This is a genomic window from Moraxella sp. CTOTU49097, assembly GCF_032064105.1.
Classification (GTDB): Bacteria; Pseudomonadota; Gammaproteobacteria; order Pseudomonadales; family Moraxellaceae; genus Faucicola; species Faucicola osloensis_B.
This window is the reverse complement of record NZ_DAMBOA010000001.1, coordinates 1-56,291: the sequence shown is the minus strand read 5'-3', so window position 1 is coordinate 56,291 and position 56,291 is coordinate 1. Positions and strand designations below refer to the sequence as shown.

At 44.6% G+C, this 56,291-nt stretch carries 64 protein-coding genes and 2 pseudogenes (1 of these 66 running past the window's edge); 49 read left to right on the top strand and 17 right to left on the bottom strand.

Annotated features, from left to right (window positions below):
• Positions 1–996 carry the 3' portion of an acyl-CoA dehydrogenase C-terminal domain-containing protein gene (locus tag RT064_RS00330; RefSeq protein WP_313060073.1) on the top strand. Its footprint begins 789 nt before the window's first position, so only the last 996 of its 1,785 coding nucleotides appear in the window; its start codon lies off the left edge, out of view; its stop codon occupies positions 994–996.
• Between the two features lie 59 nt (positions 997–1,055).
• On the opposite strand, the gene RT064_RS00325 is transcribed toward RT064_RS00330, so the two are convergent.
• The gene (locus RT064_RS00325) at positions 1,056–1,298 is read right to left on the bottom strand and encodes a hypothetical protein (protein WP_313060071.1); all 243 of its coding nucleotides are present in this window, start codon (positions 1,296–1,298) and stop codon (positions 1,056–1,058) included.
• A 200-nt stretch (positions 1,299–1,498) separates the two neighbouring features.
• Positions 1,499–2,074 (bottom strand): dCTP deaminase, encoded by a 576-nt coding sequence (dcd, locus tag RT064_RS00320; RefSeq protein ID WP_007116249.1) that lies wholly within the window; start codon positions 2,072–2,074, stop codon positions 1,499–1,501.
• A 105-nt stretch (positions 2,075–2,179) separates the two neighbouring features.
• Between dcd and RT064_RS00315 the strand changes: the two genes are divergently transcribed.
• Positions 2,180–2,914, top strand: a complete 735-nt coding sequence (locus RT064_RS00315; protein WP_313060068.1) for an ATP-grasp domain-containing protein — start codon at positions 2,180–2,182, stop codon at positions 2,912–2,914.
• Between the two features lie 46 nt (positions 2,915–2,960).
• Here the strand turns inward: RT064_RS00315 and clpB are convergent, their stop codons facing one another.
• Positions 2,961–5,558 (bottom strand): ATP-dependent chaperone ClpB, encoded by a 2,598-nt coding sequence (gene clpB / locus RT064_RS00310; protein WP_313060066.1) that lies wholly within the window; start codon positions 5,556–5,558, stop codon positions 2,961–2,963.
• A 690-nt stretch (positions 5,559–6,248) separates the two neighbouring features.
• Between clpB and RT064_RS00305 the strand changes: the two genes are divergently transcribed.
• The 8 genes from RT064_RS00305 (at position 6,249) to RT064_RS00270 (ending at position 13,540) form a co-directional block, all read left to right on the top strand.
• Positions 6,249–7,412: a zinc-dependent alcohol dehydrogenase gene (locus tag RT064_RS00305; protein ID WP_313060065.1), complete on the top strand. Its 1,164-nt coding sequence runs from the start codon at positions 6,249–6,251 to the stop codon at positions 7,410–7,412.
• A 45-nt stretch (positions 7,413–7,457) separates the two neighbouring features.
• Positions 7,458–8,291 (top strand): trehalose-phosphatase, encoded by an 834-nt coding sequence (gene otsB / locus RT064_RS00300; RefSeq protein ID WP_313060063.1) that lies wholly within the window; start codon positions 7,458–7,460, stop codon positions 8,289–8,291.
• Entirely contained in the window at positions 8,279–9,718 is a 1,440-nt protein-coding gene (locus RT064_RS00295) for an alpha,alpha-trehalose-phosphate synthase (UDP-forming) (protein WP_313060059.1), read from the top strand. Before otsB ends, RT064_RS00295 begins: the two co-directional genes overlap by 13 nt.
• 29 nt (positions 9,719–9,747) lie before the next feature.
• Positions 9,748–10,845, top strand: coding sequence for an acyl-CoA dehydrogenase (locus RT064_RS00290; RefSeq protein ID WP_313060056.1), 1,098 nt, complete (start codon positions 9,748–9,750; stop codon positions 10,843–10,845).
• Positions 10,833–11,654, top strand: a complete 822-nt coding sequence (locus RT064_RS00285; RefSeq protein WP_313060053.1) for a PIG-L deacetylase family protein — start codon at positions 10,833–10,835, stop codon at positions 11,652–11,654. Before RT064_RS00290 ends, RT064_RS00285 begins: the two co-directional genes overlap by 13 nt.
• A complete protein-coding gene (locus RT064_RS00280; protein WP_313060050.1) occupies positions 11,647–12,249 on the top strand; it encodes a class I SAM-dependent DNA methyltransferase in 603 nt (200 codons plus the stop codon). Before RT064_RS00285 ends, RT064_RS00280 begins: the two co-directional genes overlap by 8 nt.
• Before the next feature lie 14 nt (positions 12,250–12,263).
• Positions 12,264–12,983, top strand: a complete 720-nt coding sequence (locus RT064_RS00275) for a glycosyltransferase family 2 protein (protein ID WP_313060047.1) — start codon at positions 12,264–12,266, stop codon at positions 12,981–12,983.
• A gap of 344 nt (positions 12,984–13,327) precedes the next feature.
• The gene (locus tag RT064_RS00270; RefSeq protein WP_050324216.1) at positions 13,328–13,540 is read left to right on the top strand and encodes a cold-shock protein; all 213 of its coding nucleotides are present in this window, start codon (positions 13,328–13,330) and stop codon (positions 13,538–13,540) included.
• A 211-nt stretch (positions 13,541–13,751) separates the two neighbouring features.
• On the opposite strand, the gene RT064_RS00265 is transcribed toward RT064_RS00270, so the two are convergent.
• The gene (locus RT064_RS00265) at positions 13,752–14,312 is read right to left on the bottom strand and encodes a response regulator transcription factor (protein ID WP_313060044.1); all 561 of its coding nucleotides are present in this window, start codon (positions 14,310–14,312) and stop codon (positions 13,752–13,754) included.
• Between the two features lie 9 nt (positions 14,313–14,321).
• Positions 14,322–15,629 carry a sensor histidine kinase gene (locus RT064_RS00260; RefSeq protein ID WP_313060042.1) on the bottom strand — a complete coding sequence of 436 codons (1,308 nt, stop codon included), beginning with the start codon at positions 15,627–15,629 and terminating at the stop codon, positions 14,322–14,324.
• 326 nt (positions 15,630–15,955) lie between these two features.
• Between RT064_RS00260 and msrAB the strand changes: the two genes are divergently transcribed.
• Positions 15,956–17,689, top strand: a complete 1,734-nt coding sequence (gene msrAB, locus RT064_RS00255) for a bifunctional peptide-methionine (S)-S-oxide reductase MsrA/peptide-methionine (R)-S-oxide reductase MsrB (RefSeq protein WP_313060039.1) — start codon at positions 15,956–15,958, stop codon at positions 17,687–17,689.
• Positions 17,690–17,803: 114 nt separating this feature from the next.
• Here msrAB and RT064_RS00250 read toward each other — a convergent pair whose 3' ends face one another.
• The 5 genes from RT064_RS00250 to RT064_RS00230 all read right to left on the bottom strand — a co-directional run bounded on the left by RT064_RS00250 (position 17,804) and on the right by RT064_RS00230 (position 23,177).
• Positions 17,804–18,616, bottom strand: a complete 813-nt coding sequence (locus tag RT064_RS00250; protein WP_313060596.1) for an SDR family oxidoreductase — start codon at positions 18,614–18,616, stop codon at positions 17,804–17,806.
• Positions 18,617–19,063: 447 nt separating this feature from the next.
• Positions 19,064–19,867, bottom strand: a complete 804-nt coding sequence (locus RT064_RS00245) for an SDR family oxidoreductase (protein WP_313060593.1) — start codon at positions 19,865–19,867, stop codon at positions 19,064–19,066.
• 100 nt (positions 19,868–19,967) lie between these two features.
• The gene (locus tag RT064_RS00240; protein ID WP_313060037.1) at positions 19,968–20,732 is read right to left on the bottom strand and encodes a histidine phosphatase family protein; all 765 of its coding nucleotides are present in this window, start codon (positions 20,730–20,732) and stop codon (positions 19,968–19,970) included.
• An 8-nt stretch (positions 20,733–20,740) separates the two neighbouring features.
• Complete coding sequence (locus tag RT064_RS00235; protein WP_313060034.1) at positions 20,741–21,808, bottom strand: phosphotransferase family protein; 1,068 nt, start codon at positions 21,806–21,808, stop codon at positions 20,741–20,743.
• A gap of 130 nt (positions 21,809–21,938) precedes the next feature.
• Complete coding sequence (locus RT064_RS00230; RefSeq protein WP_313060032.1) at positions 21,939–23,177, bottom strand: acyl-CoA dehydrogenase family protein; 1,239 nt, start codon at positions 23,175–23,177, stop codon at positions 21,939–21,941.
• Positions 23,178–23,350: 173 nt separating this feature from the next.
• On the opposite strand from RT064_RS00230, the gene RT064_RS00225 reads away from it, so the two are divergent.
• Positions 23,351–24,298, top strand: a complete 948-nt coding sequence (locus RT064_RS00225; RefSeq protein WP_313060029.1) for a LysR family transcriptional regulator — start codon at positions 23,351–23,353, stop codon at positions 24,296–24,298.
• 70 nt (positions 24,299–24,368) lie between these two features.
• Here RT064_RS00225 and gmk read toward each other — a convergent pair whose 3' ends face one another.
• Entirely contained in the window at positions 24,369–24,986 is a 618-nt protein-coding gene (gene gmk / locus RT064_RS00220) for a guanylate kinase (protein WP_062334573.1), read from the bottom strand.
• Between the two features lie 196 nt (positions 24,987–25,182).
• Here gmk and ispH point away from each other — a divergent pair, with 196 nt between their 5' ends.
• Positions 25,183–26,151, top strand: a complete 969-nt coding sequence (gene ispH / locus RT064_RS00215; protein ID WP_313060025.1) for a 4-hydroxy-3-methylbut-2-enyl diphosphate reductase — start codon at positions 25,183–25,185, stop codon at positions 26,149–26,151.
• Between the two features lie 236 nt (positions 26,152–26,387).
• Entirely contained in the window at positions 26,388–28,358 is a 1,971-nt protein-coding gene (gene htpG, locus RT064_RS00210; RefSeq protein WP_313060022.1) for a molecular chaperone HtpG, read from the top strand.
• 128 nt (positions 28,359–28,486) lie between these two features.
• Here htpG and RT064_RS00205 read toward each other — a convergent pair whose 3' ends face one another.
• Positions 28,487–29,434, bottom strand: a complete 948-nt coding sequence (locus RT064_RS00205; protein ID WP_050324205.1) for a pilin — start codon at positions 29,432–29,434, stop codon at positions 28,487–28,489.
• A gap of 108 nt (positions 29,435–29,542) precedes the next feature.
• Between RT064_RS00205 and trmB the strand changes: the two genes are divergently transcribed.
• On the top strand, positions 29,543–30,382 hold the full coding sequence (gene trmB, locus RT064_RS00200; protein WP_313060018.1) for a tRNA (guanosine(46)-N7)-methyltransferase TrmB: 840 nt from the start codon (positions 29,543–29,545) through the stop codon (positions 30,380–30,382).
• A 209-nt stretch (positions 30,383–30,591) separates the two neighbouring features.
• Positions 30,592–31,806 (top strand): annotated as a pseudogene (putP, locus tag RT064_RS00195) (sodium/proline symporter PutP); the annotation flags it as partial.
• A gap of 265 nt (positions 31,807–32,071) precedes the next feature.
• Here the strand turns inward: putP and RT064_RS00190 are convergent.
• Positions 32,072–32,296, bottom strand: a complete 225-nt coding sequence (locus tag RT064_RS00190; RefSeq protein ID WP_313060016.1) for a hypothetical protein — start codon at positions 32,294–32,296, stop codon at positions 32,072–32,074.
• Positions 32,297–32,555: 259 nt separating this feature from the next.
• A complete protein-coding gene (locus RT064_RS00185; RefSeq protein ID WP_313060013.1) occupies positions 32,556–32,987 on the bottom strand; it encodes a hypothetical protein in 432 nt (143 codons plus the stop codon).
• Between the two features lie 307 nt (positions 32,988–33,294).
• On the opposite strand from RT064_RS00185, the gene RT064_RS00180 reads away from it, so the two are divergent.
• From RT064_RS00180 to RT064_RS00095, 18 genes are all read left to right on the top strand, one after another.
• On the top strand, positions 33,295–33,612 hold the full coding sequence (locus tag RT064_RS00180; protein WP_313060009.1) for a helix-turn-helix domain-containing protein: 318 nt from the start codon (positions 33,295–33,297) through the stop codon (positions 33,610–33,612).
• Positions 33,609–35,801: a transposase family protein gene (locus RT064_RS00175; protein WP_313060007.1), complete on the top strand. Its 2,193-nt coding sequence runs from the start codon at positions 33,609–33,611 to the stop codon at positions 35,799–35,801. The genes RT064_RS00180 and RT064_RS00175 overlap by 4 nt, the downstream gene beginning before the upstream one ends.
• Positions 35,802–35,871: 70 nt before the next feature.
• Positions 35,872–36,654 carry an AAA family ATPase gene (locus RT064_RS00170; protein ID WP_313060006.1) on the top strand — a complete coding sequence of 261 codons (783 nt, stop codon included), beginning with the start codon at positions 35,872–35,874 and terminating at the stop codon, positions 36,652–36,654.
• Positions 36,655–36,720: 66 nt separating this feature from the next.
• The gene (locus RT064_RS00165; protein ID WP_313060002.1) at positions 36,721–37,383 is read left to right on the top strand and encodes a hypothetical protein; all 663 of its coding nucleotides are present in this window, start codon (positions 36,721–36,723) and stop codon (positions 37,381–37,383) included.
• Positions 37,376–37,744 (top strand): hypothetical protein, encoded by a 369-nt coding sequence (locus RT064_RS00160; protein WP_313060000.1) that lies wholly within the window; start codon positions 37,376–37,378, stop codon positions 37,742–37,744. Before RT064_RS00165 ends, RT064_RS00160 begins: the two co-directional genes overlap by 8 nt.
• Positions 37,732–38,097, top strand: coding sequence for a LysR family transcriptional regulator (locus tag RT064_RS00155; protein WP_313059998.1), 366 nt, complete (start codon positions 37,732–37,734; stop codon positions 38,095–38,097). Before RT064_RS00160 ends, RT064_RS00155 begins: the two co-directional genes overlap by 13 nt.
• The gene (locus RT064_RS00150) at positions 38,094–38,657 is read left to right on the top strand and encodes a hypothetical protein (protein WP_313059997.1); all 564 of its coding nucleotides are present in this window, start codon (positions 38,094–38,096) and stop codon (positions 38,655–38,657) included. The genes RT064_RS00155 and RT064_RS00150 overlap by 4 nt, the downstream gene beginning before the upstream one ends.
• A gap of 14 nt (positions 38,658–38,671) precedes the next feature.
• Positions 38,672–39,187: a host-nuclease inhibitor Gam family protein gene (locus RT064_RS00145; protein WP_313059995.1), complete on the top strand. Its 516-nt coding sequence runs from the start codon at positions 38,672–38,674 to the stop codon at positions 39,185–39,187.
• A gap of 15 nt (positions 39,188–39,202) precedes the next feature.
• Positions 39,203–39,520 carry an HU family DNA-binding protein gene (locus tag RT064_RS00140; RefSeq protein ID WP_313059992.1) on the top strand — a complete coding sequence of 106 codons (318 nt, stop codon included), beginning with the start codon at positions 39,203–39,205 and terminating at the stop codon, positions 39,518–39,520.
• Between the two features lie 74 nt (positions 39,521–39,594).
• Positions 39,595–40,026, top strand: coding sequence for a gp16 family protein (locus tag RT064_RS00135; protein ID WP_313059990.1), 432 nt, complete (start codon positions 39,595–39,597; stop codon positions 40,024–40,026).
• 32 nt (positions 40,027–40,058) lie between these two features.
• The gene (locus RT064_RS00130; protein ID WP_313059987.1) at positions 40,059–40,457 is read left to right on the top strand and encodes a Mor transcription activator family protein; all 399 of its coding nucleotides are present in this window, start codon (positions 40,059–40,061) and stop codon (positions 40,455–40,457) included.
• A gap of 150 nt (positions 40,458–40,607) precedes the next feature.
• The gene (locus RT064_RS00125; RefSeq protein ID WP_313059986.1) at positions 40,608–41,066 is read left to right on the top strand and encodes a M15 family metallopeptidase; all 459 of its coding nucleotides are present in this window, start codon (positions 40,608–40,610) and stop codon (positions 41,064–41,066) included.
• A gap of 19 nt (positions 41,067–41,085) precedes the next feature.
• Positions 41,086–41,313, top strand: coding sequence for a DUF7940 domain-containing protein (locus tag RT064_RS00120; RefSeq protein WP_313059983.1), 228 nt, complete (start codon positions 41,086–41,088; stop codon positions 41,311–41,313).
• Positions 41,306–41,503 (top strand): TraR/DksA C4-type zinc finger protein, encoded by a 198-nt coding sequence (locus tag RT064_RS00115; RefSeq protein WP_313059981.1) that lies wholly within the window; start codon positions 41,306–41,308, stop codon positions 41,501–41,503. The genes RT064_RS00120 and RT064_RS00115 overlap by 8 nt, the downstream gene beginning before the upstream one ends.
• Positions 41,500–41,832 carry a hypothetical protein gene (locus RT064_RS00110; protein WP_313059979.1) on the top strand — a complete coding sequence of 111 codons (333 nt, stop codon included), beginning with the start codon at positions 41,500–41,502 and terminating at the stop codon, positions 41,830–41,832. The genes RT064_RS00115 and RT064_RS00110 overlap by 4 nt, the downstream gene beginning before the upstream one ends.
• 1 nt (position 41,833) lies before the next feature.
• Positions 41,834–42,148 (top strand): hypothetical protein, encoded by a 315-nt coding sequence (locus RT064_RS00105; RefSeq protein ID WP_313059976.1) that lies wholly within the window; start codon positions 41,834–41,836, stop codon positions 42,146–42,148.
• 99 nt (positions 42,149–42,247) lie between these two features.
• Entirely contained in the window at positions 42,248–42,802 is a 555-nt protein-coding gene (locus RT064_RS00100) for a DUF3486 family protein (protein WP_313059973.1), read from the top strand.
• The gene (locus tag RT064_RS00095) at positions 42,802–44,358 is read left to right on the top strand and encodes a hypothetical protein (protein ID WP_313059968.1); all 1,557 of its coding nucleotides are present in this window, start codon (positions 42,802–42,804) and stop codon (positions 44,356–44,358) included. The genes RT064_RS00100 and RT064_RS00095 overlap by 1 nt, the downstream gene beginning before the upstream one ends.
• Here the strand turns inward: RT064_RS00095 and RT064_RS00090 are convergent, their stop codons facing one another.
• Entirely contained in the window at positions 44,359–44,694 is a 336-nt protein-coding gene (locus RT064_RS00090; RefSeq protein ID WP_313059967.1) for a hypothetical protein, read from the bottom strand.
• Between the two features lie 11 nt (positions 44,695–44,705).
• Between RT064_RS00090 and RT064_RS00085 the strand changes: the two genes are divergently transcribed.
• Positions 44,706–44,891, top strand: coding sequence for a hypothetical protein (locus RT064_RS00085; protein ID WP_313059966.1), 186 nt, complete (start codon positions 44,706–44,708; stop codon positions 44,889–44,891).
• Here RT064_RS00085 and RT064_RS00080 read toward each other — a convergent pair.
• The gene (locus tag RT064_RS00080; protein ID WP_313059964.1) at positions 44,888–45,181 is read right to left on the bottom strand and encodes a hypothetical protein; all 294 of its coding nucleotides are present in this window, start codon (positions 45,179–45,181) and stop codon (positions 44,888–44,890) included. The two genes, RT064_RS00085 and RT064_RS00080, sit on opposite strands and share 4 nt — an antisense overlap.
• 145 nt (positions 45,182–45,326) lie before the next feature.
• Between RT064_RS00080 and RT064_RS00075 the strand changes: the two genes are divergently transcribed.
• From RT064_RS00075 to RT064_RS00065, 3 genes are all read left to right on the top strand, one after another.
• A complete protein-coding gene (locus RT064_RS00075; protein WP_313059962.1) occupies positions 45,327–46,970 on the top strand; it encodes a DUF935 domain-containing protein in 1,644 nt (547 codons plus the stop codon).
• Entirely contained in the window at positions 46,963–48,267 is a 1,305-nt protein-coding gene (locus RT064_RS00070) for a phage head morphogenesis protein (RefSeq protein ID WP_313059960.1), read from the top strand. Before RT064_RS00075 ends, RT064_RS00070 begins: the two co-directional genes overlap by 8 nt.
• A gap of 128 nt (positions 48,268–48,395) precedes the next feature.
• Positions 48,396–48,872, top strand: a complete 477-nt coding sequence (locus RT064_RS00065; protein WP_313059957.1) for a phage virion morphogenesis protein — start codon at positions 48,396–48,398, stop codon at positions 48,870–48,872.
• Between the two features lie 129 nt (positions 48,873–49,001).
• Here the strand turns inward: RT064_RS00065 and RT064_RS00060 are convergent, their stop codons facing one another.
• Positions 49,002–49,211 carry a hypothetical protein gene (locus tag RT064_RS00060; protein ID WP_309595065.1) on the bottom strand — a complete coding sequence of 70 codons (210 nt, stop codon included), beginning with the start codon at positions 49,209–49,211 and terminating at the stop codon, positions 49,002–49,004.
• A 325-nt stretch (positions 49,212–49,536) separates the two neighbouring features.
• Between RT064_RS00060 and RT064_RS00055 the strand changes: the two genes are divergently transcribed.
• The 11 genes and pseudogenes from RT064_RS00055 to RT064_RS00005 form a co-directional block, all read left to right on the top strand.
• A complete protein-coding gene (locus tag RT064_RS00055) occupies positions 49,537–49,842 on the top strand; it encodes an Acb2/Tad1 domain-containing protein (protein WP_313059953.1) in 306 nt (101 codons plus the stop codon).
• 8 nt (positions 49,843–49,850) lie between these two features.
• Positions 49,851–50,954 (top strand): phage protease, encoded by a 1,104-nt coding sequence (locus RT064_RS00050; RefSeq protein ID WP_313059951.1) that lies wholly within the window; start codon positions 49,851–49,853, stop codon positions 50,952–50,954.
• A 37-nt stretch (positions 50,955–50,991) separates the two neighbouring features.
• Positions 50,992–51,405: a hypothetical protein gene (locus tag RT064_RS00045; RefSeq protein ID WP_313059948.1), complete on the top strand. Its 414-nt coding sequence runs from the start codon at positions 50,992–50,994 to the stop codon at positions 51,403–51,405.
• Between the two features lie 36 nt (positions 51,406–51,441).
• Entirely contained in the window at positions 51,442–52,359 is a 918-nt protein-coding gene (locus RT064_RS00040; protein ID WP_313059946.1) for a Mu-like prophage major head subunit gpT family protein, read from the top strand.
• A 10-nt stretch (positions 52,360–52,369) separates the two neighbouring features.
• Positions 52,370–52,804: a DUF1320 domain-containing protein gene (locus tag RT064_RS00035; protein ID WP_313059944.1), complete on the top strand. Its 435-nt coding sequence runs from the start codon at positions 52,370–52,372 to the stop codon at positions 52,802–52,804.
• A gap of 94 nt (positions 52,805–52,898) precedes the next feature.
• Positions 52,899–53,510 (top strand): phage protein Gp37, encoded by a 612-nt coding sequence (locus RT064_RS00030; RefSeq protein WP_313059941.1) that lies wholly within the window; start codon positions 52,899–52,901, stop codon positions 53,508–53,510.
• 12 nt (positions 53,511–53,522) lie between these two features.
• Positions 53,523–53,783 (top strand): hypothetical protein, encoded by a 261-nt coding sequence (locus RT064_RS00025; RefSeq protein WP_313059939.1) that lies wholly within the window; start codon positions 53,523–53,525, stop codon positions 53,781–53,783.
• A 170-nt stretch (positions 53,784–53,953) separates the two neighbouring features.
• Entirely contained in the window at positions 53,954–54,196 is a 243-nt protein-coding gene (locus RT064_RS00020) for a hypothetical protein (protein WP_313059937.1), read from the top strand.
• Positions 54,197–54,206: 10 nt separating this feature from the next.
• The gene (locus RT064_RS00015; protein ID WP_313059935.1) at positions 54,207–55,160 is read left to right on the top strand and encodes a hypothetical protein; all 954 of its coding nucleotides are present in this window, start codon (positions 54,207–54,209) and stop codon (positions 55,158–55,160) included.
• Complete coding sequence (locus tag RT064_RS00010; RefSeq protein ID WP_313059933.1) at positions 55,160–55,756, top strand: hypothetical protein; 597 nt, start codon at positions 55,160–55,162, stop codon at positions 55,754–55,756. Before RT064_RS00015 ends, RT064_RS00010 begins: the two co-directional genes overlap by 1 nt.
• Before the next feature lie 9 nt (positions 55,757–55,765).
• A pseudogene (locus RT064_RS00005) lies at positions 55,766–56,291 on the top strand (hypothetical protein); the annotation flags it as partial.

The window sequence follows — 56,291 nt, the reverse complement described above, 5'->3', positions numbered from 1 at the left end:
TCAGCAACTTGCGTCATGAACTTTGATGGCGCCAAAGGCTTTATGGTAGGGGCGGAAAATACCGGTCTTGCGTCCATGTTTATCATGATGAACTATGAGCGTTTGACAATGGGGTTACAAGGTATCGGTGGCGCTGAGTTAGCGTATCAAAACGCCACAGCTTATACCCTTGACCGTATCCAAGGTCGCGCCGATAGCGGTATCCAAGAGCCAAACAAAGCTGCTGACCCAATCGTATTTCATGCCGACGTTCGCCGTATGCTGTTAAATGCTAAAACCATCAGTGAGGCCTCACGCTGCTTTGCGATGTATGTTGCCAAAGAGCTTGATACCAACAAATATACCGATGATGCTGCAGCAAGAAAAGCTGCTGATGATCGTGTCGCTCTTTTGACGCCAGTTGCCAAAGCATTCTTAACCGACCGTGGTCTTGAAGCGTCAATTGATGCACAGCAATGCTTTGGTGGTCATGGCTATATCCGTGAATGGGGTATGGAACAAATCGTACGTGACACCCGTATCTCGCAAATTTATGAAGGGACCAATGGTATCCAATCACTTGACTTGTTGGGTCGTAAAGTGGTGAAAAACGGCGGTGCATTTGTGACAACGTATGTGCAAGAAATGCGTGACTTTGCCAATAACATGAACGCAGACCATACCATCAAACAAGCGATTTTGACATCAGCGGATAAACTTGAAGACTTAACCAAAGCGGTGGTAGCAGCGGCAGCGGTCAATAAAGACGAAATCAATGGCTGTGCGGTTGATTACTTACAAGCCTTTGGTTATGTCAGCTTTGCTTATATGTTTGGCCTGATGGTTGAAGCGGCGAATGGCAAAGAAGGCGATTTCTATGCCAATAAAGCAAAATTAGCAGACTACTATGTCGGTCGTATGTTGCCACGCTTAGATGCGCATATTGCGATGGTAAAAGCAACGAGCCAACCCATCACAGCGTTTGACCGCGATTATTTTGCGGCAACCATTGCTTAATCCCTACTTAAATATAAAAAAATCGGCCACTTGAGCCGATTTTTTTATGGATTAATAGGTTAGCGAAGCATATCGTCATCCTCATCTGCCAACGATTCATTTTCATCAAAATCGAAGTCTTCATATTCATAATCCGCTGAGTCGTTTTCTTCAACGACAGCAACGCACTCTTCATATAACTCAAAAATATATTCTTTGATATCACTTTCTTGTTGGTGTTTATTTGGCGTGAGTTTGGCTTCTTCTTCATAGATAAATTTTGCCAAATTTAGGGCGACATAGTTATTACTTAGTTCAATCATGGTGTTATCCTTCTTATGTGCGATATTATTATTTTAAAACGATAGTGTTAGCGCATCGTTAGTATGACATATTCAAAAATAGAAAGCTTAAAGCAGTTGTAAGCTCGTGTAAAATTTAAGCCTTTAACAATTTAACGCCATAAAATATAAAACCCACCGAAGTGGGTCTATATTACTGCTTACTGCTTATCGTTTGCCATTTACGCTTTGGGTAAAGTCACGCCCATTTGACCTTGGTACTTACCACCACGGTCTTTGTAGGAAGTTTCGCACACATCATCGGCATCACTTTGGAAAAATAGCATTTGCGCCACGCCCTCACCGGCATAGATACGCGCGGGTAAGTTGGTGGTATTACTAAATTCAAGCGTCACATGCCCTTCCCATTCTGGCTCAAGCGGCGTGACATTGACGATAATACCGCAGCGCGCATAGGTAGATTTTCCCAAACAAATGGTCAATACATCGCGGGGAATACGAAAATACTCGACAGTACGAGCCAAAGCGAATGAGTTGGGCGGGATGATACATTCATCGCCCACGATATCAATAAAGCTACGCTCATCAAAGTTTTTTGGGTCAACGATGGCAGAATGGACATTGGTAAACACTTTAAATTCGCGCGCACAGCGGACATCATAACCATAGCTTGAGGTGCCGTAGCTGACCAATTTTTGTCCCTGCTCGCCAACACGTACTTGACCTGCTTCAAATGGCTCAATCATGCCATGCTCTTGTGCCATTTGGCGTATCCAGCGGTCGGATTTGATTGACATTTTGTTTTTCCCTATATAATTTTTGCGAATAAAATGAAACGGATTATACCGTAAATTGGTCTTTTTCGATATATTACCTGATATTTAACAAATTAGGTTTTGACTATGAAAGTTTTTATCAAATGCAATAAAAAGTATGATTTTATAAATGTGAATACTTACATTGCAAATGAGGGTTTTAATAAGCTCGGTTGGGAAACTATTAAATTTATAGATATTAGTGAAATTCAAAATGAACTTTCAGATGTGGTTATTATCAGTGGCATTCAAGACGTTAAAACTCGATTAGAGCAACTTGGCATATCTTATCACTCTGATAATATTGATTATCCAAATTCTTTAAAATCATTTTTTGGTCGAGAAATTTGGCAAAGCTCAATGAATGAGCTTTTAAGTATTCCAATCCCCAAACCAATCTTCATCAAACCAAAAGGTGATTTAAAGCGTTTTACAGGCAAAATTATATCTAGTCAAACAGATTTAATCGGCATAGTTGATTCACATAATTTTGAAATTTGGTGTTCTGAAATCATGAGTTTCGTCACTGAATGGCGATGTTTTGTACGTTATGGTAAATTGATTGATGTTCGACAGTATAAGGGAGCATGGGATTCAAAAATTGATTTATCTATCGTAAAAAATGCGATTGAAAGTTTTAAAAATGCCCCAAATGCCTATGCTATTGATTTTGGAATTACAGATAAAGGAGATTTATATATTGTTGAAGTGAATGAAGGTTTCGCTGTGGGAAGTTATGGCATGAATCCAATTAACTATGCAAAGTTTCTGTCAGCCAGATGGGCAGAGCTAACTAATACAGAAGATTATGCAAATTTTTAAAAACAAAAAACCGCTCTCATCTGAAAGCGGTTTTTTATTATCTACCTTAGCTAACGCGTAATTTATCAAAGGTCAATTTACCTTCGGCATCGACATCCACTTTGATGGTATCGCCCGCCACAAACTCACCCGATAACAATTTGACTGATAGCGGATTCTCGATTTCCTGCTGGATAGCGCGTTTTAGCGGTCTTGCACCATACACAGGGTCGTAACCCACAGCGACCAATTGAGTCATGGCTTCATCTGACAATACAATATCCATGTCACGCTCTTGAAGACGTTTACGCAGACGTGATAGTTGAATATGTGCAATACCCGCCATTTGTTCTTGCCCTAATGGATGGAACACCACGATTTCATCGATACGGTTGACAAACTCTGGGCGGAAATGCTGATTGACTGAATTCATCACTGCCGCTTTGATTTCTTCGTAGCTATCGCCTGCCATTTCTTGGATTTTATGCGAACCAAGATTTGAGGTCATGATAATGACGGTGTTTTTAAAGTCCACAATGCGACCTTGGCTGTCGGTCAAGCGACCATCGTCTAGCACTTGCAGTAGGATATTAAACACATCAGGATGCGCTTTTTCTACTTCATCAAACAATACCACACTGTAGGGTCGGCGGCGTACGGCTTCGGTCAATACCCCACCTTCTTCATAACCCACGTAGCCTGGCGGTGCGCCGACAAGACGGCTGACACTGTGTTTTTCCATAAATTCAGACATATCAATACGAATCATGGCATTTTCATCATCAAACAAGAAACTTGCCAACGCTTTGGTCAATTCAGTTTTACCCACGCCTGTCGGACCTAGGAACAAGAAAGAACCGCTAGGACGATTGGGGTCAGACAGACCAGCACGACTACGGCGCACCGCATTGGCGACTGCTTGTACTGCTTCATCTTGACCGACTACGCGCTCATGCAGTTTTTCTTCCATGTGCAGCATTTTTTCACGTTCGCCTTGCATCATTTTTGCAACAGGGATGCCCGTTGCAGCGGCAACGACTTCAGCGATTTCGTTCTCGGTGACTTTGTTACGTAGCAGTTTGACGCTTGGCGCTTGCCCTGCTTGCTCTTTTTGCTCAGCCAAGTCAGAATCTTTAATACGTTTTTCCAGTTGTGGAATGGTTTCGTATTGCAGTTTTGACATGGTCTCGTAGTCACCTTCACGCTGCGCTTTTTCATAGGCGATACGCGCTTTATCGAGCTCGTCTTTGAGCTGTTGGCTACCTTTAACAAGGGCTTTTTCTGCTTGCCAAATTTCGTTTAAATCTGCGTATTCTTTTTCAAGCTCGCTGATTTGGGTGTCCAGCAGTTTTAGCTGGGATTTTGCGCCTTCGTCATCTTCATGTTTTAAGGTTTCACGTTGCATTTTAAGCTGAATCAAACGGCTTTCTAATTTGCCCAAGGCTTCTGGTTTACTATCAAGTTCCATTTTTAGACGGCTAGCTGCTTCATCCAACAAATCAATGGCTTTGTCGGGCAATTTGCGGTCGGTGATGTAGCGATGGCTCATCTGCGCGGCGGCAATAATCGCACTGTCTTGGATATCGACCCCATGATGCAGTTCATAACGCTCTTTTAGACCGCGCAGAATGGCAATGGTATCTTCCACGGTAGGCTCATCAACCAATACTTTTTGAAAACGACGCTCAAGGGCGGCATCTTTTTCGATATATTGGCGGTATTCATCAAGGGTAGTCGCGCCCACGCAGTGCAGCTCACCACGCGCTAACGCAGGTTTGAGCATATTACCCGCATCCATCGCGCCATCGGCTTTACCGGCACCGACCAAGGTATGAATTTCATCAATAAATAAAATGACTTGTCCTTCGCTTTTTGCTAGGTCGTTAAGTACCGCTTTTAGGCGTTCTTCAAACTCACCACGGAATTTTGCGCCCGCAATCAGTGCGCCCAGGTCAAGCGATAATACGCGTTTATTGCGCAAGCCTTCTGGCACGTCACCATTGACGATTTTTTGTGCTAATCCTTCAACAATCGCAGTTTTACCCACGCCTGGCTCACCAATAAGCACAGGGTTGTTTTTGGTACGGCGTGACAATACTTGAATGGTACGGCGGATTTCGTCATCACGCCCAATCACGGGGTCAAGTTTGCCCGATTCGGCGCGTGCGGTTAAATCGATGGTATATTTATTTAAGGCATCACGTTGGTCTTCGCTATTTTGTGTATCCACTTTATCACCCCCACGAATAAAATTAATAACTTGTCTTAGTTTTGGCTCATTGACCCCTGCTTTTGCAAGCAGTTTTGCGGTATCGCCCGTCTCTGCTAGGGCAACCAGCACCCAGTCGGTGGATAAAAACTGATCGCCGGCTTTTTGCGCATGGCGCTCGGCTAGATTTAAAATCTTAGCCGTATTTGGGCTAAGATTGACATCACCTGTGGGTGTACCAATCACCGCTTGGTTGTTGAGCGATTGCTGCACCTCTGCTTTTAACTGGCTTAAGTTTGCGCCTGCCTGTTCATACACATGGGCATTACTCGGTTCATTGAGTAGCACTGACAATAAATGAATCGGCTCAATCGCGGTATGATCACGAGTGACGGCGAGGGTTTGTGCCTGCTGAACCGCATTTTGTAAGGCATTGGTAAATTTATCAAATTGCATTATTATTTTTCCTTTTGGCTTTTAACTAGTTAGCTTTGAACTAAAATTGATATGGTGTTTTGATAAATTGTTTCAATATCCACCTTTAAATTTTTTTAATTAACAATGTTTTTTTTGATGATTGATGATGGCTGTATTCTTAATTATCACTTGGGTCAATAGCTTGCAAAATTCAACGTGTTACCTATCAAAAATTGACAATAAAAATGTAGATAAAATCATACACCAACAAGTTTTGGCTTAATGTATAACCTCCAAAGGGATACAGCTAATCAGTTTTACTCACTGAGTTGACTGACTGAGTTTTGTGGTTAGCTAATATGCGTTTCCTTTTAATAGCAAATTAGTTGCGTAGTAGCGTGTTGATTTTTTATTAGCCGCCTTGACCGTTATTTTTAAAAAAATTACGCGAACTAAAGTTTAAGCCATATTTAAAAATTGATACTAAAATTTTATGGACGATGATTAAAATTATATAATATTTTCAATGGTTTATTGTAAGGCAGCTTACATTACATTAACCTATCTACTACATGAATAGACAACAACCGTGCATGGCGCATGTTACTCTGCACAACATCAAATGATAACGCCCCATAACATATCATATTAGTTCAGTGGCGCTACTTTATTTGGTCAAATAACAGTCAAAAAACAACAACAGCAAAACAACAACTAGGAGTTATACCCATGCGCGCATTAACCTACCATGGTGCCAAAGATGTTCGAGTCGACAATGTTCCTGACCCAAAATTACAAGCCAAAGATGATATTATCTTAAAAGTCACTGCTACCGCCATTTGTGGCTCGGACTTACATTTATACCGTGGCAAAATCCCTGCGACCGAAGAAGGCGATATTTTTGGTCATGAATTTATGGGGGTTGTCGAAGAAGTGGGCGCTGACGTCACGGCGGTAAAAAAAGGCGATCGCGTGGTGATACCCTTTGTAATTGCCTGTGGTAGCTGCTTTTTTTGTCAAAATGATTTGATGGCAGCCTGTGAGACTACCAATGAGGGTCCCGGCGCAGCGATGAACAAAAAGCTTATTCCACCACCTTCGGCATTGTTCGGTTTTAGTCATTTATACGGCGGTGTGCCTGGCGGACAAGCAGACTATGTGCGTGTGCCAAAAGCCAATTTTGGTCCTTTCAAAGTCCCAGGTTCATTGCCTGACGAAAAAGTGTTGTTCTTATCCGATATTTTGCCGACTGCTTGGCAAGCGGTGACGAATGCCAATGTCACCAAAGGCTCTACTTTGGCTATCTATGGTGCAGGACCTGTGGGCTTGTTATCAGCCGCCTGTGCTAAAATGCTAGGCGCTGCACAAATATTTATCGTTGACCACAATGACTATCGTCTACAATACGCACAAGATACATATGGCGCCATTCCTGTCAATTTTGACAAAGTTGATGCCGCAGAAGCAATTATTGAGCAAACTGCGGGGCATCGTGGTGTCGATGCGGTGATTGATGCCGTTGGTTTTGAATCAAAAGGTAGCATAGTTGAAACGGTATTAACGACGCTTAAGCTTGAAGGCTCAAGTGGCGCGGCATTACGCCAATGTATGGCAGCGGTACGCCGTGGTGGTACAGTCAGTATTCCTGGGGTGTATGCAGGTCCAATTCATGGTTTCTTGATGGGTGATGCGTTTGACAAAGGATTAACCTTTAAAATGGGTCAAACCCATGTACATAAATACTTGCCACAACTGCTTGAACATATTGAAAATGGGGATCTATCGCCCGAAGCGATTATTACCCATCGTATGAATCTATCGGATGCAGCAAAAGGTTATGAAATCTTTGAAAAACGTGAAGAAGAGTGTCGAAAAGTAATTTTGACACCGTAATTTAGTCTAATCATGGATTTAGCATGATTAATTTAGAATGATAAAATGAGCGTTAATCAGCTTGATACCATGATTAAGCATTCCATCACTAGCCCCTCACAACTTTTAGCCAATAATTTAGGCAAAGTTGTGCAAGGGGTTGGTGATTTTTTGTTATTGCTAGATATTGATGGGACGCTTAGTGAATTTTACCCCGATCCCCGACAAAGTTTTATCAGCCATGATAATTTAGCAATTTTAGCGCAGTTACAAAATTACTTACCCATTTGGCTGGTAACAGGGCGGTCGGTTGCCGACGCTAGACGTTTGACAGCGCCGTTAAAACTGCCGGTGATTGGTAGTCATGGTTTGCAATGCGATACTCTAATTGATAGCTATTCTTTGGTAGACATCGATTTAGCGCAGCTACAACAAATTAATCAAAGCGTCATTAACGCCACTAGTGATCATCCACACTGGCGCATTGAGCAAAAACCTTTTGGTGTGGCACTGCATTTTCGTGAGCATCCCGAACTTGCCGATAACGCTTTAACTATCATGCAAGCTATTGGGCATGATTTTAAGGATTGGCAACTTAAAGCGGGCAAATGTGTGTATGAGCTATTGCCGCAAGGGGTCGATAAAGGCAGTGCCATTAACCATGTTCTAACCCACTATCACCCTCATTGCCGTCCGATATTTATCGGCGATGATGTGACCGATGAAGCAGGATTTATTGCTGTACAAAGTTATGGTGATACATCAAATAAGAAAGGTAGTGATATCAAAGGAATTGGTGTCAAAGTCGGTTGTGAACCCACCCATGCCCATTATTATGTGAGCGACGTCTCAGCCGTTACCGCGTTACTTCAAGGATTATTGACCCTATGTCAAAGTTGATTGTGTTATCGAATCGGGTTAATTTACCTAGTAAACAGTCACCTAAAGCCGTAGCAGGAGGGTTAGCAGTAGCGCTTCAAGAAGCCCTTGCCAAAGATGGCGGTATTTGGGTCGGTTGGAATGGTCAAGTAGTGACAAATATCAGCGATATGCCCGATACCGTCAATCAATTTGCGACTGAGCAGCATGACAAGGTCACCTATGTCACGACGGCTTTTTCACCCATGCAATATGAAAAGTATTATTGTGGTTACGCCAATAATCGACTTTGGGCGGGGATGCATGACCGCACGGATTTGATTATATCAAGTAGTGAAGATTTTAGCGTTTATCAAGCTGTCAATCGCATGTTTGCCAAACAACTACAGCAAATCGCGCAACCTGACGATATGATTTGGATACAAGATTATCATTTTTTTGCGGTAGCAAGGCATTGCCGTGACTTAGGCATGAAACAGCGCATTGGCTTTTTTTTACATATTCCATTTCCCCAGTTATGGGTGTGGGATTTTTTGACGTATGGACAAACTTTAATCCATCAATTACTCGATTATGATGTGGTTGGATTACAAACCCAACAAGACGCTCAAAATTGTGTCGCGGTGATTGAGCAGCTACTCCCCCACGCCATCCAGATTACTCAAACAAATGCGCGTACACTGATTAGCCATGGCAATCATACCACCTTAATACAAGCTTATCCGATTGGTATCAATCCTGTCTATATTCATAAACTTGCCAGTCAACCGCTGTCCGACCAAGCTGTGTTAAAAAATCTCACTTCAACCATCACCACGATTTTAGCGGTGGAACGACTGGATTACACCAAAGGTATTCCCGAACGCTTACAAGCTTTTGCCGCCTTTTTGCAGCGTTATCCGCAATATCTTGAACGGATTCAGCTGTATCAAATTGCTTGCCCGTCCCGTCTTGATATTCAGACCTATCAACAGTTACGACAACAAGTGCATACCCTAGTTGAACAAATTAATAGCCAATTTGCTACTGCCAGTTGGCAACCGATTATCTATCAAGAAGACCCTGTCAGTCATGACAATTTAATGCCGTTATTTAGGCAATGCCAAATTTGTTGGGTTAACTCGCTAAAAGACGGCATGAATTTGGTGGCAAAAGAATATATTGCCGCACAGGATGAACAAAACGCAGGGATTTTGATTTTGTCTAAAAATGCGGGGGCAGCGCACCAACTTCAGCAAGCTCTCTTGGTCGACCCTACGAACAACGACAGCATGATAGAAGGCTTATACCAAGCATTGACCATGACCAAACAACAACGGGAACAACGTCACCAATCGCTACTAAAGAGCATCTATGATACCGATATTGACACGTGGCGAGCGCATTTTTTGGCAGATTTAACCCACATGGATAAACCAAAGAACCCAATCACAGAGACAATAAAATAGACAACAAAGTAGACAATGAGAAACTCACAATGACACCAGTATTGGATCACGCTTTACCTACCGACTATCACCAATCGGACTTGGGCAAATTAATCAGCGCTATTTTGCAAGACTTTCGCAGAGCGGTTGATACCTCACCTAAACTAAGCGATGCTGCTTATGTGACACAATTAAAGCAAACTTTGTCACAGTTGGTGCTTTTGTCCGCTCAAATTGCCTTGCCTGCTGACGGTCATACTTTACAGCGCTGGCAAGTATTGGCACAGGTTGCGGCTTGTGATTTGAACTTGGTCAAATTTTTTGAGTCGCATCTTGATGCATTGGCGATTTTGGCAGAATTGGGCGTGGACGATATTGCTGAAGGCCTATGGGCCGTATGGGCAGCAGAAGGCGGTGATGAGCCACTGCGTTTTGATGGCAAAACATGCACGGGACAAAAACTGTGGTGTTCGGGTGCGACCTTTGTCGATCATGGCTTGGTTAGTTTCCGAGATGCCCATAATAACGCCCAATTGCTGATGTTAGCCATGAAGCAACCGCAAGTGACCATTGATGACAGCGGTTGGTATGCGGTAGGTATGCCCTACACGGCGACAGCCACGCTCCATCTAAAAGGCGCTAACGCCACCCAAGTCATATCAAATGCGATTGCCAAAGGCAGCAGCCCTTATCTCGACCGCCCAGGGTTTTGGCAGGGTGCAGCAGGGGTAGCGGCTTGTTGGTATGGCGCGGCAGCGCAGTTGGCACAGTTTTTATTGGATAGTTATCAGCAAAAACCCCAAGCCTTTAAAGCACTTTATCTTGGCGAAGTATCGCAAGCACTCAGTGTCACCCAAGCCTACTTTTATCAGGTTGCGCAATTAATCGATAGTCAACCGAGTCAAAGTCATGCCCTGCCCATCCGTATCTTAAGAGCGCAAGTGGAGACTACCGCCATGCTAGTGCTTGAAAAAGTTGGTAAAGCCTTGGGCGCAACGCCTTATTGCAAAAACGCCCATTTTGCACGGCTATCGGCAGATTTATCGGTATTTATTCGTCAAACCCATGGTGCATTTGACAGTGAAGCGATTGGCAAATTAACTGCCGAACAGCTTGGCGATTCACAAGGGGCATTATGGCAACTGTAAATTCTCAATATGCCCCACTGCATCCGATTGTGGGTGACCGTTTAATTGCAGGCGACGGCACCTCTGCACAAGACTGGCAAGCCTGGCAAGGGTTGCACAGTCTCACCAGACTCGATATATTGACCCATTTTCCCACCCATCGGCGCGTGTGTATTTTTGCGCCGCACCCAGATGATGAGATTTTGGGCTGTGGTGGCTTGCTGCAAGCGTTGGTGGCTCAAGGCAATCAAGTATTGATTGTTAGCGTCACCCACGGCGAAAAAAGCCACCCTAACTCACCGCTGTATCCAACCGACAAACTGGCAAAAATCCGCGCACTTGAAAGCCAGCTTGCACTTGAAACGCTGGGTAGCAGTTTAGATTTGCCCAATGTGTCGATGACGAGCTTCGATTTTCCTGATGGCGAAGTTTTTGGGCGTCAAACGGATTTTTTTGACAAGTTAAGATCGCTGATTCAGCCCGCTGATATTTTAATCACCCCATTTGCGTACGATGGTCATCCCGATCATGAAGGCACTGGGCAAGTGGTGCAGCGTTTTGCCCATGCATTTAAAAGTCGCTTAAATTTGACCTGTTATCAAGTGCTGATTTGGGCATGGCATTGGGCGAAACCTGGCGATAGCCGTATTCCCTGGCACAAGGCATGGCGATTTGATTTAAGCGAATTGCAGGCGCAGCGAAAAAGTTATGCCATGCGTTGTTTTAGCAGTCAAATTTATGCTGACCCAACAACGGGAACAGCGCCTATTTTGTCTGACACCACATTAACTAGGCTTAGCCAACCGTTTGAGGTATATCTTCATGACTGATGTGTCAGCGTATTTTGCCCAAATTTATTCCCATAGTAGCGACCCTTGGCAATATGAAAAACGCTGGTATGAAGTGCGAAAACGCGCGATTTGTTTGTCATTGCTGCCCTACCCGCATTTTGCCAAGGCGATTGAACTTGGCTGTAGCAATGGTGTATTTAGTGAGCAGTTAGCCCAGCGCTGCGATTATTTGCGGTGTGTGGATGGGCAACTTGAGGCAGTCAAACTTGCCAGTGAGCGTCTGCAGAGCCAGGCGCATGTGCAGGTGATGCAAGGTTTGATACCGCAGGATTTGCCCAGTGAGCGATTTGATTTGATTGTAGTCAGTGAGATTTTATATTACTTGGCGCCTGACGCACTGACCGAAGTCATCGCTTGGCTCAACACTGCATCGACAGACAATGGCGTGATTTTAGCCTGTCATTGGCGCTATCCGATTGACGGGTTTCAACTGACAGGCGAAACAGTCCACGACTGTTTACAACAACAGCTGCACTACCGTCAGCAAAGCCATGTGATTGACCAAGATTTTTTGTTGACCATTTGGCAAGCCAATCACCAAAGCCTTGCCAAACAAGAAAATCTAGTGGAATAACTGAGAAAAACATCATGGCAAATACTACCGCCCCACAGCGGCTACCCAAAAAAATCGGCATAGTCATTCCTGCCCATAATGAAGCCGATAGCATCAGCGCGTGTTTGGATGCGATAAAACAGGCGATTGCTCAGCTATCAAGCGACATAGCGGTACAAACGGTGGTCGTGCTAGATAGTTGTGATGATGATACCTTATCAAAAGTACAAAACGCCCACGTAGACTGGCTGCGCTGTGAGTTTCGCTGCGTGGGTAAAGTCAGGGATTTGGGCGTGCGCTACTTGATTGAACAAGGGGCGGATTGGATTGCGTGCACCGATGCCGATAGTATGGTTGAAGCTGATTGGTTAGTTGCACAAATCAAACATCTAAAAGCTGAGCCTACAACTACGCCCACAGCTATGATATGTGGCGTAGTGAGTATCGATTGTTGGGATGCATTGTCAGAGAGTACCAAACAGCAATACCTCGCCCATTATCAAGATTGTATGAATCATCGCCATATCCACGGGGCAAATTTGAGCTTTGCCAGTCAAGATTATCTGGCGGTGGGTGGTTTTGATGAATTAACTTGCCATGAAGATGTGAGATTGGTGAAAAAATTTGAGCAAGCCAATTTACCCATTATTTGGAGTAACTTGGTACGCGTGGTGACTAGCAGTCGCCTTGATGCCCGCGCTGAGGAAGGGTTTGCCCATTTTTTAAGGGGTTTAGAGAATCAGCCTTCGGCTTAAATTAAAACCAGCCTTTGGCTCAAATCAAAATCAGCCTTTGGCTTAAATAAAGGTAAAAAATTGGGTTTAACACAGTTCACTTACAAAACTATTGTGATATCCCTTGCTATCTGCCGATATTACTATATACTGGACAACAGCTAGAAAGCAGTCAGAAGTTTCAATCGCATTACATTAAGTCTATTCTAAGTTCGTTTTCATTACGCTTGTGTCCTAGATTTTAAGTGAATCGTGTATCAAAACTGCCGCAATTCTTTCATACCGAATAGAATCGTGTTGTGGCTTAGTTCCAGCTTTAGGGTCAGATGACCACTTTTAAAATCTATCTAATCAAGGACAATCCTATGTCAAATACTGTAAACGGCACCGTAAAATGGTTTAACGAATCAAAAGGCTTTGGCTTTATCGAACAAGACAATGGCGGCAAAGACGTTTTCGCACATTATAGCCAAATCGCAAGCTCAGGTTTCAAAACCTTAGCGGAAGGTCAACGCGTATCTTTCGTTGTGACCCAAGGTCAAAAAGGCGACCAAGCTAGCAATATCGTTGCTATCTAAGGTTAACTAAGCCTACTATCGTAAATGGTCTGATATCGTGACTGCGTTAATGACGCTGCATTGATTGATTAGCCATTTGCATAGATATCAAAAAATAGATATTAAAAAAGCGCTTATTTATTATAAGCGCTTTTTTTGTGTTTTGTGCTCATCCAACTATTGGGCTGACTCGGCTGACGATTTGTGGGCTGCTGTGTGCGGTTAAAAAAGGTTATTGCGCATCCACTTTACGTTTTTTTTGTAGTTTGCGCTGTAGTGTGCGCCGGTGCATTTTTAGTACCCTCGCCGCTTCACTGATATTGCCTTGGCATTCATCTAATACTTGGTGGATGTATTCCCATTCGTGATGTTCAAGTGACAAACGTTCATCCGTGGCACTACCGATTGACTTTGTAGGGGTTGCTACGATGTCCAATACTTTATAGATTTCATCCAGACTACAAGGCTTAGGCAAATAATGATACGCGCCCATTTTGACCGCACTGACGGCGGTCGCAATGCTGGCATAGCCAGTAAGCATTAAAATTTTGGCGTTGGGGGTAATAGCGAGCAAAGGCTTAATCAGATGAATGCCGTTGTCATCACCGATGTTGAGATCCAGTATAATAAACTTGGGTAACTGCTTCTTTGCCAGTTGTAGCGCGCTATCGGCATTGCTGGCCGTCGATACCTGATTGCCCTGTTTTTCCAACGACTTTTTTAAAATACGGCAAAACACCTCATCATCATCAATGATAAGCCATGTCTCTGCTAACAGGGGTGAATGTTGCAACCTAGTCTCCTACAATAAACTGGCGGGCGCATGAATGACTGGTAACGTTATCTTCACGCACGTACCTGAATCATCTAACCTTTTTTGCATGGGTGAATTTTGCTTATTGGTCAGCTCAAGGTGTCCGCCAACATATTCTATAACCGTTTTGGCAATCGTCAAGCCAAGCCCTAAGCCATGATCAGATTCGATGGCAGTTTGGTGTTGGATACGCTGTATCATACTACTGTCGATACCCTGTCCGTTGTCTTCAATTATAATCATCACGTTTTGAGCAAGCTGTACGCTAATATCAAGCCTTGTGGCTTGTGCCTGCAAGGCATTATTGAGCATATTCATCACGATAGAATACAGCTGTTCTTCACTCAACGGGACAGCTATCGGTTGTGGTAGTACATTGAGTGCTACTTCAACATGGCGGTTGATGAATTGCCAATCATTGACGACTTTGGGCAGTAGCGTTGGTAAATTTGATGACGTTACCCATGCCAATGGCTCAGATTGCGCTGGCGGCAGCGCATTGGATTGGATGTGGGATTTGAGCTTGTGCAGCGATTGGCGGCAGACGTCGATTTGTGACTGTAACAGTTTTATGTCATCCAATAACTCATCGTCTTCATCTAATTGCTGGGCAATGTCATCGCTCAGTAATTGCATCGATGCAATCGGCGTGCTCATCTCATGGGCGATATTGGCAGCAAGGCTACTGATAGCAAGCAACCGACGTTGTTGGTGAATCGCTTGCTGGGCTTGCTCAAGTGCCTGATAACTGCGGCTCATCGCTTGTTTAAAATAAACCGTTAAGGCGGTTAACATGATGGCGGCAAAAATAAACACCCCAAACATACCCAGTAAATGGAGTTTTTGACCCACTGCGTGATCATGGTGGCTAAGGGTCAGCGGCACATAACAATACCATAACAGCGTATACAGCCCAACTGACAGCATTGACAAGCTGATGATGGGCACGGTGCGCATCACCATAGACGCCACTGCAATCACCGTCAAAAACAAGGTAATTAACGGATTGGCGGCGCCACCTGAATAATAAATAAAGGCTGACCATGCCAGTAAATCCCCAATAAACCCCGCCAACATGAGCCAAGATTGTTGTGGGTTAAAGTGTCGAATAACCATTAGGCGTCTAGTCAGCTCAACGCTGACCCCATACATAACGGTAATCGTGAGCAGATGATTGATTTGCTGTTTGGCAACGCCCCATTGGTCGGCACAAATCATCGCCGCGACCATAATAGCTAACCAGGTATAGCGAGCAATAGTCGGGGCTTTTGCAACGTTCTTGATGGCTTGATGCATACGCAAACTTTTGACGAACCATAAAACAAGATTTTAGCATGAAGCAGCCGCACTTTGAGCGAACTTTGAGCGAATTAACGTGTCAAAAGTAAATCAATGGCTAGTCAATACTAGGATAACCACAAATGCACCAAAAGTTTTCTCTTTAAACCCTATGGATGATGGCATAATTTTTTTAATGTTAATTTTTAAAACTTTAAAGTGTGCTTATTTGCTGATTCAGTTACAATCAGATAAAGGCTCACTTTATGTTTGTAATCAAAAATTTATTTAAGTGCCAACTCACAGCTATCTTTGACGCTTTACAAATAGATGAGAAATGTACCATGGTCAATTTTCCTCAAAGTGCTAAGAATTTAACCGCTACCCTATTAATCAGCAGCCTGCTGTTGCTGGGTTGTCAAAAAATGAATGCCAAAGAAAACACTGGCTCTGCGCGTGCTGCTAGCAAATCGGATGTATTGCCGACTGATACGTTAGCCACCTTACAAGGTTTGAGCCAAATCAATCCCAGATTAGGCAAAGTGGGTCGTCATGTGATTGACCCCAACAAACCAACTGTGGTGAAATTTTGGGCAAGCTGGTGCCCGCTGTGTTTGGCAACGCTGCAAGAAAGCGACGCATGGGCAAAGCAGTATCCCAATATGAATGTCGTCACCGTGGTCAGTCCAAGTCATTTGAGTGAAAAATCCCCCCAAGATTTTCAAACTTGGTACACAGTGCTTGCTAAAGACTATGCTAACCTACCGGTGCTTATGGATAACAATGGCAAGCTGATTAAACAATTTGGTGTGCAAGTCTATCCCAGTTTTGCGATTTTGGATAAACAAGGTAATTTATTAAAACTGGTCAAAGGTAATCTTACTCCCACACAAATCCAAGCCTTGTCAGACAATGCTAGCAACGACTTTGCAGAACTCAAAGCCATGAATCAAGCAAAAACTCCGCCTAGCCAGACTGACCAAGCTGATGAGCAGGCTAATAAACAAACTAATAAGCAAGCCGCTAGCATCAAAGCCTTAGCACCGATTAACCATAACGGTGTATATTATCAGGCAGATGGTAAAACCCCGATTCGCACGCATACTATCTATCTGGCGGGTGGCTGCTTTTGGGGGCTAGAGGCGTATATGGAGCGCGTGGATGGTGTGGTCGATGCGATATCGGGTTATGCCAATGGCAATAGCGCGAACCCGAGCTATGAGCAGGTGACAGCAGGCTCAGGGCACGCAGAAACCGTCAAAGTTATCTATGATATCGATAAAACCAATCTTGCGACCCTCTTGGCATACTACGTGCGAGTGATTGACCCGACCAGTCTCAACAAACAAGGCAATGATCGCGGGGCGCAATATCGTACCGGCATTTATTATACCGATGCCAATGATAAGCCAATCATTGATAAAACCCTTGCCGATTTGGCAAAAAAATATCCGCAAAAAATTGTGGTAGAAAATAAACCCTTGGCGAATTTTTATGACGCAGAAAATTATCACCAAGATTATCTGAGCAAAAATCCCAATGGCTACTGCCATATTGATATTAGCCTTGCCAATCAAAAAATCCCCGTTATCAAAGCCTTAGCGCCTGCCACGACAGTCACTGAAGCACTAAATCCTAGCCGCTATCAAAACTACGATAAAAATGTAAAAAGTCGGTTGACCCAAGCGCAGTATGACGTTACCCAAAACGCAGCTACAGAGCGCGCCTTTAGCCATCAATACGACCATTTGTTTGATAAGGGTATATATGTGGATATCGTCAGTGGCGAGCCATTGTTTTTATCCACGGATAAATATGATTCGGGGTGCGGCTGGCCGAGTTTTACCAAACCCATTAGCGCAAACGTCATTACCACCTCAACCGATAGCAGTTTTAACATGATACGAACAGAAGTGCGCTCGCGGGTCGCTAACTCACATTTGGGGCATGTGTTTGATGATGGTCCCAAGGATAAAGGCGGATTACGCTACTGTATTAATGGCGATGCGCTACAATTTATCGCTTTGGCAGACATGCAAGCGGCAGGCTATGGCGCACTTATGCCATTGGTCAAATAGCCAGTCAACTAGGCAGCACGTTGACTGGTATCGATATCAAAAACGCTTTGACAAGCCATCAGCTGCCAAGGCGTTGTTGATGATGCTAAGACTTTAAAATTTTTAGATATGCGCTTATAAAAATTTGGTCATCACCCTGAGCGGCAATATTTTCATACCAATCCCAATCGGCAGCCAAGGCCATGCTGGGACAAAGGCTTCATCCACTTTGGCTTCAATCGCTTCGACAATCGCTTCGACGCCCTCTTCTTCTGTGCTTTCAAACGGCAAATATTTGGCACCGATATTAAGCTCGGTACGGATATAACCGGGATAAATGGTGGTGACAGTAATCGGACGTTTTTCCTGCATCATATCAGCGCGAATGCCTTCAGCTAAATTTGCCAGTCCCGCTTTGGCGGCGGCATAGGTGGTAAGATGACGGGGCAAACCGCGCACCGCTGACATACTTGAGATGACCACCAACTGACCGCTATTTTGCTGGCGAAAAATCTTCATCGCCGCCTCACATTGGGCAATCGCTGCGATAAAATTGACTTCAGCGGTATGGCGATTGGTCTCAAAGCGTCCATGACCAATGACGCGGCTATCACCTACCCCTGCATTGACGATAATTTTATCAATGGTTTTCCCTCGGGTTTTGCAGTCACTCACAAAGCTATCAAATACCGTAAAAATCTGATTATAATCGGTGACATCCAAAGTTTTGACAGCGACTTTGACAGGGTACTTGCTTTCAATGTCTTGCTTTAACGCAGTTAATCGCTCTTCTCGTCTGGCGCAAATTGCCAAATCATAGCCTAGATAAGCAAATCGGCGTGCCATCATCGCGCCAATCCCTGAGCTGGCGCCGGTAATCAATACGGTTTTGCCTTGACCGATACCTTGTAGCTCAGCCAATGAGCGGCGATTGACCAGTTTGTTCATCACAAATTGACCATATTTATCAATTTTTTGTAGCGCGTTTTCAAGTTTTTTCATCGTTTGCTTGCCTGTACCACTCAGTTATCGTAACAATAAATAAAAAATCATCAAAGAGGCGCTGATTTTATCATTTCGACCCTTGTGTAGCATACTGCAAATATCATTATAGGCGTTAAATACATAATATAAACAAGGATGGCGATAGGGTTAACGATGACTGACACCCTTTAGCCCTCCATACTGGTTAGCCCTTCACACTCGCTATTTTTTATAACAGCCTCCTACTCGGTGATGTTAAATCTGTCGCCAAAGGCAAATATATAGGCTGGCAACGCGCTATATTAAGATGCTCTATATTAGGACGCCCTATATCAAGACACCCAATGTGAAGACAATAAAAAACCCAAATTAGCGCAAGGTCTCATTTGGGGTTTTTTACCATTCTTTGGTTTATGCCAAACCATTGACCCATGTCAGTGGGGCGTTTTTCATCCAATCACTCATCAGTGTCCAGGGTTGTTCAGGGACACACGCTTCATCAGGCTCACCTTCAATCGCGATTGCCAATGCTTTGGTGCCGATTTCTTCACTCACTTCAAAGGGTAACGGTTTAGCGCCTTCGTTAATCTCAGTGCGTATATAGCCTGGATATATCGTTGACACTTTAATCGGTAACTCAGATAGCAGCATATCGGCGCGAATCCCTTCAGCAAGCTTTGCAATCGCTGATTTACTTGCCGCGTACACTGACATATGTTTTGGCAGACCACGGAACGCCGACATACTTGAGATAACCACCAAATGACCGCTATTTTGGGCGCGAAAAATTTCCATTGCCGCTTCACACTGGGCAAGACCTGAAATAAAATTGATTTCGGCAGTTTTGCGATTAATTTCAAAATTACCCTTGCCAATACGGCGACCCTCACCGACCCCTGCATTGATGATGATACGATCAAGCCTGCCAAACTCTTGGGCAAATTCATGAAACACTTTAAAAACCTGTGCATAATCAGTTACATCGAGTGCCTTGACACTGACTTTAATCGTCGGATTATCCGCTAACAGGTTGGCTTTGAGTTGTTCTAGGCGTTCGGTGCGTCGCGCACAAATTGCCAGGTTATAACCCATGCGAGCAAAATGGGTCGCCATGCCTGCCCCTAGCCCCGAGCTTGCGCCAGTAATCAAGATAGTTTTACCCTTGCCCACTTGGTTATCTATAAAGGGCGATAAGTCAGTGTTCGGGGGTGTCATTGTGGCTTGAACTTGCTGCAGTAATTCCGGTAATGTTTGCATTATTTCTTCCTTAATTATTTGTTAAATTTTTTTAAACGTTAAACTGGTGAGCTAAATCTTAGCGCCAAGTCACCATCTGCTCGCCTTGTTGATATAAATAGCTAAACTCATTAAAGGTCTGTAAAAAAACACCTTGGTCACTCACGCGAAATTGGTGAACACTGGCGTTGGCAATATGCCAGTTCAAATCAAAAGCTTGCACATCTGATAGTTTCATTACTTGCTGCATGATACTGGCAATCACGCCACCTGAGGTAAATACCATCGCATGTTCATGCTCGCCAGTTTGGGCAATTAAACACTCAAAACCGTTCCAGGTGCGCTGCAAAAAGTGTTGCCAACTTTCATCATAATCGCTGTCGTACTGACCGCTTTGCCAACGGCTCACGGCTTGCCTAAAAATATCAGTAAAACTAATTTCAGGGTGTGTTTGACTGGATAAATACGCCATAAAACTGGCTTTATCCGCAAATGGCAATCCCGCTTTATAAAGAATTTGCTCATGATTAAACTCATTAAAACTGCTATCTTCACCGAGCAATAGCGGCATGGTCAAACTGGGATTTGCTATGTTTTGCACATGGTGAGTGATTTCAGTTAGTTCAATGCCTTCACGGGTGACATAATAATGGCTTAAAAAATGCTTGAGACTGTCCTTTTGGCGCGCCATGCTGCCTGACATCAGCGCGTGCACTTGCCGACCTGACTGGCGAAAACTATCACCAAGCCATTGGGTCTGAGCGATACCTTTTGGGGACAGTTGGTCATAATTGTCTGCGCCAAATGACGCTTGCCCATGACGGACAAGGCTGATGAGTTTCATGAGCATCCCTATGATTTATTGTTATTTTTTTCGATAAGTTCGACACAGCGGTCGTGCAAGGCGTTGACAATCACGCCAAAATCTTTGAACGCCGGATTATCCGTCTGCTGATGATAATAACGGTAATAAATCTGCTGCGCAATCGCTGCCAAACGAAACACCCCAAACACTTCGTAGAAGCGCCAGTTATCCACTTTCAGCCCCGTTTTTTGCAGGTAGTACTCGACCACTTCGGCACGGGTCATCATGCCTGGCAGATTGGTCGGCTGACGGCGCGTAGCTTTCATCACCGCATTGTCATCGGCTTGAATCCAGTAAGCTAACGCACAGCCCAAATCCATCAAGGGATCGCCTATCGTTGCCATTTCCCAGTCGAGCACACCAATGATATTGGTTGGATTGTTTGGGTCTAAAATCACATTGTCAAAACGCCAGTCATTATGAATTACGCTAGTTTTAACATCTGTTGGGGTGTTGGCTTTTAACCACTGACGCACATCGGCAAAATCAGGCACATCAGGCGTGCGGGCTTGCTCGTAGCGCTTATCCCAGCCCATGACTTGGCGCTCGCAGTAGCCTTCGCCTTTACCAAGTGCCACCAAATCAGGGTTTTGGGTGTAATCGACCTTGTGTAAATCAATCAGTGCATCGACCACCTGCCGGCATAGCTCGCTGACTTGCTGTTCGCTTAACGTCAACGCTTTTGGCAAGTTAGCGCGGGGAATAATACCCTCGATGCGATCCATGACATAAAAATCGCAACCAATCACGCTGTCATCGGTACACAGGGCGACCATATTGGGGACTCGTGGGTATTGTGATTGTAGCGCTTTTTGAACTTTGTACTCACGCACCATATCATGGGCGGATTTGGCTTTGGTACCTTTGGGTGGGCGGCGTAAAATCAAATCACGGTTGGCATATTTTAGGCGGTATGTCCAGTTGGATGCGCCCCCTGAAAATTGGGTAACTTCTGGCTGACCTTGCAAAGCGATGCCTTGGCTCATTAAATACTCGGTGACCGCGTCGCTGTCAATCTCTTCGCCTTTGCGTACTGGGTTCGCAGTATCAAGCATAGTCTCATCCTTGTTTTTTATCTTGTTTTTTAACTTGTATTTTTAACTAGGTCAAATAGCAAAATGACGTAACCTGACATTACGTCTTTTTTGTTAGCTATCTGTTAGTTATTTGCTAGTTATCTGGTAGTTATTTGGTCGTCGCTTGTTGGCGTTTTTTCACTTCCAGTTTGGCAATCATGCCTTTATGCACTTCGTCAGGTCCATCGGCAAGGCGTAGGCTGCGGGCTTGGTTAAAAAACATCGGCAACAGCGTATCTTGGCTCACACCCATACCCCCATGCAGCTGAATCGCCATATCGACGACTTCTTGGAGTACCGTTGGGGCGACCACTTTAATCGCGGAGATTTCGGTTAACGCCGCTTTGGTGCCAAGTTTATCCATTTTATAGGCAGCATACAGGGTTAACAGACGCGCTTGGTCAATTTTGACACGGGCGTCAGCGATACGTTCACGGTTGCCCCCTAAATCAAGCAGCGGTTTGCCAAATGCACTACGGCTTAGCCCGCGATCGATGGCAAGCTCTAGCGATTTTTCTGCCGCGCCAATACAACGCATACAGTGGTGAATCCGACCCGGTCCTAAGCGCCCTTGAGCAATCGCAAATCCCTCGCCTGCCCCACCGATGACATTGCTAATCGGCACACGCACGTTGTCAAAAAGCATTTCGCCATGTCCATGCGGTGCATCATAATCATTAAACACTTTGAGCATGCGTTCAATCTTGACGCCTTGGGTATCTATAGGTACCAGTACCATGGTGTGCTGATGATGACGATCTTTGCTCTCATCTGGGGTATGTGCCATAAAAATAATAAGTTTAGCGTTTGGATCGCCCAAACCTGATGACCACCATTTGCGACCGTTAAGCACAATTTCATCGCCTTCGACAATCGCCGTGGCTTGCATATTGGTGGCATCACTACTGGCCACTGCAGGCTCTGTCATGCCAAACACGGAGCGAATCTCGCCTGCCAATAACGGCGTTAACCATTGCTGTTTTTGGGCGTCGTTACCGTAGCGCCAAATCAATTCCATATTGCCACTATCGGGCGCATTACAGTTAAACACATGGGGTGCAATAAGGCTTCTGCCAGACAACTCAGCAATATGGGCGTATTCTTGAACGCTTAGTCCTTGACCCAGTTGCTCGTCTGGCAAAAACATATTCCAAAGATTTTGCGCACGGGCTTTGGTTTTTAATTCTTCAAGTTTGGCAGGCCATTGCCAAGTCGTCCAATCGCCTGTGGGATTAAGCTTATGCGCCGCTTGCCAAAATTCTGCTTCAATCGGTTCGATTTCAGTTTGAATAAATGCTTTAGTACGGGCGATGTAATCTTTTGCTTTATCGCTAAGTTGAAATTCCATTGGGCGTTGTCCTTATTTGGCTAAAACAATCATTGAATCAGCTTAACGGATTTATTATCATGAATAAAATGATTTTAATTAGTAAAATACTATGAATAAAATTCATACGACTGGGATGTCTTAGCCAAACTATTGAGCAAATAACCGTCATTTACTTGTAAGGTATTATCCATATGTTGCGTAAAAACCCGTTAAAGCAGCTTGACTTAAATCTACTTAGGCTATTTATCTATATTTTTGAGCTTAAAAATCTTACCCATACCGCAGAAGCTTTGCATTTAAGCCAATCTGCCATTAGTCATGCGTTAGGTCGGTTACGTCAGGCGCTCGGGGACGAACTTTTTTATCGGGAAAAAGGTGAACTGCACCCCACGCTGTATGCCAAACGGCTTTATCCCACCGTCAAACAAAGCTTTGAAAATCTTGAACAAATATTTCAAACTAACCATTTATTGAGCGACAGCAAACTTGGCGAGCTGGCGCAGCAGAGCTTTGCCACATTGACGATTGCCATGCACGATGAAATTGAATTGATTGTGTTTAACAAATTGGTCAGCCAAATTCATCAAGTCCTGCCCAATTGCCAAATCACCAGTAGTCGGCTCAATCGCTCAGCGCTTGCGCACGAACTAAAAGTTGGACAGCTGGATTTTGCCATTGATGTGGCGCGGGTGGTGGATAGTGAGATTGTGCATCAACCCTTGTTGCGAGATGAGTTTGTGCTGGTGTTGTATGCGCCAAATTTTGCGGCTGAATTGGCGAATGAACCGACTATCACCCAAGCCCAGTATTTTGCCAGTCAACATATAACTGTGTCATCCCGGCGGTTAGGTCTGTCGATTGAAGATAGTTTATTGTCCAAAGCAGGTTGGCAGCGGCAGAGTAAAATCCGTTGCCAACATTATGCCACGGCTTTTCAATTGCTAAAACAAGACAAGCTATTGCTCACCTTGCCGCGCCAGTTAGCCACCACATTTTTGCCACCCGCCCAAGGCTGGCAGATTTTGGATTTGCCAATTGAGTTGACCCATATCGAGTTACACGGCTATTGGCACCAACAACAACAGGTTGACCCGTTGTATGGGTGGCTAAGACAACAGATTTTTAGTGCGTTTCAGTAGCTCGTTTCATTAGCGCGTTGCGCTTATTGATTATTTATAGGCTATTGATTATTTATAGGCTATTGATGATTTATTCAGACAATAGCTGCTCGATACGGCCAGCGTGACGCTCTTGCTGTTTAGCCAGTGTCAAACGATTGGCGATGATGATTGATTTTAACTCCGCTAATGCCACGTCGAAATTGTCATTAATCACCACATAATCAAAATTCACGTATTGCGACATTTCATTGACCGAACCGGCAAGACGTTTTTCAATGACCTCTTGACTGTCTTGTCCGCGATTAGAGAGCCGTTGGCGCAGCGATTGGCGGTCGGGCGGTAGGATAAAAATGGTCGTGGCATCGGGACGCAATTTTTGCACTTGCAGCGCGCCCTGCCAGTCGATTTCTAAGATAACATCTAAGCCATTGCTCAGCATAAATTCTACTGTGGACTGGGCAGTGCCATAGTAGTTTTCAAACACTTCAGCATGCTCCAAAAACTCACCTTGCTTAATCATATCAGCAAATATCTCGCGGCTGACAAAGTGATAATGCTGCCCATCAATCTCACCAGGACGTGGCTTGCGAGTCGAATGCGAGATACTCACCGCCAAGTCATTGGTCGTTGCAATCAGCTGTTTGACCAGCGATGTTTTGCCAGTACCGCTTGCTGCGGTGATGATAAATAATGAGCCTTTAGTCATGACATATCCTTAGGGGTTTGATTAAATAAGTAGTAGCCATTTTTGAATCGGCTATTTTAGCAATTTTTGCTAACAATTTCTGCGTAATTTAGCCTTTCAATACCGATTCGCTGATTTTTTACGTTTAACATATTTTGCGTGTATGAACTCATGGTAAACTAGCCACATGAATCATCAATGACTGAAGAACTGCGTTATGAAAATTTTACTCGCCAATCCTCGTGGTTTTTGTGCTGGGGTCGATAGAGCCATCGAAATCGTCAATGTCTGCCTTGAGCGCTTTGAACCGCCTATTTATGTACGCCATGAAGTGGTACACAACAAATTTGTGGTGGAAGACCTTGCCAATCGCGGTGCGGTATTTGTCGAAGAGTTGGATGAAGTGCCAGATGGGGCGATTGTGATTTTTTCAGCGCATGGCGTCTCCAAAGCGGTGGAAGATGAAGCCGAACGCCGTGATTTGACGGTGTTTGATGCCACTTGCCCACTGGTTACCAAAGTCCATATCGAAGTCAATAAATTTGCCAAAACAGGCGTAGATGCGGTGTTGATTGGTCATGCCGGTCATCCAGAAGTAGAAGGCACGATGGGACGCTTCGATCCACAATACGGTGGACGTATTCACTTAATTGAAGATGTGGTGGATGTTGCCAATCTTGATTTACCGACTGATACTGATTTGGCTTTTGTCACCCAAACCACCCTATCGATGGATGACACCGCAGAAGTGATTGATGCGCTAAAAAATAAATTCCCCAAAATCCATGCGCCTCGTAAAGATGACATTTGTTATGCTACCCAAAACCGTCAAGATGCGGTCAAGGAGCTTGCGGCGCGTTGTCAAGTGGTGTTAGTGGTGGGCTCACCCAATTCATCCAACTCCAACCGCTTGCGTGAACTCGCGGAGCGTTTGGGCGCCAAAGCGCATTTGATTGATAATGCAGGCGAAATGCAAAGAGACTGGTTTGTAGGTGTGGATACGGTAGGCGTGACTGCGGGTGCGTCCGCGCCTGAAGTATTGATTCAAGAAGTATTAGATACCTTACAGTCTTGGGGCGGCGAAAAACCTGAAGAATTATCAGGTATTTTGGAAAACGTGATCTTTAGCTTGCCCAAAGCGTTACGCTCTCCCCAACTGCGTAATCCTAGTGAATCCAAGATTTAAAAGAGATATAGTATCGGACAGATGGCAAGTAAAGCCGGGTATAAGTCTACTCGGCTTTTTATTGGTCATTTCATTATTGGTGATTTAAACAATGCTTGTATGCTTTTTTCATTGTTTAAAAATTAAAAAATTGTGTCGCTTGTGCTTGAAATAGTTTTGCATTCACCCTAACTATGACAACGAACCATCATAAATTGGGTTAATTATTTTTATTCTTATTTTAGGAGTTACTTACTATGGTAGATTCAACCAAACCTGAGCCAAAAAAACATAGCTTTGAAGCGGAAGTCGCGCAGCTATTACATCTAGTCACCCACTCGCTTTATTCAAATGCGGATATCTTTGTGCGTGAGCTGGTCTCAAATGCGTCTGATGCCTGTGACAAGTTGCGCTTTGAAGGCAATCAAAACGACGCACTGTATGAAGGTGACAGTGAACTACGCATTCGCATTGATATTGATAAAGATGCCAAAACCATCAGTTTTATTGACAATGGTATCGGTATGAATGAAGCCGATGCGATAGAACATTTGGGTACTATTGCCAAATCAGGCACCAAAGCTTTCTTAGAAAAATTATCCGATGCACAAAAACAAGACGGTAATTTGATTGGTCAATTTGGGGTGGGTTTTTATTCAGGTTTTATCGTAGCGGACACCATCACGGTGGAATCGCGTAAAGCCGGTGAGCCTGCCAGCCAAGGCGTGCGCTGGGTTTCAGACGGTACCGGTGAATTCACCACCGAAACCATCGAAAAGCCTACCCGTGGCACGACAGTGATTTTACATATCACCGACGAACACAGCGAATACCTTGACCGCCACAAAATTAAATCTTTAGTCAATAAATACTCTGACCATATCAGCTTGCCAATCCAAATGCGCAAAGAAGTTTGGCAAGAAGAAGAACTCACTGACGCGCAAAAAACTGCTAATTCAGAAGCAGGGGGCGAAACTGCCAAAGATGAGATGCCCCAAGGTCAAATGATAACCACTGACGAATGGGAAACCATCAACCAAGCCAATGCCCTATGGACGCGCTCACCTTCAGAAATTACAGACGAAGAGTATAAAGAATTTTATAAAAATCTTACCTATGACTATGATGAGCCGCTAACTTGGACGCACAACCGTGTCGAAGGACGTCTACAATATACCCAGCTGCTATATATCCCTAAAAAGGCGCCGTTTGACCTGTACCAACGTGAGCAAAAACACGGTCTAAAACTGTACGTCAAACGTGTATTTATCATGGATGATGCCGAGCAGTTATTGCCGATGTATCTGCGGTTTGTCAAAGGTGTGATTGATACCGCGGATTTACCGCTCAATGTCAGCCGTGAAATCCTGCAAGAGTCTCGCGATGTCAAATCCATCCGCGATGGTAACGCCCGCCGTATATTGACCGTGCTAGCTAGCTTAGCCAATAGCGATGAAGCCGAAAAGCAAGAAAAATACCAACAGTTTTATGCTGAATTTGGCAACGTCTTAAAAGAAGGCTTGGGTGAAGACCAAAGCAATAGGGATAAAATTGCCAAATTATTGCGCTATGCCACTACCACTGATGACAATGTGGTCACCAGCTTTGACGACTATAAAGGCCGTATGAAAGACGGTCAAAAGGCGATTTATTATCTAACAGCTGAAAACCTTGCCGCCGCCAAAGCCAGTCCGCAACTTGAAGTGTTCAAGAAAAAAGGCATTGAAGTCATCTTGATGACCAACCCGGTTGATGAATGGGCAATGAACTTTATGTTTGAATACGATGGCACACCGCTACAAAACATCGCCAAAGGCGCGGTAGACTTGGGTGATTTGACCGATGAAGCCGAAAAGGAAGAAGCCAAAAAAGCGGAAGAAACCTTTAAGCCTGTGGTAGAAAAACTCAAAGGCGTGTTGGGTAGCCGTGCTAAAGATGTGCGCGTATCCAATCGCCTTGTCGACAGTCCTGCTTTGCTAGTGACTGCAGATGGTGAACTATCACCACAGATGATGCAAATGCTTAAACAAATGGGTCAACCTGTGCCAGAGAGCAAGCCAATTTTGGAAGTCAACCCGAACCATCCGCTCATTCAAAAATTGGAAAGCGCGGAGCAGTTCGATGACCTTGCGCAAGTGATTTTTGACCAAGCACTACTTGCTGAAGGCGGTCAGCTTGAAGACCCAGCCGCTTATCTAAAACGCGTTAATGCGTTGTTGATGAAGTAAGTTATTTTGCTGGCTTCAAAATAAAACCGATAAATAAAAACCGAAGCCTAGGCTGTTGCTTAGGCTTCGGTTTTTTTTGAAAACCACCGCCATCGCATTGGCTAGTGGTTGTAAGCACCACTATTTTATCAGCGCTCGGCAAGCATACATTGTTTGGGAATTTGCTTGCGATTGAGTGAGGTGATGCAGCCCCAACTACCATCGACTTTACTATCGCCAATACGGTACATGGTCAGCGTCTGACCATTGAGCCAGCGATTGGGGAATGGTACGCCTCGTACTGTCGCTTGAATCATACAATGACTGTCAGTTGGGATGCTTTCTGCTTGGGTTAGCACTTTTAACACCACTTTTTGGTTATCTGTGCTTAGCGGTGTATTGACAGGACATTGACCGGTGGCTTTGTAGATGGCATCGACTCGTCCCTGTGCGCTTTCTACGATATCAAGCACCTCAAACAGCGTGGCGTTGGCTTTTTGTTTGGCATAAATCGGCAAAAACTGCACTTGTATCACAAACAAAGAAAACGCATAAAAGCCAAACGCCAGCGCCAAACCCACCAAACTTACACCGCCGTGCCTGCGGATATGAGCCAGCTGTTTTTCCTCATCCCGCGGATACATTTCAATCGCATCGGCGATTTCACGGCGCGCCATCCGATAATAATAAGCATCGCTCCAACGTGCCACCATCACCGACCAAAATAACCAAATCGCAAGCCCAATGCCAATACGTAGCGGCATACGAATTGCTTCATCAAGATTGCGTATCAATAAATACTCTATCGCTACCAAAATGATGGTGACATTGAGCTGAATAAATGACCATCCCGCCACCGAATAGACAATGCTATCTAAAAATCGCTTACGGTATAACAGCCAAGGAAACGTCATCAAAAACCCTGCCCAATGCCACTTTGCCGTCAAGCGCCCTGCTTGATCAAACTGGGCAAAACGCTTGAGATAATACGCCTGCGAGCGATTGCCGATAAAGGCTTTGTCATACATCAGACGCTGTTTATCAGTTAGCTGTGGCTGCCAAAATGGCGGCGGTGATGTTTTTTCAAGAAATAGCATGGCGATTAGGGATTATCCATTGGTTGTTTTCACTTTTTGGGGTTTTCACTTATAATAGCCGAATTTTATCACAACCACCCTTTATCACACCAACTACGATTTTTGCAAATGATGACACATCAAGACACCCAAAGCTCTGAGAAAGTTGATGCGGCTAAACCCGATGCCCAATGCCTTTCTCCCAATCTCTCCACTAGCCCTCAACCGAATGATGAAAACCTTGATTCATCCCCGCACTATCGCGCCATTCAAACTTTTATGAAGCGCAAAACCCATGTGGGCAAAAAGGCAGAAGCTGGGTTACAGTCAGACTTTGCCCATTTTTTTGTCCAGCCCAATTTGGATGCAATACAAGCAATGGATATCGGCGGTATAACCAATTTGCGTGAGCTATTTTCAAACCCTGATGCGCCTTTGACATTTGAAATTGGCTTTGGTATGGGCACAAGCTTGGTGGAAATGGCAAAAAATGACCCAACACGAAACTTTGTCGGCATTGAAGTACATGAGGCAGGACTGGGCAATTGTGCATTTTTGGCAGGGGAACTGGGTCTAAATAACCTCAAACTCATCAGTGGTGATGCCATTGCCCTGATGCAGCAATTACCGGCGGCGCATATTGACACGCTGCAGTTGTATTTTCCCGACCCTTGGCAAAAAAAGCGCCATTACAAACGCCGTTTTGTCAGTGCTGATCGCATGAGGGTGGTGGAACGGGTGCTGAAAAAAGGCGGCATATTTCATGCTGCCACCGATTGGGAACATTATGCCCACTGGATGATTGAAGTCATGGATAGTTTAAGTGGATTTGAAAATGTCGAAGGCAAAAACAGCGAAGGTATAGGTAACTTTTTGCCGCGTCCCGATTTTCGTCCACTGACTAAATTTGAAAAACGCGGTATGGAGGAAGGTCGCGCTATTTATGACATTATGTATCGCAAAGTTTAGCGCGTTGACAATTTTATGCCATAAACAGGATAATCACAGCGATTATCCTTTTTTTATGCCTAGAATTTTTCTACAATGTGACTTTTCGTTATTAGATGGTATCTATCAGGATGTCGATTAGCGTGTGATGCCACGTAAAATCTCTATGACTACTATCAATTTTTAGTGGTTTTATTACCTTGAATCGGGATAACCTTAGGAGTGATGGGATGACACCCGTTTATATTACATTTACGTTGTATTTGATTTTGGTATTGGGCATCGGGTTTGCGGCATATTTTGCCACGCGTAACTTTGATGACTATATTTTGGGTGGCCGTAGTCTGGGCAGTTTTGTGACCGCGATGTCGGCAGGTGCGTCAGATATGTCAGGATGGCTGCTGATGGGGTTACCTGGGGCGATTTATGTATCGGGGTTGAGTGAGTCTTGGATTGCGATTGGCTTGGTCATTGGTGCCTATTTTAACTGGCTTTTGGTGGCGGGTCGACTGCGGGTGCATACTGAGTTTAATAACAATGCGCTAACTTTGCCTGAATACTTTCACCACCGCTTTGGCGCCAACAATAAATTGATTAAAATTGCTTCGGCGGCGATTATTTTATTTTTCTTTACCATTTATTGCGCCTCAGGCATTGTCGCAGGTGCGCGACTATTTGAAAGCTTGTTTGAAATTGATTATGCCACGGCTATGTGGCTAGGGGCATTTGCCACCATTATCTATACCTTTATTGGGGGCTTTTTGGCGGTAAGCTGGACGGATACTATTCAAGCAAGTTTGATGATTTTTGCGCTGGTATTTGCGCCCATCATGGTTTATTTAAACTTAGGCGGTATGGATGAGATTCATGCGGCGGTCAGTATGGCGGCACAGGCAAATAACAAAAACTACGGTAACTTGCTGTTTGGTACGTCATTCATCGGTATCATCAGTGCGGCTGCGTGGGGCTTGGGTTATTTTGGTCAGCCACATATTTTGGCACGTTTTATGGCGGCAAATTCGGTCAAATCACTAAATAATGCCCGTCGTATCGGTATGACTTGGATGATTTTATGCCTAGCAGGTGCGGTGGCAGTCGGTTATTTTGGGCTTGCCTATATGACGGTGCATCCTGAACAAACTGCCATTTTAAAAGATAACAACGAGCGTATCTTTATCGGTTTGGCACAATTGTTATTTAACCCTTGGATTGTCGGTGTGGTATTGTCTGCTATTTTGGCGGCGGTCATGAGTACCCTCAGCTGTCAATTATTGGTATGCTCAAGCGCGATTACAGAAGATTTTTATAAAGGCTTTATTCGCCCTACTGCCACGCAAAAAGAGTTGGTTTGGATTGGTCGATTCATGGTGCTTTTGGTCTCAGCAATTGCCATTGTCATTGCCCAAAACCCAGACAGCAAAGTGTTGAGATTGGTCTCTTATGCTTGTGTGATTTGATACTTTATTTTAGACTTGGAAGGGTTGGAAAAAAGTGGGAAGAAATGGGAAGAGATTGGATATGATGGGATGGATTTGGTTTTTTTAAATGTAGTGGTAGTAAGGCATTGAGCAGTGGGTAATTGAATAGCTGATAAGAAAATTTTTGAAAAAAAGAGCCTCATCGTGTGATGGGGCTTTTTATATTTTATTTTAGACTAAATGTGGATAATTTTTTTTAGGGCGGTTTTTTTAGAAGTTATTTTAGACTAATTTAGTGTACTTTTATGGGTACTAGGGTGGCTTGGACGAGCTGAACCAAGTCAGATGTCGATGGCGCGGTTAGAACGATACGTGATCCAGTGACATGGTCGATGGTGGCAGTAAAGGCAGGTGTTGAATTGGCAGCTAAGTACCCAGCGAGCTCACGTTTTAAGCCGTCTGGCGTTGTTCTGCCATTGTCTGCTATTACATGAAGTGGATTAGATTGTGCTGACATTTTAACGCTCCTTTGCTATGTATTGGAGTGTCATGTTAGCAGATTCTAACGCTAAAAAAAGGATTGAAAACACGGTAGTAACACGGTAAACGTCAATATATGACGCTGTAATTAACTCCATATTTTTGCAAAGAATTAGGCAGTGCGGACAAAAATAATATGTATATATTTCAATGATTTGCAAAACTAAGCAAAAATGATTTTTGCGAAATTATTTTGCTTTAATGAACGTTAGAATGTTTTTTATTAACTTCTAACGTTAAGCGATTTTTAAAGTATCTTTGAGAGCTTGTTTTTGGTCATCGTCTAGCTCTGGCATGATGGCAAGCAGGTGGCAGACTTTGATAACGAGTTCTGCTTTATGCTCTGCGGTCATGGTGCGATTGGTTTCCTCTAGGAATTCATCGACAAAGATGAGAGCTTCCATAAGTCTGCCCATGCTAATGTTCTGTATAGCTTGCTGGTGGTCATTGTATTCTGGTGGCAGGTCTAGGGTAATAGTAGGAACTTGTGGGTTGCCCTGCCCTGTCTTAAGCCAATGAGCATTGACGCCTATCAATTCTGCCCATTTATCAAGCGTTTTATCTAGGGGCTTTGCCTTTCTTTCATAGGCACTTTGGAATGAGCCTTTTGGAATATCATGTCTAACTGCCCAACTATACGGGCGTTCATCTCCAATAAGAGTATTCATCCTTTCCCAAAACTCTAAGCCCAACTGTTCTTTATTCTTTTTCATACCAATTTAAATACCTTTATTATTTTTTGCTTAGATTTGCTTAGACTAAGCAAAAGCGACCAAAAATATTTTTAATCTAAGCAAAAATAATTATCTTTTAAAATCATATACATAAATAGAATAGTATTTATTTTTCAATTTAGTAAGCAAAAAAGTATTTACACATACTTTTTTGCTTACTATAATGTTAGAAACAAGGTTAATTAATTCTAACATTACCCTATTTTAAAAAATCAGCCGAAGCTGATTTAAGGTTTTTACAATGGCTTTATTTGATGATTATCCATTATTAAAAGGCTTAACTAAAAAGCCAGATGGTAGCTATCATCCTGCTGATATCAAGGCATTGATTGAGAAACAAGGCTCTACACTTGAGCAAATTTCGCTGAATGCTGGTCTTGGTCGCTCTGCTGTTAGCGTAGCTTTTAAAAAACCATATACCAAAGGCGAAATTGCGTTGGCTACTTTTTTAAATATTCCCGTACAGTATATTTTTCCTACTCGTTGGGATGTTAAAGGCAACCGTGTGCGTCCACGTTATGCAGCTAAATATACCACAGTCGCCGAGTTGATGTCATGAAAAAGTATTTAACTTTACAAGAAATACTGGCTTTGAATATTCCAGACTTTCCAAACTCAAGGCAAGCTTTAGATTATAAAGCTAAGAAAGAAGATTGGGAATATATTGAAGTTAAAGGAAATGTTGGTAAAGGTGGTGTTTCTAAGGCTTATCGATTGCCAACTGAGTATATAGAAGTAGCTAAAAGTATTCAAATTAAGCACATGGCGGATAGCGTTGAGCTTCCTGCGACCATTGAAAATAAACCCGTCGCCACTGTGGAAGCCCTCAACCCTACCCTATTGGCAGACTGGCAGCGTGATTGCGGTACCGCTCGCCTTGCTATCGTGCGCCATGTCTTAGATTTGGCTGACCTACTGGGCAAAACCAAAGCTGTGGAAAAATTTGCCACGGATAGCAAAAACGGTCAGCTAACCGCGACCCTTGCTGATACCGTGCGCCGTGCCAATGCGAAAGCCGGTAAAGATGGCAATGCCAAAGTAAGCCGCGCCACGCTGTTTAACTGGCTAAAACTCGCTGAAAATGCAGGTGATAACAGTCTAGTAGCAGTACTTGCCCCTAAGCATCGTGATGTGACCATGCCAGTGTGGGGTGCGACCTTGCTCAAACTATGGGGGCAGCCGACTAAGCCTAGCCTGTCGATGGTCATGCGTGAATTGGTAAATGTGATGGGCGGTGAAAATGTGCCGACTTATGCACAGGCTAGTTATTTTTTGCGTACCCATGTGGGCAATGTCGAATTGGAACGTGGACGCATGGGGGCGCGTGAGCTTAAAAATATCCAGCCGTTTATTCGCCGTGATACGTCTGAGCTGTTCCCCACTGACGTGTATACCGCCGATGGTCATACTTTCGATGCCGAAGTGGCTCATCCCATATCGGGTCGACCATTTCGCCCAGAGATTACCGCCATTATTGATGTGGCTAGTCGTAAGTTGGTCGGATTTTCGATTGATTTGGCTGAAAGTGGCTTGGCAGTATTGGATGCGATTCGGACGGCTGTGTGTACCAATGGGGTAATGGCGCTGTTTTATGTCGACAATGGTAGTGGCTATAAAAACGCAATGATGAGCCGTGATGGGTCGGGCTTGATGGATAGACTTGGCTCAACCTTAACCCACTCATTGCCTTATAACAGTCAAGCAAAGGGTATCGTGGAACGCTCGCACCAGTCAATTTGGATACAGGCAGCGAAGCGGTTGCCAACCTATATCGGCGTGGACATGGATAAGGAAGCCAAGCAAAAAGTGTTTAAGAAAACGCGTAAAGATATTGCAACCTTTGGCGAATCTAAGCTACTACTGGCTTGGGATGATTTTATGACCCTATGCCATGACGAAATGCAGCGGTATAACAACCGTCCGCATAATGCGCATCCAAGACGCCATAACAAGTTGACAGGTCGCAAGGAGCATTTGACACCGCAACAAGTATGGGATGAAAAATTGACAATGATGGTCAATCTAGGCAAGCCACTGGTACAAGTGCATGAGGCGGATATGGTCGATTTATTTCGTCCATATATTGAGCGCAAGGTACTGCGCGGTGAAATTAAGATGTTTAGCCATGTGTACTTCAGCCGCGACCTTGAGCAGTATCACGGTGAGACAGTGCATGTGGGGTATGACATTCATGACGCCAGCCAAGTGTGGGTGCGTGATGTGAGTGGTCGACTGCTCGCTGTAGCGAAATTTGAAGCCAATACGCGGGCTTACTTTGCTCAACCTGTCATCGAACAGGCGCATGAGAAACGGGCATTGGGTCAGCTTAAACGCAATGATGTCAAGCGCAATGAAATCCTTGAAACGATGTCGCCAAGCCGTGTGCTTGAGCATATCGATACCATGCGACTACCTCAAGAGCAGATTGATAAAGCGTTTGCAACCTTGAATAAAACTATCGAAGCTGAAGCGGTGGAAGTAATCTCAATGCCAAAGCCAATGATGACCAGTGCCGTCAATGATGTGCCTGATATGAAAATCATGAATGAAACGGATGATGAGCGGTTTGAGCGATGGCTTGCGTTAGATAAACGCAAAACGGCAGGTGAAACGCTGGATTCTAACGATTTTGATTTTCATGAGTTATTCGCTTTGTCAAAAACTTGGCGAATTAAGATGGCGCAACATGAAGCGCACTTAGAGCAACTTGAACGAGAGGAGGAAATAGCAAAACGCCTATCGAAATAGGCGTGATGATGGAAATAACATTTAAATGTTAGTTGCAATCTAACATCGAAATCACATAGGAATTTTTATTATGAAAGAAAATGCAAAAAATGTCAATTCTGCTCCCCAGACGCATGTGCAAGCGGTGGGTGGGATTGCTCAAGTGACCAATGTAGCAGTACTGCATGATGCCATCGCTCGCACCACTGACCGTCATCATAACTTGCCCGGTATCTGTGTGTTTTATGCGCCTAGTGGCTTTGGCAAGTCAGTGGCAGCGAGTTTCGTTGCGACACATACCCGTGCCTACTATGTGCAAGCGTCAAGTATCGATACCAAGAAGTCATTTCTTGAAAAGGTACTGCGTGAGATGAATATCGCACCCGTTGGTACAGCGACTGGGATGCTACAGCTAATCGCCGATGAACTGGCAAAAAGTGGTAAGCCGCTCATCGTAGATGAGTTTGACCACCTAGCTACTGCCAGTGGCAAGGTTGAGATGATTCGGGATATTTATGAGTCTAGTCAAGGCACAATCATCATCATTGGTGAAGAAATGCTACCACGTAAGCTTGAGCGATGGGAGCGATTCCACGGGCGCGTCTTGAATTGGGTGCAAGCGCAACCTGCTAGCGTGGCGGACGCGGTGCTACTGGCACAAGTGTATAGCCCAAAAGTGGCGATTGATGAAAATGTGCTGGCTGAACTTGTTGGCGCAGTGCGCGGCTCGACTCGCCGTGTGTGTACCAATCTTGAGATGCTAGCGCAACGTGCCTTAGAAAATGGGCAACGTAGTGTGGTGATGGAAGATTTGCGTCGTCTATTACCAAATGGCTTTATCACGGGCGAGTCGCCAAAACCACGGTCATTTTAGGAGGTAGTTATGTGTTGTTGCTGTACTAGAAACGATACTGAGCTGACTTCAAGCGTTGGAGTAGCTATGTTGGAGCAAAATCAAACCATCAAAAAATCACGTACATCTCGTCGTGATATCAAACAACAATGGCAGCGTAATCCTGCATTTGACTTCAAGCCATCTGCACCCGTCCGCAACATGCGTGAACAAGTCTGGGATTTGCTGCGCACAGGTAAAGAGCTAAGTGTGCAAGATGTGGTGCTGACGCTGCCTTTTACCATCAAGCAAATTGAATATCTCATCAATGGCTGGGTAGCCACGGGTTATGTACAAAAAAACAAAGGGGTTTGGAAAAAATCCATACCGACCTTTGTGCTTATCAAAGATACAGGGCAAGAGCCGCCTAGAGTCAATCGACATGGTGAATATGTACCACAGCAGCTCAATGAAGCGGCTTGGCGTGCCATGCGCATTCAAAAGACATTTAATGCTCGTCAAATCAACGCCGTCATTGGACGCGCTGATCAGCTTGGGGCAATTGTCACTTATCTGCGTCTATTGATGATTGCTGGTTATCTACAACCTGTGAGTGTGAATGCTAATGAGTTTACAACCTACCGACTAGTCGAAGATACAGGGGCTAAACCACCACAAATCCTGCGTGGTAAAAAAGTATTTGACCAAAATCTAGGCATCATCGTGTATGACCCAAAACCACAAAATCAAAAGGAAACTGACCATGACTAATACGTTAACTCCAAATACCACTCCAATAATGGTTCAGTGTGTGGGCGACACGAAAAGAATTGATGACAAGCCCATAAAACCTTGTGCCATCTACCCAGTGCCAACCGATGAAGATGGTGAATTTCCACACCTGCAAGCACCCAAAAAACGTGTGCCGAAGGATGGTAAGTCGATTGATGACTGGCTACGCAAACAGCGTATGACTAACGAATCCTTATACCGCAATCAAGAAGTGCTTGATAGCGACATCATGAAGCTTGAATTTCAGATGCGTCATGTGATGAATCGTTTGCGCTGGCTTGAAGTTGTGGTGGTTTGCTTGGTGATTAGCTGTGGGGGACTGTTGGTATGTGTGCTTTAAGAATCAGCCCCGTGACCGTGGAAAACTGGCAAGAGGCGGTAAAAGAAGAAGCGGAGCAAGACGGCTGTAGCCTGACGCTCATTGCTGAAAAAATCGGCTATGCCCGCCCTAGTCTGTCACTGGCTATCAGTGGCAACTATGTGGGCAAGACTGACAAAATCCGTGATGCGTACATTGAGTACCGCAAGCAAGTGCTATGCCCATACGTTGGGGAAACAGTGAGCCGTCAATATTGTATCGACCATACAAACGGGGATGCGCCAACGCATCACCCTGCTAAGCTGCGGCACTGGCAAGCGTGTCAGAAATGTCATTACTGTCCAAAAGCTAGTTGTCCGAAGGGGGATAGATGAAAACTAAATGCCCAAACTGTGGTGCGACCCACTCGCTTGATAGCCTTGTCATGGCTAACAAAGGCGGGGATGCGTTTTTGCAAGCGTTTGATGTACCACCAGAACTAAAAACGCCCATTATCCAGTATCTTGGACTATTCCGCTCGGTGGGTCGTGACTTGAGTTTTGACCGTGTTGCCAAGCTATTGGCTGAGCTAAACCCAGTAGTAAAAGCTGGAAAAGTAACATTTGATCGCCACACGTTTGACACCCCAATCTCTGCGTGGGTGTGGGCGATTGAGCAAGCGATTAAAGCCCGTGATGAAGGTCGCTTGAGCTTACCGCTGAAAAACCATAACTGGCTGTATGCCGTGATGCGGCAGTTTGATCCACGCAAAGATGCGCCAGCCAAGACGACCAATGCCAGTGCAGCGCATGGCGAGACAGTGGCATTTAACGGGGTGAAAAAGCCTGTATTTGCTGGGCGTACCCAGCAAGAAACTTGGGATATCGTCAACCAAGCACGAGACCCTGGGGAATCGCTAGATGAAACTTATGAACGTATCAAATCCAACTACTAACAAGGAGCAGCCAAATGGCTAAAAAAGCAAAAATCAAAGCAGTCGCCACTATCATCGCATGTCAAAGCCTTGAGCAAGTACAAGACTTTATCCGTCATATCGGCGACAAAAACCGCGAAGTCATCCGTCTGCAAGCCAAGATGAATGACGAAGTGGCAGCCATTACCAACGGCTACACGGAATCTATCAATGGGCTAAAGCAAGAAATTGAGCAGATGACGGGTGCAGTAGAAATCTGGTGCGCTGCCAATCGTAGCAAAATCCTAGAAAAAGGGCTAAAAACGGCAAACCTAATCACGGGGGAAGTCTCTTGGCGGTTTAGCCCACCGAGTGTGAGCCTACGCAAAATCGAAGATGTGATTGCAAGCCTGAAAGAAAAGGGTTTGACCCAGTTTATCCGCGTCAAAGAAGAGGTGAATAAAGAAGCTATTTTGGCTGACCCGCTAGCAGTAAAGGATGTGGCAGGTGTGACTATCAAAAGCGGTCAAGAGTTTTTTGAAATCAAGCCGTTTGAAGTTGACGTTAAATAATTAAAACCCGACGGCTTGGCGGCTTCCAAGTCACTTACTAAACCCAAAAAGGAAAATGTTATGAATAAGTCTCAATTAATCGCAAAAATCGCCACTGATGCTGGCTTAACCAAGGTACAGGCGACTGCTGCCCTACAAGCTGTAGAAGTGGGCATCATTGAAGCCCTTGTAAATGGTGATGAAGTGACAATGGTAGGCTTTGGCACATTCAAAGTCACCGAACGTAAGGCAAAGAAAGGGCGTAACCCTGCTACAGGCGAAGCCATCCAAATACCTGCCAAAAAAGCCCCAATTTTCAAGGCAGGTAAAGCGTTAAAAGATGCTGTGAACTAATCACAATCTACCGCTAACCAAAGGCGTGTTGCGTTGGTGACACGCCTTTTTTGTAACAAAAATAAGGAAAAGTTATGGCAGCAAAACCCAAAACCAAAGCCCAGATTGAGCGTGGTAAGCTCATTACTCTAATTCATGTCGCCAAAAATGAGCTGGCACTTGATGACAGTACTTATCGTGAAGTACTGCAAAACGCCGTGGGCAAAACATCGTCTAAAGACTGCACCATGCCAGAACTACGCAAACTACTCGACACGCTAAAATCCAAAGGTTTCACCGTTACACCCAAAGAGCCACAGCCTGATGTCGTCAACCACAATCAGCCAATGCTGGATAAAATTGGTGCATTACTTGCTGATGGTGGCTACCCTTGGGTGTATGCCAAAGGTATGGCAAAAAAGATGTATAACAAAGAAGATTTGCGCTTCTGCAATGGTGATGAATTGCGTGGTATTGTTGCGGCTTTAGCGTATAATAAAAAGCGTCAATCAACAAAACTTCAGTAATTCTAACGGTTTATGATAATCAAGAGGCATCTATGTCAGTCACCACCACCTATGAAAACATTGCTATGATAGTCGGGATTGAGGCGGCTCAAATAATCGTGTCTGAGTTTGGTGGTACTGAACTTTATATTCCCCATGTCGACAACCTAAAAAATGACCATAAACTGATTGGGTCACTGGGCATTGATACGGCAAAACGTCTATGCCGCTATTGGCATGGTCAAGTACTCAATGTACCCCTCAACAAAAAAGCAGAAATAGTCAAACGCAATCAGCAAATCATTGCGTTGGCAAAATCTGGTGAATGTCCCAATCGCCTTGCAACTAAGTTTGCCCTGCACGTGCGAACCATCCGCAAAATCATCGAAAAAGATATTAGAGATAGAGCTAATGCGGTCTATGCTAGAAGTCAGTTTAGGCTGTTTGATTAATCAATTATCACCATCAAAGCCGTTAGAAGTGAATCCGTCTAACGGTTTTTTTTATGCCTAAAATTTGGCAATCAGAAAATCGGAACTGTGCCACGTATTGCCAACACTGCCAAATGCCTATGATAAGCAAAAAATGACGAAAGGGTACTTATGTCTTATCAATTATCTAAACGCAGTTTGAGCCGCTTGGCAGGTGTCGATGACAAATTGGTTGCCGTGGTAAAACGCGCGATTGAAATCTCACAGGTCGATTTTATGGTGCTTGAGGGCGTGCGCTCCAAAGAGCAGTGCATGATTAACTATGGGAAAGGGCGAACTGCCGCACAATGTAGCGCAAAGGGTGTGCCAGCTAAATACGCAAATCCAAGTGCCGCTAAAGTCACTTGGCTGAATAACCCATTCGCTAGCAAGCACTGTGAGGGTAAGGCAGTTGATTTAGTGCCTTACCCTGTAGATTGGAATGACCTGAAGAAGTTTGATTTGATTGCTCAAGCAATGCTACAGGCTGCTAAAGAATTAGGTGTACCTGTACGTTGGGGAGCGGATTGGAACAATAATGGTAAGCCGCGTGAACGTGGTGAGTCTGATAGCCCCCACTTTGAAATTTGATAATTCTGATTGGTGAAAGATGAAATTTGAACTCGTACCAAAGTGGCAAACTGGCTGGAAGTGGTTTAGTAACTGGGCATTTATGATTATTGTCTTTTTGGCGACCGTACCACTGCCCCCTGAAGTGGTGGCGATGTTACCACCGACTATCCAAAAATATCTCATTGCGATTGTGGCTATCTGTGGCTTGGTATTGCGATTTGTTAAACAAAAACCGCCAGTAGGGTTTGATACCTATCATGACTGACATCATCGACCGCGCCAATGATGAGGCACAGCGCTGGCTAGATAGTCAAATCGCTAAAACCCATCACAACGCCACAGATGATACTGAGTGTATCGACTGTGGCGAACCTATCGGCGAAAAGCGCAAACAAGCGGTACCGTGGGCAGTACGCTGTATCAAATGCCAAACTGCCCTAGAGGAAAAACGATGACATTTAGCCTTGAAGCATACCAAGCGATAATGCTCGCTATCACCATTGTTGGCTCAATATTTGGGGCGGGTAAAGCATTTTTTGGGCGAATAGAAACATCGCTTAAAGACCGTGATGACGGGCTAAAGACTGAACTATCAAAAATGGGCGACCAGATGAGCAAAGAATCTGAAGCCATCCGCCAGCTTGACCGTGAAATCTTAAAACTAAAAGCTGAATTGCCCCGCGAATATGTTGCCAAAGAAGATTTTATTCGTTCATTTACGGTTGTTGAAGCCAAGATTGATGCCGTACAGACAACCTTAACCCAATTTGCTAAAGAGAAATAACATGAGTGTAGATTTGCTGAAAACTCGGCGTGCAGGTATGCGCTGGCATTTAATTAACGCCCTTGATAAAGCCCGTCCTATCGGAGCTTTGGATACTTTGCTGCTTGATGTGATGCGTGAAATTTATCCTGACGCCACCGCTAATGAGCTACATACTCAGATGGGTTATTTGGAGCAAAAAGGCATGATTGAGGTGCAACGTCAACCCTCTGGTCATTGGCATGGCTGCCTGACGGCTGATGGTGTCGATGTGGTCGAATATACCAGTGATTGCCCAAGCGGTATCGCTCGTCCTGCTAAGTATTGGGTGGGCTAAATCATGGAAATGCTTGGTGTGGGTGTATTGCTTGGCGGCATTGTTGGCTTTGTGATTGGTTATGTGACTGCTGTAGCCTTGTGGCGATAGGGGGTAAACATGGGACGTGAAAGCGCGATTGATAGATTGCCACCAGATATCAAGAAACTGTTAGATGATAAGCTGTTTGATAATGGCTTTAATGGCTATGTTGACCTTGAAACATGGCTACGTGAGCAAGGTTATGAGATTAGCAAGTCGTCAATTCATCGCTATGGACAAAAGGTAGAGCGCAAATTAGCGGCTGTCCAAGCGTCAACACAAGCGGCAATGATGATAGCCGAGCAAGCACCTGATGACGCGGATGTGCGTAGTCAGGCGGTGTTGTCGTTGGTACAGACTGAACTGTTTAACGCGCTCGTTGATTTTCAATCCGTGGTTGAAGATGATGAAAACGCCATGAGTCCTGCTGACCGTATCAAGCTGTTTGGTCAAGCAGGTAAAGGCATTGCCAATGTCACCACGGCGTCCGTCAATCAGAAAAAATGGCAGGTTGAAGTACGTGACAAGGCGCAAAAGGCAGCAGATGCGGTAGAAAATATCGTGTCAAAAGGTGGATTATCGGGTGATACCGTCCAGATGATTAGAAAAGAGATTTTGGGGATTGCGGAATAATGCCAAGTAAAAATCCACCACTACTAGATAGCACCGCCAGTATCGTTGCACCTGCGGTGCTATTGCCGTATCAGCAGGCATGGGTGGCGGATAAAAGCCAGCTTAAAGTCGCTGAGAAGTCTCGTCGTATTGGTCTGACGTGGGCAGAGGCTGCCGATGATGTGCTAATCGCTGCCAGTGATAAAAAAAGTGGTGGGCAAAACGTCTATTATGTCGGCTATAACCAAGACATGACAATGGAGTTCATCGAAGCCTGTGCGATGTGGGCACGCTCGTTTGATTACGTGGCAAGCGAAATCGAAGAAGGATTATGGGAAGATGAAGACAAGCAAATTAAAACCTTTACCATTCGCTTTCCTAATTCAAAGCATCGTATCACTGCCCTATCTAGTCGCCCATCTAACTTGCGTGGTAAGCAAGGCGTGGTGGTCATCGATGAGGCAGCATTCCATGAAGACCTTGCTGGCTTAATCAAGGCGGCACTGGCATTACTGATTTGGGGCGGTAAGGTTCGTATTATCTCAACCCACAATGGTGATGAGAACCTGTTTAACGAACTTATCAATGAGATTCGTAGTGGCAAGCGTAAAGGCTCGGTGTTTCGCTGCGACTTTCATGAAGCTGTCAAAGATGGGCTGTACAAGCGCGTTTGTCTGCGGCGTGGTATCGAGTACGATGCGGATGAGGAAGCCAAGTGGGTCAAGGAAGTCTATGACTTCTATGGCGATGATGCCGACGAGGAGCTTGATGTTATCCCATCCCAAGGCTCTGGGCGTTGGCTATCCACCGCCCTACTTGAGAAATTGGCGGATGAGCAGTCGCAAGTTGTGACCTTTACTGCACCCAAAGGCTTTGATACGTGGACAGAAGAAGCACGCACTACAGAGGTAGAGACTTGGCTAAAAGCAACGGTTGAACCGCTGCTAGTGGGCTTGCAACCGCAAGATACGCATTTTTATGGGCTAGATTTTGCCCGTAAGCGCGATGCGTCATCAATGTGGGTACAAGGTCAACGGCTGAACCTAAAGCGTTACTGTCCGTTTGTGCTTGAAATGATTAAAGTTCCGTATAATCAGCAAAAGCAAATCTTGTCGCACGTGACAGACAAACTACCACGTTTTGCCAAAGGTGCGCATGATGCCACGGGTAACGGTGGTTATCTGGCGGAGCAGATGCAAATCAAGTGGGGTGAGCGTGTCGAGGCGGTGATGCTGTCTGAAGGGTGGTACCGTGAGCATACGCCACACTTTAAAGCCAGTCTTGAAGATGGCATGATTGAAAATATGCCAGCCAACAAAGATATTCGTGATGACCACTTGCTGTTTCGTAAGGTCAAAGGGGTGGCAAAAATCCCTGAGCAGCGTACCAAGTCGGAAGATGGTAGTAACAAAAGGCATGGTGACTCAGGCATTGCGCATTTGCTATGCGATTACGCCAGTACCATGCCAATGGCAACGATGGCATGGACGCCCGTACCTACCGCAAGTGAGTTATCTGGCAAGATGAAGGATATTTTTGATGATTGGCATATGGGTGGTATGCAGGGGTTTTGTTGATTAGTCACAACTACCTTCTGGTCTTCTAACATAACCCCAGTAACAAGTATTACCATGACAGATAGGGGCTAGTTTATTGGCAGTACATTTTTTCCCATACTTGGGCATGGTTTCAGTTCTATCGGGAATTGTTTCTGTTTTGACGTATTTGAATTTCTCAGCTTCAGAAGTGTGCCAGTCTGGTTTTTTGTCTTCAGTGATACGGTTGGTTAGCAATACTTGACCATCATCACTTTTAAAAGTGTGCATAGTACCGCCTTTGTAGGTCTGTGTATAAGGTTTGGCTATGGCGATCAAAGGCAAAATTGAAAGTAAAATCAAGGCAATTTTTTTCATAAGGAGTTCTCATGGCTAACTTAAAAAAACTAGTTTTACCAAATATTGAAAATGGCAGATCTGTTTATGCAGTTGGCACAGGTTTATGTGGGCATGGCAATTATAAAAATCACCAAGCCAATCTAATTAAGGTCGTAGGTAACATTGCTTTGACGCAAGAACAAGTTAGATTGTTATCGTTAGCTAAAATACATTAAATGCTATTGCAAGTCAGTTCTTTATTGACATTTGAAGCAAGGTATTCATAACTAAGGGATTTAAAAAATGGATGCCAACGCTGTGGTGCACAAAATTCCATTCGTCCAGAGTTTGTCTGCCAAACTAATACAACATTTCCTGCAAGTCCTGCGCTGGTAGCACAAGATTGTAGAGCAGCCATGATTTCAGCTCTATCGCTACTAGTCATTGAGCCTACTTTCTTATCAACAAAAACAATAATCATATTTTGTCCTTGTTCTCTTATATGGGCGACTTGAAATTTACTCATAGTACCATCCTTAATTTATGTTGAGTTATAAGCGTTAGAATAAAATAAATTAAATTCTAACGCTATAAAAAAATCGGAATTACGCCACATCGCATCTACCCGTAACAAGGCATACACTCAAAGTTAAAATCTTGAGGACTACCCTATGTCATGGTACAACCAACCCCTTAACGCCATTGCTGCTCTAAAAAACATCCCCAAACTCTTTAACAAAGACCAACTCACCCAAAGCCAAACCGAAAACCGCAGCATGACCGCATACGGTGCAGAGTTTGAACACCCTGCCATCGGACTCACCCCGCTTAAAGTCCATGCCCTACTCACTCAAGCTGAAGCGGGAAACATGAATGCCATGCTTGCCCTATTTGAAGACATGGAAGAGCGTGACTTGCACCTGCTCGCTGAGATGAGCAAGCGTAAACGCACAGTTGCCAAGCTGGACTGGTCAATCAAAGCCCCAAAAAATGCCGATGCCAATGAGCAAAAATATACCGAAGTTATCAGTGAGTTAATGGGTATTATCGAAAACTTTGAAGACATTATCACAGATAGCCTAGATGCCATCGGTAAAGGGTTTAGCTGTCATGAGCTACACTGGGTGCGTGAAGGTAACGTATGGCTAATTAATGACATGCAGTGGCACGTGCCGCAGCGGTTTATCATTGACCCATTTAATCAACGTGAGCTGCTCTTGGCGGGTAATGGCTTAGGTGATGATGAGCCGCTCTGGGAAAATGCGTGGCTGGTGCATACCCACAAAGCCAAATCGGGCTACTTGGTGCGTGGTGGACTACACCGAGCGTTGGTATGGTCGTATGTGTTTAAAAACTACAGTGTGCGTGATTTGGCAGAATTTCTTGAGATTTATGGGCTTCCGCTACGCTTGGGTACTTATCCTGCTGGGGCAACGGATGGGGAGAAATTGACCTTACTCAGGGCAGTGATGGAAATCGGACACCGTGCAGCAGGGATAATTCCACAAGGCATGATGATTGATTTTAAAGAGGCTGCTAAGGGTAGCAGTGACCCATTCATGGATATGATTAAATGGTGTGAGATGTCGCAGTCTAAAGCCATCTTAGGCGGTACGTTAACATCACAGGCAGATGGCAAGTCATCAACTAATGCCCTTGGCAAAGTACATGAGGAAACACGCTTAGAAATCCGTGACAGTGATGCCAAACAGCTTGCTAGTAGTATCAGTCGTGACGTGATTGGGGCATTGATGCGGATTAACTATCCGAATGTATCGCCACGTCGCTATCCGAAGTTTGTTTTTGACTTGGCAGAAACGGAAGATATCGGGGTGTATTCTGAAGCCCTGCCAAAACTGGTCAGTATTGGTATGCAAATACCTGCCCCTTGGGCGCATAAACGCCTTGGCATTCCAATGGTCAGCGGTGATGAGCCTGTATTGTCAATGGCGCAAGCCAACCAACCAACCAACCAAGCACCACTCACCGCTCAACTGCCAGCGATTGCCATGCTAAATCAAGCGACTGATACGGCTATCCCTGCCGAAACTACCGCAGAAAGCCAACGTATGGCGTTAGAAACTGGGCTTGACGCTGTGCTATCTAACGATATGCTGGGGCAAATTGGGCAGCGTCTAACGGCTGGTATGGTCGAAAAACTGCAAGGCTTTGATAGTTTTGAAGAAGCCTTGGGGTATCTATCTGACAATATGCCAGATAATCCAGAGCTGTTAGCATCGCTTACCCAGATGATTGCTATCAGCACCGCAATGGGCATAGATGACCAATTGACTGCTAGAGGTAGCAATGCCTAAAACTGGATTTGATTTTAAATCACCGCCACAAGATGCTATCCGCTACCTTGAGCAAAAATTCCCAAAAGCCAGCTGGGCATATACTGATTTGCTGGACAACGCCCATGACCGTGCCTTTGTCGTGGCTAAGATGGTGGATGTGGATTTGGCAACCACTGTACAGCGTAGCATCATTGATGCCATGCAAGAGGGTAAGGGCTATAAGGCGTGGGCAAAGGATATTGATAAAGTACTGGCAAAATCTGGCTGGTACGATGGACAAATCAATGTGGATGCTCAAGGCAATGCCAAAAAAGTCGTCACAGGTGGACAGCACCGCCTTGAGACCATCTATCGCACCAATGTGGCAGCGGCGTATGAGGCAGGGCGACAACAAGTTATCTTTAATGACCGTGACGATGATCCATTCGGCTATGTGATGTATTCCGCTATCATGGATAACCGCACTCGTCCAACGCATAAAGCCTTGCATGGCAAGGTCATGGAAAAATCTGACCCTGCATGGTCATCTATCAGCCCACCAAACGGCTATAACTGTCGCTGTACTATCGTGGAGCTGACACAGGGACAGATTGACCGCTACGGCTACAAAGTGAGCAAAAGTGAGGGCAAGCTATCTACCCAAGTGGTAGAACTTCCCAATGGCAAGGAAGCCCAGCGGACACTGTTTGAGCTGGATAATGGGGCGGTGTTTAAAACAGATGTGGGCTTTAATCACGCACCAAAGATACTGCCCATGCAGACGCTATTTGATAAGGCAATATTGGCAGAGCCAAAATTTGCCAGTCGTGTGGTGAGCCAAGCACTGGCACAGCCACGTATAAAAACTCAAGTTAATCAAGAAGTAAAAACATGGGTGCAAGGCGTTGATGCCAAATATGCCAAAGGTGAATTTCGTCATGTAGGGGTGATTCCCAGTGTATTCATTGAGGCTTTGGCAAGTGAAAAAAACTTTGAACTACAAACAGCGGTGATTACCTTGCATGACCGTATTAGTCTGCATCATCTGGCTCGTGGGCATAAAACCCATAGCCAAGACTGGGTAGAAAATATTGTCGAGAATTTGACAGGCAAATATGCCCTGTATTGGGATAACAAAAAAAATTATCCTGTGTTCATCTTTGATGTGCCAAACTCAAAATATCGGTTAGTCATGCGCTTGAATGAAAACATCAAAGGTCACAATGTCTTTAATGAAAAACAGAAATTTACAGGCAATGTGATACGGACAATCACGGTAGATACGATAGAGAATATCGAAAATGGCAGTCATTACGCGTTAATGACGACAAATTAGGTGGCATTGGGTGGGACTCGAACCGCACATTACACGGATAAGACAAGCTTAACCGAGCTCCTTCCTATTGAGTACACAATGCCATACTTGCATTGTATGGCTTATTATTAACAAAATCAAGGCATGATATGACCATCAATCTTGACACCAGCGAACTTGAGCGAGTATTACACAATGCCGCCAATCACCTGACCCATACTGCCCCACTGATGGAAGACATTAGCCGTGCGCTACTATCTGAAACCATGATGAATTTCCAGCTTGGGGGGCGTCCTGCGTGGGCTGGGTTATCGCCTTTAACCATTGCTAGACGTCGTGGCGGTGCAGGTGCGATATTACAAGATACTGGCGAACTCAAACGCAGTATCAAAGCTACTCATACCAATGATACTGCAACCATAGGAACAAACCTTGTGTATGCCCCAACCCATCAATTTGGGGCTAAGATGGGTCAATATGGGCATACTGCTAAATCCCCCATACCGTGGGGGGATATCCCTGCGCGTCCTTTTATCCCAATAGATAAAAATGGTGATATCAGTCATGACGGATTTTTAGCAGTGCGTGAGGTGGTCAATGGTTATTTGGCAGGTAGCTTTGGCTAACGCTATCAAATATCCATTTAAACCCCGTTAGGCAGACGTTAGATTTTATTTTAATAGCGCGGTTATGTCTTTGTACTATAGACATAAAAAACGCCTGTAAAGGCGTTATAAAGCGAAATAGATTTTTAGTTATTTTTTGGGTGAGTTGTCATTGTCTAATTGGTCGATATGCTGACCGATTAATTTTATCATAAGTGCATTAAACGACCCATCGAATTTTTTGTTTTCGACGAAGTCTGCTTCCTTTGGGTGGGTATCTGGGTTAATCACCACCTCCTTTTTTATTGTCTTCTTGCGATAGTTGCCTGTCGCACGATGTTGCGCCTCGGTTATCGGCATACTTACCTCCTGTCATTGGTTGGCTTGGTGGGTTAATAATAGCACGTGGGCGCCCAGTGCCTTGTAAAAATCTTGGTTTCATTGTATCTGCCTGTGTTAATGACTTTGATTGGTTATCGTGATAGTTAATTAGGTCACATTCACACATAAGTGCCTCGTTGGTAGTGTTTATATACATGAATATAATTATATATACATGAATATATAATGCAATAACCATTCATCGGATTTTATCGAATACTTTTTAAAACTCGGAAACTTGCCACCTAATTTCACTTTTATGTTTTTGTCATGATTGCTACATCAACCATGATGGAAAAATCGTATGGAAAATCAGCATAAGAAAATCAAAGGCTATCGTGACTTAAGTCAATATGAAATTGACTTGATGAACAAAGTCAAAGCCAAAGGTAATGAATTGGGTGAATTGGTTAGCGAAGTCAAGAATCATATTGATAATCAACGTAGTCAATGTTGCATCGTTGAGCAGTGTATTGAAGTCACTAATCAAGATGAATATGACCGTTTATGTCGTGCCGAACCACAACGGTTTGCAGCTTTGGCTAAATCAGAATTGCAAACTGGAATAATGCACTTAGTTCGTGCAATTGCTCAACCAGAAGGTTTTTAAGATTGAAAATGAAACTATCCGCCTTATCCCTTGCCCTAAGCCAAACAGGTGTGCCAGCCAATCATTTTTTGATTTTCCCTGAAGGTGATGCGATCAAAGCCAAAGACGGTAGACCATTTGACGCGCCTGCTTGGATTATGAAAAAAGATAATGGCATGGCATTGGCGGCATCGCTTAATCAATCTGCCAAAGATTTGGTGATTGATTATGAACACCAAACTATCTTGTCAAAAGAAAATGGTCAGCCTGCGCCTGCGGCAGGTTGGCTAAAGGCTGGTAGTTTTTTGTATGTCGATGGTGTGGGCTTGTGTAGCAATAACTATGAGTTCACTGCTAAAGCCAAAGACTACATCGACAATGGCGAATACCGCTTTAAGTCGCCTGTGGTTTTGTACAACAAAGCTGGCGTAGTGCTAGGACTACATAGTGTGGCGATTACCAATGACCCTGCATTATCTATCCTTGATGAATTAAAGCCTGCACTCCTGACCGCAGCTATCACCATTCCACAAACCAAACCTCAACAACAGGAAAACAGCATGAATCCATTGTTAGCTTTAATTTTAGCCAGTCTTGGCTTAGCTGAGACCACAACCGAAGAGCAAGCGATTGCCGCGCTCAATCAAAACTTTGCAGACATCAAAAGCAAAGCAACAGCAAAAGGCTTGATGCTTGATGACGGCAAACTACTGGCAAGCCTATCAGCTGAAATTGCCAAAGTGGGTGAGCCTATCCCTGCTACGTTGGAACAAAAAGAGCCTGACCCAGCCAAGTATGTACCCATTGAAGTCGTCAGCGCTCTCAATGAAAAAATCGCAGAATTGCAAGGTAATCAAAAAGACCCTGCCGAAGAGCTAGTGGCTGAAGCGTTATCTAATGGTCAATTACTCCCTGCTCAAGAGTCGTGGGCAATGCTGTATGCCCAAAAAGACCTACAAGGTTTTAAAGACTATTTAAGCCGCCAACCAAAAATCGCTGCACTGACCCAAAGCCAAACCGCAGGTAAACCAGTCTCAACTGCCACCACAACAGTTGCCTTGACTGCTGATGTCAAACTGGTAGCGGCACAATTGGGTGTTGATGCCAAAGACCTAGCAAGTTCAATGGCGTAAACAGTCATCCCCTCTCATAACTTTTTAAGGAAAAATCATGAAACAGACCCCTTACCGTGACGGTATTCGCATCCCCATGTTGGTGGCTGCTGCTGTCGCTATCACTGAAAGCCAAATGGTCGCCACCAACTCAAAAGGCTTTGCTGTGCCTGCCCATGATGCGACTGCCAAACTGTTTTTTGGTCGTGCTGAGCATGATGTTGACAACACGCAAGGCGCAGACGGTGCGGCTTATATCGCGGTGACGCGTAACCGTCACTTTATGCTCGCCAATGATGCCGCTGCTCCGCTGACTCAAGCAGATATCGGTAAGCCTGTGGCTATCACAGGCGATGGTACAGTGGGTAAAGCCACGCAAGGTAAACTCATTGCAGGTACGATGATGGGGCTGGATGGTGGCACACACGTTTGGGTAGAAGTGATGGGTACACCGACGGGTGTGATGGCTTAATTCGTAAATATTGACATACTCTAAGAGAATAAATTTATGCAACTAACTCGTGAAAATCTACAAGCCATTGCCGCTGGTTTGAACATGACCTTTAACACGGCATTCAAAGAAACCGAAACCCAATGGCAAAAACTGGCGATGAAAGTGTCATCTGGTTCTGCCCAAAACACTTATGCATGGCTGGGTAAATTTCCCAAAATGCGTGAGTGGATTGGTGACAAAGTCATCCATAAACTCGAAGCCCAAGGCTATACCATCCCCAACAAATCGTATGAATCCACCGTTGAAGTACTGCGTGATGACATCGAAGATGACAATATCGGTCAATACTCAAACATGGTGCAACAAGCCACTTGGTCAGGTGCACAGTTACCTGATGAAATGGTCGCTGCCCTACTCAACGATGGTGATACCAACCTGTGCTATGACGGTAAGCCTTTCTTTAGTTCTGATCACCCTGTGACTGTTAACGGTAAAGCTGGCAAAGCCAGTAACCTCGGTACAGCTAAATTATCTGTTGCCAGTCGTGCGGCAGCGGAAGCTAGCTATGGTAAAGCCCGTACCGCCATGCGTAGCCTAAAAGATGAAGATGGTCGTGGCTTAAAAGTACGCCCAACTGTGCTTGTCGTGCCCCCTGCTCAAGAAGACGTGGCTAAAACGCTGCTCACTGCGGACAAGTTTGATGATAACAGCATCAACATCTACAAAGGTACGGCTGAACTGGTCGTGTTAGATGACCTTGAGGATGACAAAGCTTGGTACTTACTTGACCAGCATATGCCTGTCAAACCACTTATCATCCAAGAGCGTAAAAAGCTAGTGTTTGTGCAGCAGACCGATATCAATAGCCCAGATGTATTCAGCCGTGGTGTCTATAAATTTGGTATCGAAGCGCGTTATGGTGCTGGCTACTCATTCTGGCAGTTGGCTTATAAATCAACAGGCTCAGCGTAACGAGTAGCCCATGACCACTACCTACGCCACCATCGCTGCCATGATTACCCGTTTTGGAGTGCAAGACTTGACCGAAATCACGGACAACGAACCACCCTACACGGGACAAATCAATGAAATCAAACTGCAAGCAGCAATTGACAGTGCCAATGCGGAAGTAGATGCGTATCTTGCTAAGCAAATGAGCGTACCCACGGTTTTGCAATCACCTTTTGTTCAGATGATGGCGTGCGACATCGCTCGCTATCATGTGGTGCTAGGGGCAAGTCGTGTCAGTGAGCGTGACGAAAAACGTTATCAACTGGCGGTTGGCAACCTTAAACAGGTCAATGATGGCAAAATCGGTATTGGGGCAAGCACCACTGCAACCAATGCTGTAGCAGCGACTAATTTGGCACAGATGACCAATGGTCGCAATACGGTATTCGGAGGTAGTGGTTGGTGACTAATCGGTATTGGGTCAGCCAAGCGCAGCTTGGCTCTTGCGAGGCTAAAAACGTCCCCCAGACGTTTTCTAAACGCCTCTCAGGAGGTTGGTAATGGCTACGCCTATTCTCACAGCGATTGAGCAAGGTATCAAAGACACGATTAAGGCTTATTATGACGTACACGGTCATAACGTGCGTCAGATTAAATCCTATGGTGGCGACTTTGATATGCAAAATCCTGATGAGTTTGCCCAAGTCGTCAGTCAGTTCCCTGCTATTTGGGTGACATTCAAGCAAGCCAAACCCCCAGTCAAAACCACCAACCGCCGCAAGGCTCGTGAGTATGTATTTACTGTGCTAGTGGGTGCAAGCTCACAACGGGTGGAGGAGACGGCGCGGCAAGGGGCATTTGATAAAACTGGCAAAATGCTATCTGTGGGGAGTTATCAGCTTATTAGCGATGTAGAGCAAGCGTTAGAGCGTAGTCGACTGGGGCTACCAATTGAACCGCTAGAAGATGGATCAATCACTACCCTATTTAACACTCGCACCCAAAACGAAACCGTCAGCGTCCTAGCGTATGACTGGATTGTGACGGCAACGACATCGAGCGCGGCAGATGAAACAGATGAGCCGTGGCTAGATGTGGTGGCGATAGATTATATCTTGGATGAAGCACAGGGCTATCAAGCGATAGCCCGTGATATCAACAACTTAACTTAGAAGGATAATGTGATGAGCATTGGAAAAGTCCGCACCCCAGGTACTTATACTGAGATTAATACCAACACGCAGCGCACTGGATTGGTAGGTCAAAATCATAAAATTGTGATTGTCACTAATGATGTGCCGCCATCGCCAATTACAACACCAGTTGCCATTTATGACAAGACCACTGCTAATAGTAAATTCGGATTAAATAGTGAAGCTGGTCGCATGATTGATGCGATGGTGCAACTCTCGCAGGGGGTCAATGTTGAAGGGTTGGGAAAGTAGCTGAGCCTGTCCATACTCTGTATGCCAGCCGTCCATATCCGACATTAATTGAAAAAGAAGACGCTTATCAGCCGACAGTTAAGCCACTAGACATCACGCTTAAAGATATTTTAAAGCAAGGCTATGCTGAAGACGCTTATCAGCCGACAATCAAGCCGTTAGATATCACCATGCGGGATATTGTGCTAAATAAACCGATTGACGATAAAGACGCTTATCAGCCGACAATCAAGCCGTTAGATATCACGCTTAAATCAATCGTAAGCACGGTAAATATTAATGATGATGCGTATCAACCAACAGTGAAACCGTTAGATATCACGTTAAAACGGGTGGTGGTTAGTAACAGTGTCGATGGTGATGCGTATCAACCAACAGTTAAGCCCCTAGATATCACATTAAAAACAGTTTAAGGACATTTTTATGCAAGCAAATATGGGTATGGCAGGTGAATTTCGCTGCGTGGTAAAACGTGCAGATGGCAGTGTTAAGCTAGACACCGGTTATCAAAAAAATTTGATTTTAGACCAAGGGTTGGACTATTTTGGCAGTGATGATACAACCTACTCTTTTAATAGTGCTTGTGTAGTTGGGACAGGTAATAGCATACCAAAAGTTACACAAACCAAACTTGATAACGCTGTCGGATACGCAATTTTGGCGGGGGTAGATGATAAAAAAGATTATGATGTCGTTAGAGATGGTAACTTATATAAAACAAGTCGTCAGTGCAAATACTCGATTAAAGGCTTAGATAATGCAAATATCACAGAAGTGGGTTTAGCAAGCCGTTTTTCTAGCAACACTAACTATTCGTTAAATACACGCGCTTTGATTAAAGACAGCAATGGCAATCCAACCACAATCACTGTGCTAAGTGGCGAACAGCTTGATATTTATTATAAGGTTTGGCGAATCTTTGATTTAACGGATAAGACGGGTACTTTCAACTTATTAGATGGTGTGGGTGGCAGTGTTGCTTATAATTATAAAACAAGACCTGCTCATGTGGGAACAAGTTCGTTTGCCAATCTTAACCTTGATGCAATGGGTACTATTAATTCTTTATCACTCCAATTGGCTACGGGTGACTTAGCGGCGGTCACATCAGCACCTACTGGTGGTGGTTCGATGTCAAATGCTAAGACATTATCGCCTTATGTTTTAGGCAGTTATAAACGAGTGGTTACACTATCTCTTTCTATTAGCGTTGCTAATTTTGCAATTCGCAGTATGTTAGTTTCCCTGCCTTTTATTGGTACATGGCAAGTTCGCTTCGGTTCAGTTGCTGATGACAGCCCAATCACAAAAACTGCAACCCAAACATTATCCATCCCTATTGAGTTTTCATGGGGTCGCTATGAGGGTGCGTTGTAATGTTGCCACAAGCCATTGACCTTGCAATCGTTGAGTCAACGGACAACGACAGCCTACTATCACCCCGTAACAAAGCCTACCCAATTACCGAATCTTGGGAATTAGGCAGTGTTGGTTTATCCGACACCAGCCAAGGTCTAGTCTCGCATACATGGCGCGCATGGTCGGATGGCAAGGCTATCTACATCCAACGTAGTGACTTGCCAAAAGACACCGCAAAAACGCTGTTAGCAGCGCCCAACATCACCGAGCTTGACTTAACATTTGACCAAAATATGCGACCAGTTTTGGCGTATGTGTCAGGTGGTATCGCAAAACTGTACTGGTACGATACGGTGAGCCAATCTCAAACCATCACCGACTTTCCAAATGTCCAAAATCCGCGTGTGTCTTTAGATGATAAACGCGCTTTTAACACTGCCAATTCTGATGTGATTTTTGCGTATATCAACAATGACCAACTTTGCTGTCGCTATCAACGTGAGCGATACGGCACCGAGCATGTATTACACCAATTACCACCCAAAACCCAGCTAGTCAAAATCGGCATGGGTACTGCTAACCGTTTTTTGTTTGACACGATGATTCTAAAATAGGAGAAATTAGTGACTATCCAAACCATATTACAACCCCTTGGACACAGCATCATCGCTCTGTCCTACCCCATCACCGATGAAGCGACTGCCAACGCATGGGTTGAGCATCTTGACTTTGTCAGCTCGGCGACTGAACAGCACGATGCTATTTTAATCGTACCATTTAGCGACATCGACCAAGCGACGACGTTTGCACAATTTGCCAAAGTTAAAGCCTCATATCGTGTGGTTACTGTCTGCTACCACGGTGCGACAGGCTTTGAGCCAGAGATTGCCGCTGGTGTCGCCGCTGCTATCTCAGCAGAGCTAGACCCTGCCGTGCCATTTAATGGCATCAAATTGCCAAATCTGCCTGTGGTCACAGCCGATAAGCGTTTGACTCGCACACGCATTGAGCAAGCGCTCAACAAGGGCGTGGCAGTAATTGGCTTGGACGCACAAGATGACCCTGCGATTGTACGCCTGATTAGCACCTACCAAGGAGACTGTAAAATATTTTGTGTAAACCCCAATAAACGACATAAGTTTACACAAG

What these genes read in the sequence shown, in the direction of transcription:
- RT064_RS00325 (WP_313060071.1), bottom strand. Translation starts at nt 1,298, where the DNA reads ATGATTGAACTAAGTAATAACTATGTCGCCCTAAATTTGGCAAAATTT.
- dcd (WP_007116249.1), bottom strand. Translation starts at nt 2,074, where the DNA reads ATGTCAATCAAATCCGACCGCTGGATACGCCAAATGGCACAAGAGCAT.
- RT064_RS00315 (WP_313060068.1), top strand. Translation starts at nt 2,180, where the DNA reads ATGAAAGTTTTTATCAAATGCAATAAAAAGTATGATTTTATAAATGTG.
- clpB (WP_313060066.1), bottom strand. Translation starts at nt 5,558, where the DNA reads ATGCAATTTGATAAATTTACCAATGCCTTACAAAATGCGGTTCAGCAG.
- RT064_RS00305 (WP_313060065.1), top strand. Translation starts at nt 6,249, where the DNA reads ATGCGCGCATTAACCTACCATGGTGCCAAAGATGTTCGAGTCGACAAT.
- otsB (WP_313060063.1), top strand. Translation starts at nt 7,458, where the DNA reads ATGAGCGTTAATCAGCTTGATACCATGATTAAGCATTCCATCACTAGC.
- RT064_RS00295 (WP_313060059.1), top strand. Translation starts at nt 8,279, where the DNA reads ATGTCAAAGTTGATTGTGTTATCGAATCGGGTTAATTTACCTAGTAAA.
- RT064_RS00290 (WP_313060056.1), top strand. Translation starts at nt 9,748, where the DNA reads ATGACACCAGTATTGGATCACGCTTTACCTACCGACTATCACCAATCG.
- RT064_RS00285 (WP_313060053.1), top strand. Translation starts at nt 10,833, where the DNA reads ATGGCAACTGTAAATTCTCAATATGCCCCACTGCATCCGATTGTGGGT.
- RT064_RS00280 (WP_313060050.1), top strand. Translation starts at nt 11,647, where the DNA reads ATGACTGATGTGTCAGCGTATTTTGCCCAAATTTATTCCCATAGTAGC.
- RT064_RS00275 (WP_313060047.1), top strand. Translation starts at nt 12,264, where the DNA reads ATGGCAAATACTACCGCCCCACAGCGGCTACCCAAAAAAATCGGCATA.
- RT064_RS00270 (WP_050324216.1), top strand. Translation starts at nt 13,328, where the DNA reads ATGTCAAATACTGTAAACGGCACCGTAAAATGGTTTAACGAATCAAAA.
- RT064_RS00260 (WP_313060042.1), bottom strand. Translation starts at nt 15,629, where the DNA reads ATGCATCAAGCCATCAAGAACGTTGCAAAAGCCCCGACTATTGCTCGC.
- msrAB (WP_313060039.1), top strand. Translation starts at nt 15,956, where the DNA reads ATGGTCAATTTTCCTCAAAGTGCTAAGAATTTAACCGCTACCCTATTA.
- RT064_RS00250 (WP_313060596.1), bottom strand. Translation starts at nt 18,616, where the DNA reads ATGAACAAACTGGTCAATCGCCGCTCATTGGCTGAGCTACAAGGTATC.
- RT064_RS00245 (WP_313060593.1), bottom strand. Translation starts at nt 19,867, where the DNA reads ATGACACCCCCGAACACTGACTTATCGCCCTTTATAGATAACCAAGTG.
- RT064_RS00240 (WP_313060037.1), bottom strand. Translation starts at nt 20,732, where the DNA reads ATGAAACTCATCAGCCTTGTCCGTCATGGGCAAGCGTCATTTGGCGCA.
- RT064_RS00235 (WP_313060034.1), bottom strand. Translation starts at nt 21,808, where the DNA reads ATGCTTGATACTGCGAACCCAGTACGCAAAGGCGAAGAGATTGACAGC.
- RT064_RS00230 (WP_313060032.1), bottom strand. Translation starts at nt 23,177, where the DNA reads ATGGAATTTCAACTTAGCGATAAAGCAAAAGATTACATCGCCCGTACT.
- RT064_RS00225 (WP_313060029.1), top strand. Translation starts at nt 23,351, where the DNA reads ATGTTGCGTAAAAACCCGTTAAAGCAGCTTGACTTAAATCTACTTAGG.
- gmk (WP_062334573.1), bottom strand. Translation starts at nt 24,986, where the DNA reads ATGACTAAAGGCTCATTATTTATCATCACCGCAGCAAGCGGTACTGGC.
- ispH (WP_313060025.1), top strand. Translation starts at nt 25,183, where the DNA reads ATGAAAATTTTACTCGCCAATCCTCGTGGTTTTTGTGCTGGGGTCGAT.
- htpG (WP_313060022.1), top strand. Translation starts at nt 26,388, where the DNA reads ATGGTAGATTCAACCAAACCTGAGCCAAAAAAACATAGCTTTGAAGCG.
- RT064_RS00205 (WP_050324205.1), bottom strand. Translation starts at nt 29,434, where the DNA reads ATGCTATTTCTTGAAAAAACATCACCGCCGCCATTTTGGCAGCCACAG.
- trmB (WP_313060018.1), top strand. Translation starts at nt 29,543, where the DNA reads ATGATGACACATCAAGACACCCAAAGCTCTGAGAAAGTTGATGCGGCT.
- RT064_RS00190 (WP_313060016.1), bottom strand. Translation starts at nt 32,296, where the DNA reads ATGTCAGCACAATCTAATCCACTTCATGTAATAGCAGACAATGGCAGA.
- RT064_RS00185 (WP_313060013.1), bottom strand. Translation starts at nt 32,987, where the DNA reads ATGAATACTCTTATTGGAGATGAACGCCCGTATAGTTGGGCAGTTAGA.
- RT064_RS00180 (WP_313060009.1), top strand. Translation starts at nt 33,295, where the DNA reads ATGGCTTTATTTGATGATTATCCATTATTAAAAGGCTTAACTAAAAAG.
- RT064_RS00175 (WP_313060007.1), top strand. Translation starts at nt 33,609, where the DNA reads ATGAAAAAGTATTTAACTTTACAAGAAATACTGGCTTTGAATATTCCA.
- RT064_RS00170 (WP_313060006.1), top strand. Translation starts at nt 35,872, where the DNA reads ATGAAAGAAAATGCAAAAAATGTCAATTCTGCTCCCCAGACGCATGTG.
- RT064_RS00165 (WP_313060002.1), top strand. Translation starts at nt 36,721, where the DNA reads ATGTTGGAGCAAAATCAAACCATCAAAAAATCACGTACATCTCGTCGT.
- RT064_RS00160 (WP_313060000.1), top strand. Translation starts at nt 37,376, where the DNA reads ATGACTAATACGTTAACTCCAAATACCACTCCAATAATGGTTCAGTGT.
- RT064_RS00155 (WP_313059998.1), top strand. Translation starts at nt 37,732, where the DNA reads ATGTGTGCTTTAAGAATCAGCCCCGTGACCGTGGAAAACTGGCAAGAG.
- RT064_RS00150 (WP_313059997.1), top strand. Translation starts at nt 38,094, where the DNA reads ATGAAAACTAAATGCCCAAACTGTGGTGCGACCCACTCGCTTGATAGC.
- RT064_RS00145 (WP_313059995.1), top strand. Translation starts at nt 38,672, where the DNA reads ATGGCTAAAAAAGCAAAAATCAAAGCAGTCGCCACTATCATCGCATGT.
- RT064_RS00135 (WP_313059990.1), top strand. Translation starts at nt 39,595, where the DNA reads ATGGCAGCAAAACCCAAAACCAAAGCCCAGATTGAGCGTGGTAAGCTC.
- RT064_RS00130 (WP_313059987.1), top strand. Translation starts at nt 40,059, where the DNA reads ATGTCAGTCACCACCACCTATGAAAACATTGCTATGATAGTCGGGATT.
- RT064_RS00125 (WP_313059986.1), top strand. Translation starts at nt 40,608, where the DNA reads ATGTCTTATCAATTATCTAAACGCAGTTTGAGCCGCTTGGCAGGTGTC.
- RT064_RS00120 (WP_313059983.1), top strand. Translation starts at nt 41,086, where the DNA reads ATGAAATTTGAACTCGTACCAAAGTGGCAAACTGGCTGGAAGTGGTTT.
- RT064_RS00115 (WP_313059981.1), top strand. Translation starts at nt 41,306, where the DNA reads ATGACTGACATCATCGACCGCGCCAATGATGAGGCACAGCGCTGGCTA.
- RT064_RS00110 (WP_313059979.1), top strand. Translation starts at nt 41,500, where the DNA reads ATGACATTTAGCCTTGAAGCATACCAAGCGATAATGCTCGCTATCACC.
- RT064_RS00105 (WP_313059976.1), top strand. Translation starts at nt 41,834, where the DNA reads ATGAGTGTAGATTTGCTGAAAACTCGGCGTGCAGGTATGCGCTGGCAT.
- RT064_RS00100 (WP_313059973.1), top strand. Translation starts at nt 42,248, where the DNA reads ATGGGACGTGAAAGCGCGATTGATAGATTGCCACCAGATATCAAGAAA.
- RT064_RS00095 (WP_313059968.1), top strand. Translation starts at nt 42,802, where the DNA reads ATGCCAAGTAAAAATCCACCACTACTAGATAGCACCGCCAGTATCGTT.
- RT064_RS00090 (WP_313059967.1), bottom strand. Translation starts at nt 44,694, where the DNA reads ATGAAAAAAATTGCCTTGATTTTACTTTCAATTTTGCCTTTGATCGCC.
- RT064_RS00085 (WP_313059966.1), top strand. Translation starts at nt 44,706, where the DNA reads ATGGCTAACTTAAAAAAACTAGTTTTACCAAATATTGAAAATGGCAGA.
- RT064_RS00080 (WP_313059964.1), bottom strand. Translation starts at nt 45,181, where the DNA reads ATGAGTAAATTTCAAGTCGCCCATATAAGAGAACAAGGACAAAATATG.
- RT064_RS00075 (WP_313059962.1), top strand. Translation starts at nt 45,327, where the DNA reads ATGTCATGGTACAACCAACCCCTTAACGCCATTGCTGCTCTAAAAAAC.
- RT064_RS00070 (WP_313059960.1), top strand. Translation starts at nt 46,963, where the DNA reads ATGCCTAAAACTGGATTTGATTTTAAATCACCGCCACAAGATGCTATC.
- RT064_RS00065 (WP_313059957.1), top strand. Translation starts at nt 48,396, where the DNA reads ATGACCATCAATCTTGACACCAGCGAACTTGAGCGAGTATTACACAAT.
- RT064_RS00060 (WP_309595065.1), bottom strand. Translation starts at nt 49,211, where the DNA reads ATGCCGATAACCGAGGCGCAACATCGTGCGACAGGCAACTATCGCAAG.
- RT064_RS00055 (WP_313059953.1), top strand. Translation starts at nt 49,537, where the DNA reads ATGGAAAATCAGCATAAGAAAATCAAAGGCTATCGTGACTTAAGTCAA.
- RT064_RS00050 (WP_313059951.1), top strand. Translation starts at nt 49,851, where the DNA reads ATGAAACTATCCGCCTTATCCCTTGCCCTAAGCCAAACAGGTGTGCCA.
- RT064_RS00045 (WP_313059948.1), top strand. Translation starts at nt 50,992, where the DNA reads ATGAAACAGACCCCTTACCGTGACGGTATTCGCATCCCCATGTTGGTG.
- RT064_RS00040 (WP_313059946.1), top strand. Translation starts at nt 51,442, where the DNA reads ATGCAACTAACTCGTGAAAATCTACAAGCCATTGCCGCTGGTTTGAAC.
- RT064_RS00035 (WP_313059944.1), top strand. Translation starts at nt 52,370, where the DNA reads ATGACCACTACCTACGCCACCATCGCTGCCATGATTACCCGTTTTGGA.
- RT064_RS00030 (WP_313059941.1), top strand. Translation starts at nt 52,899, where the DNA reads ATGGCTACGCCTATTCTCACAGCGATTGAGCAAGGTATCAAAGACACG.
- RT064_RS00025 (WP_313059939.1), top strand. Translation starts at nt 53,523, where the DNA reads ATGAGCATTGGAAAAGTCCGCACCCCAGGTACTTATACTGAGATTAAT.
- RT064_RS00020 (WP_313059937.1), top strand. Translation starts at nt 53,954, where the DNA reads ATGCGGGATATTGTGCTAAATAAACCGATTGACGATAAAGACGCTTAT.
- RT064_RS00015 (WP_313059935.1), top strand. Translation starts at nt 54,207, where the DNA reads ATGCAAGCAAATATGGGTATGGCAGGTGAATTTCGCTGCGTGGTAAAA.
- RT064_RS00010 (WP_313059933.1), top strand. Translation starts at nt 55,160, where the DNA reads ATGTTGCCACAAGCCATTGACCTTGCAATCGTTGAGTCAACGGACAAC.